Origin of the sequence: Streptomyces sp. NPDC048504 (assembly GCF_043200035.1) — a bacterium.
GTDB lineage: Bacteria > Actinomycetota > Actinomycetes > Streptomycetales > Streptomycetaceae > Streptomyces.
This window is the reverse complement of sequence record NZ_JBICXA010000012.1, coordinates 1-57,671: the sequence shown is the minus strand read 5'-3', so window position 1 is coordinate 57,671 and position 57,671 is coordinate 1. Positions and strand designations below refer to the sequence as shown.

At 70.1% G+C, this 57,671-nt stretch carries 47 protein-coding genes and 2 pseudogenes (1 of these 49 running past the window's edge); 21 read left to right on the top strand and 28 right to left on the bottom strand.

The window, feature by feature from the left end:
* The 13 genes from ACGFY9_RS28010 to ACGFY9_RS27950 form a co-directional block, all read right to left on the bottom strand.
* Positions 1–132, bottom strand: the beginning of a protein-coding gene (locus ACGFY9_RS28010) for a hypothetical protein (protein WP_393758602.1). The gene continues 399 nt to the left of window position 1, outside the view; 132 of the gene's 531 nt are visible here — the first part of the coding sequence; the start codon lies at positions 130–132; its stop codon lies beyond the left edge, outside the window.
* Positions 133–196: 64 nt separating this feature from the next.
* Positions 197–553 carry a hypothetical protein gene (locus ACGFY9_RS28005; protein WP_393759051.1) on the bottom strand — a complete coding sequence of 119 codons (357 nt, stop codon included), beginning with the start codon at positions 551–553 and terminating at the stop codon, positions 197–199.
* A gap of 243 nt (positions 554–796) precedes the next feature.
* Entirely contained in the window at positions 797–1,354 is a 558-nt protein-coding gene (gene ssuE / locus ACGFY9_RS28000) for an NADPH-dependent FMN reductase (protein WP_393758600.1), read from the bottom strand.
* 56 nt (positions 1,355–1,410) lie between these two features.
* The gene (locus ACGFY9_RS27995; RefSeq protein ID WP_393758598.1) at positions 1,411–2,166 is read right to left on the bottom strand and encodes an alpha/beta hydrolase; all 756 of its coding nucleotides are present in this window, start codon (positions 2,164–2,166) and stop codon (positions 1,411–1,413) included.
* Position 2,167: 1 nt separating this feature from the next.
* The gene (locus ACGFY9_RS27990; RefSeq protein WP_393758596.1) at positions 2,168–3,202 is read right to left on the bottom strand and encodes an LLM class flavin-dependent oxidoreductase; all 1,035 of its coding nucleotides are present in this window, start codon (positions 3,200–3,202) and stop codon (positions 2,168–2,170) included.
* 15 nt (positions 3,203–3,217) lie between these two features.
* The gene (locus ACGFY9_RS27985; RefSeq protein ID WP_393758594.1) at positions 3,218–4,558 is read right to left on the bottom strand and encodes an LLM class flavin-dependent oxidoreductase; all 1,341 of its coding nucleotides are present in this window, start codon (positions 4,556–4,558) and stop codon (positions 3,218–3,220) included.
* A 52-nt stretch (positions 4,559–4,610) separates the two neighbouring features.
* Positions 4,611–5,462, bottom strand: coding sequence for an ABC transporter ATP-binding protein (locus tag ACGFY9_RS27980; protein ID WP_393758592.1), 852 nt, complete (start codon positions 5,460–5,462; stop codon positions 4,611–4,613).
* A complete protein-coding gene (locus ACGFY9_RS27975; RefSeq protein ID WP_393758590.1) occupies positions 5,459–6,412 on the bottom strand; it encodes an ABC transporter ATP-binding protein in 954 nt (317 codons plus the stop codon). Before ACGFY9_RS27975 ends, ACGFY9_RS27980 begins: the two co-directional genes overlap by 4 nt.
* Positions 6,412–7,314: an ABC transporter permease gene (locus ACGFY9_RS27970; RefSeq protein WP_393758588.1), complete on the bottom strand. Its 903-nt coding sequence runs from the start codon at positions 7,312–7,314 to the stop codon at positions 6,412–6,414. The genes ACGFY9_RS27975 and ACGFY9_RS27970 overlap by 1 nt, the downstream gene beginning before the upstream one ends.
* A gap of 2 nt (positions 7,315–7,316) precedes the next feature.
* Positions 7,317–8,348 (bottom strand): ABC transporter permease, encoded by a 1,032-nt coding sequence (locus ACGFY9_RS27965; RefSeq protein ID WP_393758586.1) that lies wholly within the window; start codon positions 8,346–8,348, stop codon positions 7,317–7,319.
* 60 nt (positions 8,349–8,408) lie between these two features.
* Positions 8,409–9,968: an ABC transporter substrate-binding protein gene (locus ACGFY9_RS27960; RefSeq protein WP_393758584.1), complete on the bottom strand. Its 1,560-nt coding sequence runs from the start codon at positions 9,966–9,968 to the stop codon at positions 8,409–8,411.
* Between the two features lie 489 nt (positions 9,969–10,457).
* Positions 10,458–11,390, bottom strand: a complete 933-nt coding sequence (locus tag ACGFY9_RS27955) for a DsbA family protein (RefSeq protein ID WP_393758582.1) — start codon at positions 11,388–11,390, stop codon at positions 10,458–10,460.
* Complete coding sequence (locus ACGFY9_RS27950) at positions 11,387–11,839, bottom strand: RrF2 family transcriptional regulator (protein ID WP_393758580.1); 453 nt, start codon at positions 11,837–11,839, stop codon at positions 11,387–11,389. Before ACGFY9_RS27950 ends, ACGFY9_RS27955 begins: the two co-directional genes overlap by 4 nt.
* A gap of 155 nt (positions 11,840–11,994) precedes the next feature.
* Here ACGFY9_RS27950 and ACGFY9_RS27945 point away from each other — a divergent pair, with 155 nt between their 5' ends.
* From ACGFY9_RS27945 to ACGFY9_RS27935, 3 genes and pseudogenes are all read left to right on the top strand, one after another.
* Positions 11,995–12,501, top strand: coding sequence for a cupin domain-containing protein (locus ACGFY9_RS27945; RefSeq protein ID WP_393758578.1), 507 nt, complete (start codon positions 11,995–11,997; stop codon positions 12,499–12,501).
* A gap of 137 nt (positions 12,502–12,638) precedes the next feature.
* On the top strand, positions 12,639–13,268 hold the full coding sequence (locus ACGFY9_RS27940; RefSeq protein ID WP_393758576.1) for a TOPRIM nucleotidyl transferase/hydrolase domain-containing protein: 630 nt from the start codon (positions 12,639–12,641) through the stop codon (positions 13,266–13,268).
* Between the two features lie 13 nt (positions 13,269–13,281).
* Positions 13,282–13,956, top strand: a pseudogene (locus ACGFY9_RS27935) (class I SAM-dependent methyltransferase).
* Between the two features lie 71 nt (positions 13,957–14,027).
* On the opposite strand, the gene ACGFY9_RS27930 reads toward ACGFY9_RS27935, so the two are convergent.
* Entirely contained in the window at positions 14,028–14,990 is a 963-nt protein-coding gene (locus ACGFY9_RS27930) for an NAD(P)H-dependent flavin oxidoreductase (protein WP_393758574.1), read from the bottom strand.
* Positions 14,991–15,156: 166 nt separating this feature from the next.
* On the opposite strand from ACGFY9_RS27930, the gene ACGFY9_RS27925 reads away from it, so the two are divergent.
* A complete protein-coding gene (locus ACGFY9_RS27925) occupies positions 15,157–15,351 on the top strand; it encodes a hypothetical protein (protein ID WP_393758572.1) in 195 nt (64 codons plus the stop codon).
* Between the two features lie 254 nt (positions 15,352–15,605).
* Positions 15,606–17,933, top strand: coding sequence for an FUSC family protein (locus ACGFY9_RS27920; protein WP_393758570.1), 2,328 nt, complete (start codon positions 15,606–15,608; stop codon positions 17,931–17,933).
* On the opposite strand, the gene ACGFY9_RS27915 is transcribed toward ACGFY9_RS27920, so the two are convergent.
* The gene (locus ACGFY9_RS27915) at positions 17,921–18,514 is read right to left on the bottom strand and encodes an NADPH-dependent FMN reductase (RefSeq protein WP_393758568.1); all 594 of its coding nucleotides are present in this window, start codon (positions 18,512–18,514) and stop codon (positions 17,921–17,923) included. The genes ACGFY9_RS27920 and ACGFY9_RS27915 overlap by 13 nt on opposite strands.
* A 112-nt stretch (positions 18,515–18,626) precedes the next feature.
* Between ACGFY9_RS27915 and ACGFY9_RS27910 the strand changes: the two genes are divergently transcribed.
* From ACGFY9_RS27910 to ACGFY9_RS27865, 10 genes are all read left to right on the top strand, one after another.
* On the top strand, positions 18,627–19,463 hold the full coding sequence (locus tag ACGFY9_RS27910) for a helix-turn-helix domain-containing protein (protein WP_393758566.1): 837 nt from the start codon (positions 18,627–18,629) through the stop codon (positions 19,461–19,463).
* A 152-nt stretch (positions 19,464–19,615) separates the two neighbouring features.
* Positions 19,616–19,762 carry a hypothetical protein gene (locus tag ACGFY9_RS27905; RefSeq protein ID WP_393758564.1) on the top strand — a complete coding sequence of 49 codons (147 nt, stop codon included), beginning with the start codon at positions 19,616–19,618 and terminating at the stop codon, positions 19,760–19,762.
* Positions 19,763–19,840: 78 nt separating this feature from the next.
* Positions 19,841–20,269, top strand: coding sequence for an ATP-binding protein (locus ACGFY9_RS27900; protein ID WP_393759049.1), 429 nt, complete (start codon positions 19,841–19,843; stop codon positions 20,267–20,269).
* 444 nt (positions 20,270–20,713) lie between these two features.
* Positions 20,714–22,459 carry a diacylglycerol kinase family protein gene (locus ACGFY9_RS27895; RefSeq protein WP_393758562.1) on the top strand — a complete coding sequence of 582 codons (1,746 nt, stop codon included), beginning with the start codon at positions 20,714–20,716 and terminating at the stop codon, positions 22,457–22,459.
* A complete protein-coding gene (locus ACGFY9_RS27890; RefSeq protein WP_393758560.1) occupies positions 22,460–23,413 on the top strand; it encodes a YihY/virulence factor BrkB family protein in 954 nt (317 codons plus the stop codon). It abuts the gene before it with no gap.
* Positions 23,414–24,226: a phosphatase PAP2 family protein gene (locus ACGFY9_RS27885; RefSeq protein WP_393758558.1), complete on the top strand. Its 813-nt coding sequence runs from the start codon at positions 23,414–23,416 to the stop codon at positions 24,224–24,226.
* 227 nt (positions 24,227–24,453) lie between these two features.
* Entirely contained in the window at positions 24,454–27,450 is a 2,997-nt protein-coding gene (locus tag ACGFY9_RS27880) for a helix-turn-helix transcriptional regulator (protein ID WP_393758556.1), read from the top strand.
* 108 nt (positions 27,451–27,558) lie between these two features.
* The gene (locus tag ACGFY9_RS27875) at positions 27,559–27,765 is read left to right on the top strand and encodes a hypothetical protein (protein WP_393758554.1); all 207 of its coding nucleotides are present in this window, start codon (positions 27,559–27,561) and stop codon (positions 27,763–27,765) included.
* A 68-nt stretch (positions 27,766–27,833) separates the two neighbouring features.
* The gene (locus ACGFY9_RS27870) at positions 27,834–32,060 is read left to right on the top strand and encodes a carboxypeptidase regulatory-like domain-containing protein (RefSeq protein WP_393758552.1); all 4,227 of its coding nucleotides are present in this window, start codon (positions 27,834–27,836) and stop codon (positions 32,058–32,060) included.
* Positions 32,061–32,581: 521 nt separating this feature from the next.
* Entirely contained in the window at positions 32,582–36,748 is a 4,167-nt protein-coding gene (locus ACGFY9_RS27865; protein WP_393758550.1) for a beta-galactosidase, read from the top strand.
* A gap of 108 nt (positions 36,749–36,856) precedes the next feature.
* On the opposite strand, the gene ACGFY9_RS27860 is transcribed toward ACGFY9_RS27865, so the two are convergent.
* Positions 36,857–37,177, bottom strand: coding sequence for a hypothetical protein (locus ACGFY9_RS27860; RefSeq protein WP_393759047.1), 321 nt, complete (start codon positions 37,175–37,177; stop codon positions 36,857–36,859).
* A 78-nt stretch (positions 37,178–37,255) separates the two neighbouring features.
* Positions 37,256–38,575: an RNA-guided endonuclease InsQ/TnpB family protein gene (locus ACGFY9_RS27855; protein ID WP_393758548.1), complete on the bottom strand. Its 1,320-nt coding sequence runs from the start codon at positions 38,573–38,575 to the stop codon at positions 37,256–37,258.
* Between the two features lie 26 nt (positions 38,576–38,601).
* Here ACGFY9_RS27855 and tnpA point away from each other — a divergent pair, with 26 nt between their 5' ends.
* From tnpA to ACGFY9_RS27840, 3 genes are all read left to right on the top strand, one after another.
* The gene (gene tnpA, locus ACGFY9_RS27850) at positions 38,602–39,036 is read left to right on the top strand and encodes an IS200/IS605 family transposase (protein WP_393758546.1); all 435 of its coding nucleotides are present in this window, start codon (positions 38,602–38,604) and stop codon (positions 39,034–39,036) included.
* 411 nt (positions 39,037–39,447) lie between these two features.
* Complete coding sequence (locus tag ACGFY9_RS27845; protein WP_393758544.1) at positions 39,448–40,182, top strand: hypothetical protein; 735 nt, start codon at positions 39,448–39,450, stop codon at positions 40,180–40,182.
* A 205-nt stretch (positions 40,183–40,387) separates the two neighbouring features.
* Positions 40,388–41,113 (top strand): hypothetical protein, encoded by a 726-nt coding sequence (locus ACGFY9_RS27840; RefSeq protein WP_393758542.1) that lies wholly within the window; start codon positions 40,388–40,390, stop codon positions 41,111–41,113.
* Positions 41,114–41,419: 306 nt separating this feature from the next.
* Here the strand turns inward: ACGFY9_RS27840 and ACGFY9_RS27835 are convergent, their stop codons facing one another.
* The 8 genes from ACGFY9_RS27835 to ACGFY9_RS27800 all read right to left on the bottom strand — a co-directional run bounded on the left by ACGFY9_RS27835 (position 41,420) and on the right by ACGFY9_RS27800 (position 49,751).
* Positions 41,420–42,649 carry a PP2C family protein-serine/threonine phosphatase gene (locus ACGFY9_RS27835; RefSeq protein WP_393758540.1) on the bottom strand — a complete coding sequence of 410 codons (1,230 nt, stop codon included), beginning with the start codon at positions 42,647–42,649 and terminating at the stop codon, positions 41,420–41,422.
* Between the two features lie 197 nt (positions 42,650–42,846).
* Positions 42,847–43,272, bottom strand: coding sequence for a hypothetical protein (locus tag ACGFY9_RS27830; RefSeq protein WP_393759045.1), 426 nt, complete (start codon positions 43,270–43,272; stop codon positions 42,847–42,849).
* Positions 43,273–43,789: 517 nt separating this feature from the next.
* Positions 43,790–44,815 carry an amidohydrolase family protein gene (locus ACGFY9_RS27825; protein ID WP_393758538.1) on the bottom strand — a complete coding sequence of 342 codons (1,026 nt, stop codon included), beginning with the start codon at positions 44,813–44,815 and terminating at the stop codon, positions 43,790–43,792.
* 306 nt (positions 44,816–45,121) lie between these two features.
* The gene (gene dctA, locus ACGFY9_RS27820; protein WP_393758536.1) at positions 45,122–46,426 is read right to left on the bottom strand and encodes a C4-dicarboxylate transporter DctA; all 1,305 of its coding nucleotides are present in this window, start codon (positions 46,424–46,426) and stop codon (positions 45,122–45,124) included.
* 104 nt (positions 46,427–46,530) lie between these two features.
* On the bottom strand, positions 46,531–47,427 hold the full coding sequence (locus ACGFY9_RS27815) for a hypothetical protein (RefSeq protein WP_393758534.1): 897 nt from the start codon (positions 47,425–47,427) through the stop codon (positions 46,531–46,533).
* Entirely contained in the window at positions 47,420–48,286 is an 867-nt protein-coding gene (locus ACGFY9_RS27810; RefSeq protein WP_393758532.1) for an amidohydrolase family protein, read from the bottom strand. The genes ACGFY9_RS27815 and ACGFY9_RS27810 overlap by 8 nt, the downstream gene beginning before the upstream one ends.
* 455 nt (positions 48,287–48,741) lie before the next feature.
* Positions 48,742–48,888 (bottom strand): hypothetical protein, encoded by a 147-nt coding sequence (locus tag ACGFY9_RS27805; protein WP_393758530.1) that lies wholly within the window; start codon positions 48,886–48,888, stop codon positions 48,742–48,744.
* A 188-nt stretch (positions 48,889–49,076) separates the two neighbouring features.
* Positions 49,077–49,751, bottom strand: a complete 675-nt coding sequence (locus ACGFY9_RS27800) for a GntR family transcriptional regulator (RefSeq protein ID WP_393758528.1) — start codon at positions 49,749–49,751, stop codon at positions 49,077–49,079.
* Positions 49,752–50,078: 327 nt separating this feature from the next.
* Between ACGFY9_RS27800 and ACGFY9_RS27795 the strand changes: the two are divergent.
* Both ACGFY9_RS27795 and ACGFY9_RS27790 read left to right on the top strand, forming a co-directional pair.
* Positions 50,079–50,228: pseudogene (locus tag ACGFY9_RS27795) on the top strand (PQQ-binding-like beta-propeller repeat protein); the annotation flags it as partial.
* A complete protein-coding gene (locus ACGFY9_RS27790; RefSeq protein WP_393759044.1) occupies positions 50,159–50,356 on the top strand; it encodes a PQQ-binding-like beta-propeller repeat protein in 198 nt (65 codons plus the stop codon). The pseudogene ACGFY9_RS27795 and the gene ACGFY9_RS27790, both read left to right, overlap by 70 nt.
* Positions 50,357–50,408: 52 nt before the next feature.
* Here the strand turns inward: ACGFY9_RS27790 and ACGFY9_RS27785 are convergent, their stop codons facing one another.
* A complete protein-coding gene (locus tag ACGFY9_RS27785) occupies positions 50,409–53,429 on the bottom strand; it encodes a glycosyl hydrolase (protein WP_393758527.1) in 3,021 nt (1,006 codons plus the stop codon).
* Positions 53,430–53,737: 308 nt separating this feature from the next.
* On the opposite strand from ACGFY9_RS27785, the gene ACGFY9_RS27780 reads away from it, so the two are divergent.
* Entirely contained in the window at positions 53,738–53,977 is a 240-nt protein-coding gene (locus tag ACGFY9_RS27780; protein WP_393758525.1) for a hypothetical protein, read from the top strand.
* Positions 53,978–54,261: 284 nt separating this feature from the next.
* On the opposite strand, the gene ACGFY9_RS27775 is transcribed toward ACGFY9_RS27780, so the two are convergent.
* Together ACGFY9_RS27775 and ACGFY9_RS27770 are read right to left on the bottom strand one after the other, a co-directional pair.
* Entirely contained in the window at positions 54,262–55,347 is a 1,086-nt protein-coding gene (locus ACGFY9_RS27775) for a PQQ-binding-like beta-propeller repeat protein (protein WP_393758523.1), read from the bottom strand.
* Positions 55,348–55,810: 463 nt separating this feature from the next.
* Positions 55,811–56,494, bottom strand: coding sequence for a ScbR family autoregulator-binding transcription factor (locus ACGFY9_RS27770; protein WP_393758521.1), 684 nt, complete (start codon positions 56,492–56,494; stop codon positions 55,811–55,813).
* Positions 56,495–57,671 lie beyond the last annotated feature (1,177 nt).

Genomic DNA, 57,671 nt, shown 5'->3' with positions numbered 1-57,671 from the left:
GGCCGGACGCGGCCGGAAACACTGGAACAGCACCGCGCTGACATCCCCCGCCTTCGTCGACACCGGCGTCACCCGGATCCCCGTGATGCAGCGGGTGTACCAGTCCATCGCCACCGTCAGCTCGGCCTGCACTCACCGCAGCGTCAGCGGATCACACGCGAACACGTCCAACCGGGTGGTGTCCATCAACGAGTGCTCACCCGGACGTGTGGGCCGCAGCTTCCCGTACGGCCCCTCCGGGCGGTCGGCGATGTCCCGGTTCCGCTTCGTACTCAGCCGGAACGGAGGATGCCGACGCTCCAGCTCCTGAAGGATCCGAAACGCCGTTGCCCGACTCGGCTGCGCCACCACCTCGGGACCGAACCGTGCGATCACCCGCGCCCGCGTCCGCTCGATCACCGGCGTCCGCGACGGCCGCGACTGATCGGTGTACTCGGGCCATCACCTCCAGCGCGGTCTCCACCCAACGGGTGTCCGCCGATGCCGCTGAGCCGCAAGCGTGCGCCCTCCCGGGAACCAGCCCGGCCTCACCGTGCTCACGGAACAAGGCCACCCATCGGCTCACCGACCGTGCACCGACGCCCAGTTCGGCTGCCTTCGCCGCGTACTTTGCCTCCAGTAACGCCCCGGACGGGTACTCGGGGCGGGGCTCAACCCTCCCGCGCGAGCTCAGGGCTTCCGGACAGGTATCCCGAGAGGACTTCACGAACGTGCTCAGCACGCTCCAGCACGGAGGACCAGCGTGACGTGGGGAGTTGAAACACGAATGCCACAACCACGCCGGCCCCCGGTGCGTTCACCCCGCGGACGCCAGCAGCGCCGTACGACCGCCCAACGCACTGGAGAAGTGATCCGTGACCTGCTCCAGCGCCGTGGCCGCGGCGGACGCGACGGTCAGGGTGCCGTCCTCGCCGACCGTGATGTCCTTGTCGAGCGTGAACCAGCCCGGCACGATGTGCGAGGGCCCCATGGAACTCAGCACCGGCCTCAACGCGTAGTCGATCGCCAGGACATGGGCCGTACTGCCGCCCGTGGCCAGAGGCAGCACTGTCTTGCCGGTCAGCGCGTACTGCGGGAGGAGATCGAGGAGCGACTTCAACAGGCCCGAGTACGCGGCCTTGTAGACCGGCGTACCGATCACCACCCCGTCCGCCTGCTCGAACAGCGCCGTGGCGGCGGCGATCGCCGGATGCCCGAAGTCGGCGCCCAGCAACGCCTGCGCGGGCAGGGTGCGCACCTCCAGCGGGGTCACGTCATGGCCCTGGAGGCGGAGCCGGTCGTCCAGGTGACGCAGGAGCCGGGTGGTGCGGGAGGTGGGGGAGGGGCTGCCGGAGACGGACAGGATCGAGGCCATGACGGGACCTTCCGGGATCGGGGTTCAGACGACGTACCGAGCGGGCGGGCGGACGCTCACCAGGCGCTCGACCGCACCGTGATCAGCGGCCGCAACTCGTTGCGCAGGTTCTCCAGGAAGGTGACGACCTCGGCGGCCACCGACCGGTGCTGGAGATCGTTGAGGACATCGTGATGAGCGCCGTGCACCACCGAGAGCCGGGCGCCGGCAAGGGACTTGGCCGTCCGCGCCAGCGCCTCGTGGTCGGCGAGGGGATCGGCGTCGCCGACGAGGAGCAGGGTCGGTACGGCGGCCTCATTGTCGTAGGCGGCGGTGAGCACGGCCTCCGGTACCGCGTCGTCGAGCGAACCGCGCCGCACCTCGGGGTCCTGGGTGAGGAGGCCCCGGTGGGCGGGGCAGGAGGTGCGGACGTCGAGTTCCTCGTCCCAGGTGCCGGCGGTCGCGGCGGTACCTGGGGCCAGGCCGGGCAGACCCGCCAGGACTACGGCGTCGGGCCCACCGCCGGCCGCCCGGCCGAGCAGCGCGGCGATCGCGGCGGCGCCCGAATCGGCGCCGACGAGGACGAGAGGGTGTACGACACCGTCGTCTGCGGCCGTGCCCTCGGCGGCCTCGGAGAGCCGGGCGGCGAGGGCGGTCAGGTCCTCGGTGTTGAGATCGGGGGCGTCGATCACGCGGACCCGGTAGGCGTCGGCGGCGAGCCGTCTGCCGAAGCGGGCGTAGGTCGAACGGGTCTCGCCGCGGCCGGGGACGACGAGGACCGTGCCGCGGACGCGGAGGCCCTCGGGGCCGAAGTAGTCGCTGTACTGGGTCACTTCACACTCCTGCGGATACGGTCGCGGCCGTCGGTGCGGGCTTCCAGCCGAGCGCGGGTGCCACCTCGGTCGCGATGAGTTCGAGGGCACGGACAGCGGCGTCGTGGTCGGGGACGGCGGGGTTGAACTGGGTGATCAGGTCTGTCGCGACCGGCAGCACCCGTTCCTGCCCGAGCGCCGCGACGATCTCGTCGGGATGGCCGTAGAAGGAGTGGAAGCGGCGCAATGCCTCGTCCCGGTCAAGGCCCTTGGGGAACGCGCCGTGCTCCGCCATGCGCAGTGCCGCCCGGTGGACGTCGTCGCCGATCGCCGCGAGTGCCGTACGCCGGTCCTTGGCCGGGAAGACGAAGCGGGAGAGGCCGATGCGTGGGCGCCGCGGCTGGTCCCAGGCGGCCAAGTAGGCGTCCGCCCAAGGGCGTTGGACCTCGTCGGTGGGGGCGTCGAAGCCGTAGGCCGCACGGTTGAGCAGGAGATTCGCTCCGCCCTGTGCGGCGTACGCGGCTCCCTGTTCGCTGAACACCCCTTGCCAGACACGGTCGTTGAAGTCGCCCGGCCGGGGCTGGATGCGGAAGCCGGGTGTGCCCACCTCGCGCCGGTCGAGGGCCTGGCGCACGATGTCGAGGTTCTCGCTGGTGAGTTGGCGCTTGCGGGCCACGTCCTTGCCGAAGGCCGCGTACTCCACCTCGCTCGATCCGCTGCCCACGCCGAGCTCCACGCGGCCCCCGCTGAGCGTGTCGACGGTGGCGATGTCCTCGGCGAGGCGCACCGGATCCTCCAAAGGGAGGATGGTGATGGCGGTGCCGAGCCGGATACGAGACGTCCGCGCCGCCGCGTGGGCGAGGAAGGTCCACGGCGAGGACAGTCCGTCGCCCCCGAGGGGGACGTGGTGCTGGGCCACCCAGCCGACGTCGAAGCCCAACTCGTCGGCCACGACAAAGAGTTCCTGCGCGTTGCGGTAGGTGCGCGCGATGTCGTCGTCGCGGCCCTGGACGTGGGTGAGGAAACCGAGTCGGAAGCGTGGTCTCTCGGTCGTCATGAGGTGCCGGCCCTCTCAGTCGTTCACGAGCCGGCGCTCGCGGGAGTGGCGGTTGGCCGGGATCGGCAGGCCGAGGTTGCCGCGCAGGGTGTCGGACGTGTACTCGGTGCGGAACAGGCCGCGCTTCTGGAGGATCGGGACGACGCCGTCGACGAAGTAGTCCAGCTCGTCCTCGGTGCGGAAGGCCAGGTTGATGCCGTCGAAGGCACGGGCGTCGAACCACTGCTGGATGGTGTCGGCCACGGTCCGCGGGTCCCCGACGAACGGCGACTGACGGAACTGGTTGACGGACTCGGCCACTTGACGCAGCGTCAGCCCTTCCTCCTTGGCCCGCTCGATGAGCTGCGCGGCACCCGTGCGCCCGCCCTTCTCGGCGAGGTGGGCGACATCCGGGAAGGGCGCGTCCAGGTCGTGCACGCTGAAGTCGTACGCCCCGAAGGAGCGGCCCAGCAGCGCCAGGTTGCGGCCGAAGTCGTCGTCCTCCTCGAAGATCTCGCGCTCGCGACGGCGGGCCGCCTCGTCGGTGGGGCCGACGACTGGGCCGCCGTGGATGAGGATCTTGACGTGCTCGGGGTCGCGGCCGTAAGCGGCCGCGCGCTTCTTGACGTCGGCGTAGTAGTCCCGCGCCGACTCCAGGGTGCCCCCGGGCGCGAAGATCCCCTCGGCGACCTGCGCGGCGAGATCGCGGCCCTCCTCGGAGACACCGGCCTGGAAGATCACCGGCTGGCCCTGCGGGGAGCGGGAGAGGTTCAGCGGGCCCGCGACCTTGAAGTGCTCACCCTCGTGGTCGAGTTCGTGCAGCTTGGACGGGTCGAGGAACACGCCCCGCTCGACGTCGGCCGGGAACGCGTCGTCCTCGTAGGAGTCCCACAGCCCCTGGGCTACCTGCACGAACTCCAGGGCGCGGCCGTAGCGGGTGGCGTAGTCGAGGTGCTCGTCGAGCCCGAAGTTCCGCGCGGTGCCGGTGTCGAAGCTGGTCACCACGTTCCAGCCGGCCCGGCCGCCGCTGATGTGGTCGAGCGAGGCGAAACGGCGGGCGAGGTTGAAGGGCGAGTTGTACGTCGAACTCGCCGTGCCCACCAGGCCGAGATGCTTGGTGTGGGTGGCGACGGCCGACAACAGGGTCAGCGGTTCGAGGCGGTTGAGATAGTGCGCCGGGTAGGTCGAGTTGATGAACTGGCTGTCGACGATGAACAGGGCGTCGAACAGGGCGTGTTCGGCCGCCTGAGCCAGCCGGATGTAGTAGTTGATGTCGATGCTGGCGTTCTTCGCGACGCGCGGGTCCTTCCACAGCCCGTGCTGGCCGGGGCCGCCCACGCCGTAGGGGTGCAGGGCGAGGTGGAGCGTGCGGGACATGGCTGTTCCTTTTCTGTCGGAGGAGCTTCCGTCAGGGGGAGTTGAGGGAGGGTCAGGCGTGCAGAAGGGCGCGTAGAGCTTCGCGTTCGGCCCGGTCGGCCGCCGCGCCGTGCAGGGTGGGCGCGGAGCGGACGAGCAGGCGCGTGTAAGGATGCTGGGGCTGGTTGATGACGTCGGCGGTGGCGCCGACCTCGACCAACTCGCCCTGGTACAGCACGGCGATCCGGTCGGCGACCCCGGCGACGGACCCGAGGTCGTGGGAGATGAAGACGAGGGCCACTCCGTCGGCGCGGAGTTCTTTGAGGATCTGCAGGACCTGCACGCGGTTGGCGGAGTCGAGCGCGCTGACCGGCTCGTCGAGGATGACCAGCCGCGGTTCGGTCACCAACGCCCGTGCCACCGCGACCCGTTGACGCTGACCGCCGGACAACTCACCGGGCAGCCGGTCCAGCAGGCCGGCGGAGAGCCGCACCCGGTCGAGGAACGCGCGTACCCGGGTCGCCGCCTCCTGCCGGGACACGCCCTGGATCAGGAGGGGTTCGGCCAAGGACGCCTCGACCGTCACGTCCGGGTCGAGACTGCGCAGCGGGTCCTGGAAGACGTACTGGACGACACCGCGCCGACGCAACGCACGCCACTGACGATGGCCGTACGAACCGACGTCCTCGCCGTCGATCACGATCGACCCGGCCGAGGCGCGCACCAGCCCGAGCACGGCCCGCGCGAGCGTCGACTTGCCGGAGCCGGTCTCGCCGATGATGCCGACGGTCTCACCCGGTGCGATGCTCAAAGAGACCCGGTTCAGGGCCTGACGGCGGCGCCGGCGGAGGCCGTAGTGCACCTCCAAGCCGGCGACGTCCAGGACGGGTTGGACGGGCTGCGACGCCGGGCGGTCAGTGCTCATGCGTCCTCCTTCACGGAGACTACGGCCGCGGTGGCATCGGCGGCGAGGAATTTGTCCAGGCCGTACTGCTCGTGCTCGGCGATCAGCAGCCGGGTGTATTCGTGCTGCGGGTGGTGCAACACCTCGTGCGTCGGGCCCTGTTCGACCACCTCGCCCTGCCGCATGACGAGGACCTCGTCGCAGAGTTGGGCCACGACGGCCAGGTCGTGGGAGACCAGGACCAGGGACAGTCCGGTGCGCTCGCGCAGGTCGGCCAGCAGGTCGAGGATCTCGGCCTGGACCGTGACGTCGAGCGCGGTCGTGGCCTCGTCGGCGATGAGGATGCGCGGGCCGGCGGCGATCGCGGCGGCGATGAGGACGCGTTGGAGCATGCCGCCGGAGAGCTCGTAGGTGTACTGGCTGTAGACCAGCTCCGGGTCGCGCAGACGCACCGCGTGGAGCAGCTCGATCGCCTGCCGGCGCGCCTCGCGTCGCTTGAGTCCCTTCTTGACCTTGAGGACCTCGGCGATCTGGGCGCCCACGCGGATCGAGGGGTTGAGATACGACGCCGGGTCCTGGAAGACAGCGCTGATCGTGGCGCCGCGAAGTGCCGTCCACTGCGCCGACGAGAGCCCGGAGATGTCCTGGCCGTCGATCTCGACAGAGCCGCCGGTGACCTCGAAGTGCGCGGGCAGGATGCCCAGCGCGGCCCGGCAGGTAAGGGTCTTGCCGCTGCCGGACTCGCCGACGATGCCGACCGCCTTGCCGGGTGTGAGCGTGAAGGTGACGCCGTGGACGATCTCGTCGGCGGCGGCCTGGTCGCTGATGCGGACGTCCCGTACGGACAGGACGGGCGTCGAGGGGGAGGCCTGGCGGACGGGCCCGATCGCGCCGCTCGTGCCGGTCTGCTCGACCTCGGCCCTGTTGTTCTGCTCGGCCTTGCTGAGGACTTTCTCGGAGAGAGTGGCCATCACGCACCTCCGGCGTGAACGTGAGCGGCGTCGGTGTCGATGGTGTTGGCGCGTCGATTGGCGCGCGCCTTGCGGTTGTTGACCAGGGCGCGGCCCGCCTCGCCGGAGACGTCGCGGATCGCGTCGGCGAGGAGGTTGCAGGCCCAGACGGTGACCATGATCAGCAGGGCGGGGACCACCGGCGCCCACGGCTTCTGGGTGAGGTAGCCGAGGTCCGAGGCGAGCAGCCCGCCCCAGGTCGGCGCGGGCGGCTGGACGCCGATCCCGAGGAAGGTCAGCGTCGAGACGATGACGAAGCCGACGCCGATGGTCTGGGCGAGCGCGACCGCGATCGGCGGCAGTACCTTGACCCAGACGTGCCGGCGGACGACCCACCCGATCGACGCCCCGGAGATCAACGCGGCCTCCACGTAGGGCGATCGGGCCACCGCCAGCGTGGTGGCACGGGCCACCCGGTAGAACAACGGGGACACCAGCACCCCCGTGACCAGCATCGCCTGGGTGATGCCGTTGCCGAGGAGTGCGACCACGGCGACGGCGAACAGCAGGAAGGGCAGGGCGACCAGCGTGTCGGTCAGCCGGAGGGTGACCCACTCGAAGACCCGGCCGAAGTAGACCGACAGGATGCCGGGGATCGCTCCAACTCCCAGTGCCGTGAGGGCGACTTCGAGCGAGCCGAGCACGCTGACCCGGGAGCCGTCGAGCAGGCGGCTGAGCACATCGCGGCCGAGGTAGTCGGTGCCGAGCCAGTGCGCGCCCGACGCCTCGGCGAGGGTGTCGGAGCTGGTGGCCAGCGGGTTGTCGGGTGCGATGAACGGCCCGAGGACGGCGAGGAGCGCGATCACGGTCAGGATCACCAGGGCGATCCGGCCGGACGTCAGGGAGAGCACGCGGCGCACCATGGTCACACCCCCCGCTGTGACGCCGGTGTCACACGCGCCAGCACCAGGTTGACGATCAGGTTGAAGACGACGACCAGGACGATCGACACCACGAGGACCCCCTGTACGGCCGGTACGTCACCGGCCTGGGCCGAGTCGTTGGCGAACCGGCCGAACCCCTGAAGCCCGAAGATCCACTCGGTGACGACGGAGGCGCCGACGAGGGTGGGGAACTTCAGGCCGAGCGTGGCGAGCGTCGGGCCGAGGCCGTTGCGCAGCACATGGCCGAAGAAGATCCGGCGTGGACCGAGTCCCCGTACGACCGCGCCCGTCACGTAGTTCTCGCGATAGGCCGCGATGAGACTCGTCCGCAGTTGGCGGGCGACGTCGGCGATGACGTCGAAGCTCAACGCGACGGCGGGCAGGGTGATGTGGGCGAGCCAGGGCCCGACCCCCTGCGCCGCCGGGACGTATCCGGCGGACGGGAAGACGTGCAGTCCGACCGCGAACACCGCGACCAGCACGATGCCGACGACGAAGGCCGGCATCACCGAGATCACCGTGACGAAGCCCGTGATCGCGCGGTCGACCCAGGTCGTACGGCGCAGCGCGGCGAGCGTGCCGAGGGCGAAGCCCGCGACCACGCCGATGATCAGCGCGAAGAACGCCACCGACAGGCTCACGCCCAGGCCGAGGCCGATGAGGGTGGAGATGTCGGCGCCGTTGGTCCAGCTGGTGCCGAGCTGCCCGTGCAGGACGCCGCCCAGCCAGTCCACGTACTGGACGAGGAAGGGCCGGTTGAGGCCCCACTGTGCCTCAACTCTGGCTACCGCGTCGGGAGTTGCTTCCTCGCCCAGCTGAATCCGCGCCGGGCTGAGCCCGCTCAGTGACCGCAGCGCGAACGTCACGAACGTCGCGACCAGGAACACGGGCACGAAGATCGCGATCGACCGGGCGAGGGTGACCAGGACGCGGCCCACGGTGTGCGGCGTCCCGGTCGTGGCGATCCGGTGACGGACGTCGGGTGGTGTGGCCGGTGCCTCCGTCGTCGTCATGGCTTGCCCCCTCTCTGTAGTGGCTGTACGGGTGGTGGCCGTAAGGGATGTGACGGAGCGTCAGTTGGATCCGATGGTCACGCCGGTCCAGTCGATGTGGGCCGGGTTCTTGGGCAGGGCGGAGATGGACTTGCTCTTCGCGATGAGGTTGGGTGAGGAGTACGTGAAGACCAGCGCCTTGCTCTGCAGACCGGCCCGGGTCGCCGCCTGGAGGACCTTCGCGTAGTCGGGCGAGTCCAGCGGGGTCTGCCGCACCTTGGCGATGGCCGCCTCGAAGCCCGAAGGCTCGTACGGCGAGCTGAGGTTGAGCGGGCCGTTCGGACCGAAGTGCGCGGTGAGGGTCTGCGCGGCGGAGTCACGCCCCGTCGTCCCGTAGAGGGAGAGCGTCAGGTTCTTCGCGAAGAACGGGGTGGCCCAGTTCTTGTCGACCTTGATGTCGACCGTGATGCCGACCTTCGCCAACTGCGCCTGGACGATCTCCGCTTGGGGATCCTCGGCCGGGATGACGAGGTCGAGCTTGATCTGCCCCGCCTTGTAACCGGCCTGGGAGAGCAGCTGCTTCGACTTGGCCGGGTCGTAGGCGTAGTCGTTCGCGGACTGCGGGTCGTAGGCCACATAGCCCTTGGGGAACGGCTGGTTGGTCGCCGAGCCGTAGCCGAAGGTCAGCTTGTCCACGAACTCCTGACGGTTGATCGCGTAGCGGACCGCGTCGACGACCTTGGCGTTGTCGAACGGCGCCTTGTTGACGTTGAGGCTGATGTTGTTGGCGTTGAAGCCGGGCTGGACGAAGACGTCAAGTCCGGCCTTCTTGGCGGCCTCGGCCTGACTGGGGGCGATGTCGGCGAAGTTGTAGACGCCGGTCTGGAGTCCGGAGACGACGGTCGCCGCGTCGGGGGCCGAGGTCAGTTCGACGTTGTCGATGTGGATGTCCTTGGCGTCCCAGTAGTCGGGGTTCTTCTTCAGCAGCACCTTGGTGCCCGGGACGAGCTGAGTGACGGTGAACGGGCCCGCGCCAACGGGGTTCTGGTCCAGCTTGGTGGGCGACGCGGCCGCTTTCGGGCTGGCGATCTGGAGGACGCGCTCGCCGAGGAGCTGGGGGATCTGGTAGTCGACCTGGCTGAGGTGGAGCACCGTGTCCAGCCCGTTGGCGTCCACCGACTTGATGGAGGTGAGGTCGCCGAAGAGCGCCGAGTTCTTCTGCTTCTGGGCGCGCACGATGGCGGCCTTCACGGCGGCCGCGTCGACCGGCGTACCGTCGCTGAACTTGAGGCCCGGGCGCAGATGGAACGTGATCTGATCGCCCTTGGCGTTGTACTCCCAGCTCTTGGCCAGGTCGGGCACGGCCTTGCCGGTCGCGTCCGTACGGGTCAACGAGGCGTAGACCAGGGCGAGTTCACGGAACTGGGCGCCACTGCCGCTGACGACCGGGTCCCAGTGGGTGGGGAAGTAGGAGGAGGCCCACTTCAGCGTGGCGCCGCCGCCGGCCGTCGAGGCGTCGCCGCCGCACGCGCTGAGGGCGGGGACGAGCACGGTGGCGAGGGCGGTACCCAGGGCGGCGGCGCGCAGTCGGCCGGGGCGGAAGGCCGCCCTACGGCTGCGGGGCGTGAGTCGTCCGGACATCTTCGTTTCTTTCTTCGAGGGCTCCCGGCCGCGCCGGGGCAGCGGAAGGGAAGCGAGGGCGGCGCACCCGGGAGGCGGACACCACGGAGACCGGGACGACGGACATACCGGTGCGGCTTCGATGCGCACGAGGCATGCCGCGCCCAGGGCAGGAGGCGTCGGCGGATCGCGGGGGAGAGCCCGGGACACGGAGGGAGACAGAGGAGGCGACGAAACGCGAGGGGCGCGAGGAGACGGCGCTGGGCGGCGAGCCGGCGGAGTGCCGGTGGCTACGGGAGCGGGGTCAGGCGCCTGTGGGCCGGGGTCGGCGGGTCAGCGACAGAGAGCGCTGCAGGTGCGCCGCAGGTCCACGTAGCGGCACACCACACCGGGGTGCGTCGTGAGCATGCTGCACATCCTGGGGCCGTCCGTCCGAGGCTGTCAATGGACACCAATTGGTGTCTCATTGGGCGGGACGGTCCCTGACCCCTGATCAGAGCCCTGTCGGCGTCAGGAGGAAGGGGCGGGAGCCACGGCAGGATGTGCCGCGGCCTCCTCTGCGTGCACCCACAGCGGCCCGTTGCCGGTGTCGACCCGGACGGCACCGGCCGGAGGCCAAGGGCTGCCGTCGGTCAACGACGTGCGCTCGGGTTCGGTCAGGGTCCGGTACCGCGCGAGCGCGTCCGCCGGCTCCAGCGCGGTGGGCGCGGGCTGCAGTCCGGGGCTGAGTTCGGCGACGGCCGAGACGTACTCCTCGTACGGCCGCCAGCCGGGTACGACGCGATGCCCGGTGGCGGTGCGCAGGAGCAACGTCGGCAGCGCGTACCGGTGTTGGCCGTCCGGAGTCTCCTTGGCGGCACCGGGATGGGGCGAACTCCCGGCACGCACCGACAGCACGTCGTCGACCGGCCTGCGGGCTTCGGCACGGTCGGCTCGCACTCCCTCCAGCACCTCGGCCGATGCCGCGTCGGTCGCGAGCCGCCCGACATCGAGACCGGGCACGCCGGACACCACGGACAGCGCCGACGCGGGGGTGTCGGCGGGCTCGCCGAGCACGAACACGCTCTCCCGCAGCCGCCGTAGCACCCGGTCCGCCACGTCGGCACCCTGCGCTTCCGCCGCCTTGGCGACCAGGGAGGCCGGCCAGGAACTCGCGGCCACGCGGCTCAGACGACGTGCCCGCGGGGCGTGGGTGTGGGCGCTGATGTCCTCGACGTAGCGCGTGTACCAGGCGGTTTCCGCGGCGGGGTCGGGCGCGGGGTCGTCGTCGTGGTCGAAGAGGATGCAGTACGCGCGGCGCCAGTGAACCTGTCCGGCGAAGGCCGCGCGCAGCCGGCGGAAGACGGGTTCGGATCCCCAGGCCCAGGGACACAAGGGGTCGGTGTACTCGACGACTTCGAGCACCTCGGAGGCCTTCGCGGCGTGGTGGTCCGGGGCCGTCATGCGGCTCCCCGGCGGGTCAACTGCTCGTCCGCCGCGTGTTGTTCGCCGACGGTGGCGGGCAGCAGCGTGGCCAGGGTCGTGCCGCCCAGGACAGCGGCGGCCTCGGCCTCGATCCGGCGCCACACTCCCGGCAGACCGGAGGCGGGGCCGGGATAGTCGAGTCCGGCGAGGGGTTCGCTGCGGAGAGTGATCAACTCACCGTCCACGGCACGGGCGACATCCAGGAGCGTGATCTCGTCGGCGGGCCGGCCGAGCCAGTACCCGCCTTCGCAACCGCGCTGGCTGCGCACCAGGCCGGCTCTGCGCAACTCGCCCACCACGGACTTCAGGAACCGGAACGGGATCTGCTGCGAGGAGGCGATCGCCTCGCACGTGAGCGGACGGGCAGGTTCGCAGGCGAGCTCCAACAGGGCCCGCGTGGCGTAGTCCGCCTTCGCGGAGATATGCATGCGCACATAATGCCCGACGCGGGCCCCGCGACGAGAGGTTCCGCCGCTTCCCCTCCCACCTCCCTCTCCTCATACATTGCGGGAACATTGCCGCAGGTGAAGGACAATGGACACCTCTTGACATCCTTTTCCGGGCGGCTCTAGCGTCCCCCACCATGAGCGAGCCGCTGACAACCCCCGGCGAAGGTTTCCACCCCCATCTCCACGACGCCGCAGGGCAGTCCACCGCCCCCCTGCGCAGCCGCCTGCACCACATCCGCGCCGACGCCCTCGACGGCGACACGGCACAGAGCGGCGGCATGCGCAGGTTCGCCGCGGTGAGCGGGAAGACGGTCGGCTCCGAAAAACTGTGGATGGGCCAGACCCACGTGGCGCCCTCCACCTCCTCCTCCGACCACCACCACGGCGAATCCGAGACCGCCATCTATGTGGTGAGCGGACACCCCGAGTTCGTCTTCCTCGACGACAGCGGCCCGGAACCCGGGGAGGTACGGCTGCGCACCTCCCCCGGGGACTACATCTTCGTCCCGCCGTTCGTACCGCACCGGGAGGAGAACCCGGACCCCGCGGACGAGGCCGTGGTGGTGATCGCCCGCAGCACGCAGGAGGCGATCGTGGTGAACCTTCCGGGGCTGTACGTGCTGGGACCGGGGGAGGACTGAGATCGACTGCTCCGGGGCGCGCGACTCACCCAACGGCTGCGATGTGTACGGGAGTTGGGCGGTTGATCACTGCCCCCGATCGACGTCCCGCCATTAATTCCCTCGCGATGCGGTCGGGACGGGCCGAGACTCGTGTCATGACTGACATGGAGGCGTTCCGGGACGCGGTCACCGCGTGGGCGACCGGTGGCCCCGGCGACTCCGCGCGCGAACTGGCCGCACGGTTGCCCGTCCGGACGGCCGTCCTGCTCGAAGGGCCCAGCGACGTCGCGGCGGTCGAGGCGCTGGCGGAGAGCCGCGGCCGGAACCTGGCGGCCGAAGGGGTCTGCGTCCTGTCGATCGGCGGAGCGATGAGCGTCGGGCACTACGCCCGCCTCCTCGGTCCACCGGGACTGGGCCTCCGCCTCACGGGACTGTGCGACGAGGCGGAACGCCCCTACTACGCCCGCGGTTTCGCCCGCGCCGGCGCGGCGGAGCAGAGCTTCTTCGTCTGCGCGGCGGACCTGGAGGACGAGCTGATCCGGGTACTGGGCGTGACACGGGTCGAGGAACTCGTCCGGGCCGAGGGCGACCAGCGGGCCCTGAGCACCTTCCTGCGTCAGCCCGCCCAGCGAGGCCGTGACCCGCAGCAGCAGTTCAGACGCTTCCTGGGCACGAAGAAGGGCCGCAAAATCCACTACGGCCGCGTCCTCACGGAGGCCCTCGACCCCGAACACGTCCCGGCACCGCTGGCCGCCCTGCTCACCGCCGCCTTGGCGCCCGCCTAGGAAGGCATACGTCGTGTCCGACCCGGACAGTCAGATTCCCTACTGGGACGCGGCTGCGGCAACGAAGACCTTCACGCATCCCCTCCACCCACCCTGGCTGGACGGGCTCAGCAGGCGCGCCGCGATTCTCGACTACGGATGCGGCTACGGCCGCACCCTGGCGGAACTCGAACAGCACGGCTTCGACAACCTGACGGGCGCCGACACCTCACCGGCCATGATCGAACGAGCCCGACACCTGCACCCCACCCTCCACTTCGCCACCCTGGACGCACCCCCGGCGTGACCCTCGCCGCGCGCCGCCTTCGACGCGGTGCTGCTCTTCGCCGTACTGACCTGTATCCCCGCCGACGAAGCCCAACTCCGTCTGATCGCCGAGCTGCACCGCATCCTCAAGCCCGGCGGAATCCTCTACCTCAGCGACCTCCTCCTCCAGGACGACGAACGCAGCCGCCGTCGCTACGACCGCTACGCCACCCGCTGTGCCAACTACGGCGTGTTCGAGACCGACGACGGTGCCGTCTGTCGCCACCACTCCCGTGCATGGCTCACCACCCTGCTGAGCGGCTTCGAAACCCTCGCGACCCGGACCATCGCGGTGCCCACGATGAACGGACATGAGTCGACGGGGATCCAGATCCTCGCCCGCAAACCCGCTGTGCGATCAACTGCCGTGTCTGGCCGGTGAGTTCGGTCATCCACGTCGAGGCGGAGCGAGCCGGAGGCGCCGCCGGCGAGGGAGTCCTCGCCCTTCGCCCCTCAACCCCTGCCCGCGCGGGCGAGCGCGTCCTCGGCCTGCGTGGCAAGGGTGTTGAGGAGGTCGGCGGCGGACGGCAGGTCGTCGATGAGGTCGACTGCCTCCCCGGCCCAGATGGGCAGCGCGGGTATGTCGCCCCGGGACAGGGCGAGTTGGTAGTCCTGTCTGGCGTGGGGGTCGTCGGCGAGTTCGGTCTCCCGGCCGCGCCACGCGTCGAGGAAGGGATGGCCGAGCGTGCGGGCGGTGTATTTCGACGGCCAGCTGGAACCCCGGGCGATGTCGAGGACGCGGTTCCGTTCGGTGTCCTCGCCGTGCCCCTGGACGATGGCCGCGGCGGTCGCGGGGGTGATCAGGGCTTCGGCCGTGGCCTGGAAGCGGGTGCCGATGAGCGCCCCGGCGGCCCCGAGGGCGAGCGCGGCGGCCACCCCGCGGCCGTCGGCGATCCCGCCGGCCGCGAGCACGGGTACCGGAGCCGCCAGATCCACGACGACCGGCACGAACGGCAGCGTGGAACGGCCGTGCCGGGCTCCGTGCCCGCCGCTCTCGGATCCCTGCGCCACGATGACGTCGGCGCCCAGGTCGACCGCGCGCCTCGCTTCCTCCAGATCGGTGACCTGGATGATCAATGCCGTACCGGCCCGGCGGACGCGTTCGGCGAACGGGCTCGGATCCCCGAACGACAGCATCACCGCAGCGGGGTTGTGTTCCAACGCGTGCTCGACCGCGCCGACATCGATCTGCCAGGTGAGGAAGCCGATGCCCCACGGCTTCGTGGTGTGCTCGTCGACGATGGCCAACTCGCGGGCCAGCCAGTCGCGTTCACCGTTGGCGCTGCCCAGCAGCCCCAGCCCGCCACCGCGGGAGACGGCCGCGGTCAGCGCACCACCGGCCGATCCACCCATTGGCGCCGACGCGATCGGGTGGTGCACACCGAACAACTTCGTGAACGCCGTCGACAGTGTCATGGCCGCCATCATCACCCGTGCCGCGGTACGAGGTGAAGCGCCGCGGACACGAGTGGCTCCGCCGTGCGGCCGCGTGTTGGGGGCACGCCGACACCGTGCGCGAGTTGCTGGCCCTCGGCGTCGATCCGAACGGGCGCAAGTGGTGGCCGATAGGCGCTAGTTGGGGTTGCGGACAACGATCGAGGCGTACTGGGTGAGCTGGTGGGACGAGACCGAGGCCCCGCAACTGGCCCACAGCGTAGGCGTGTTGATCGCGGGGCTGGTCGGAAACCTCACCCTGGCCCCGAAGGAGCCGGTGGGGAGTGCGTCGACCGAGGAGAGCCGGTGTGCTCCGGCGGCCGTGGCGGTCGTCTGCGGGTGACCCGGTGATTTCTTCTGTTCCTCCAGCGAGGGACTCGGCTTCGCACCTCACGTTCGTCGTGGAGGGAAGGTCCTAGAGGCTGACCCGTCGGGGCGGGCCCGACCGCCATCCCACCACCCCCACGCCCCAGGCCGTCACGCGGGCCACACCGCGCGGGCCGTCGTCATCGAACCGTGACCCATCCGCCGTGCATGCCGGATACTCGTGATCGGCGGGGCACGTGGGTGTCGTGCCGACAGGAGGTGCGCGGGCGCATGGAGAAACCTCGGCGCGTCCTGGGCGGGCGGACCCCCACTTGGTTGCGCGACCACGATCCGGGACTCGTGGCGACCCGGCGGGCCGCGCGCACCGCGCTGGTGATGCCCGCCCTGTTCGCCCTGTGCAGTCAGGTGCTGGACTCCGCGACGATGGCGACCTACGCGGCGTTCGGGTCGTTCTCGATGCTTCTGCTGGTGGAGTTCACCGGCCCCATGGTGGAGCGCCTGCGCGCCCACGTGGGGCTGGCCGTGGCCTGGGCGGTCCTCATCTGCCTCGGCACACTGGTGGCCCGCACGACCTGGCTCGCGATCGCCGCCATGGTCGTGGTGGGCTTCCTCATCCTCTTCTCCGGCGTGGTCAGTTCCGTCCTCGCGGGGGCGACGACCGCACTGCTGCTGGCCTTCATCCTCCCGGTGACCTCGCCCGCCCCGCTGTCACAGCTCCCCGACCGGCTCGCCGGAGCGGGCCTCGCGGCGGCGGCCGCCATGCTCGCGATCTCCTTGCTGTGGCCCCGGCCAGCCGCGGACCCGCTCAGCGCACCCGCCGCCCGGGTCTGCCGCGCGGCCGCGGCGCAACTGCGTACCGACGCCTCCTGGCTGGCCGGTGGCCCGGACGCGCCCACCGTCCGGCAGTGCGAGGCCACCGCCGGGCAGGCCGCAGCGGCGGCGGCGGACCTGCGCACCGCCTTCGACGCCACGCTCTACCGGCCCACCGGCCTGTCCGCCGGCTCCCGCGCACTGGTCCGGCTGGTCGACGAACTGACCTGGCTGAGCGCCATCGTGGCCGACAGCGGCCCCCCGTCGGAGGACCCCCGGGCCTGCGACACCGACGCCCACGCCGTACGCCGTGCGGCGGCCACGGCCCTGGACGAGGCCGCCGACATCCTCGACGCCCCGCGCAACGCGCCCGATGGCCTCCGCGCCGCCCTGGCGAACCTGCGCACGGCCATGGACGGCATGGAAGCCCGCGCCACCCACCGCCTGCCCGTGCACCGGCCGAAACCCGGCACGGAGTCGGAGGTCCGTGCCTTCATCGCCACCCTCGACCTGTCCTTCCGCGCCCAGGAACTGGGGTTCGCCACCCTCCAGATCGCCGGCAACGTGGACCTGGCCGCGGCCGCCGAGCGCCGCAGCTGGCCCGAGCGGCTGCTGGGCACGGAACCCGGCGCACTGACCCAGCCGCTGGCCTCCGCCGTCGAGCGCGCCGCCGCACACCTGGAACCGCGCTCGGTCTGGCTGCACAACAGCCTCCGGGGGGCGCTCGGCCTCGGCATCGCCGTGGCCCTGGCGAACGCGACGGGTGTCCAGCACTCGTTCTGGGTGCTGCTGGGAACCCTGTCGGTGCTGCGTTCCAACGCGCTCAACACCGGGCAGAACGCGCTCCGTGCCCTGGGCGGCACGCTCGTCGGTTCGCTCATCGGGACCGGACTGCTCCAGCTCATCGGGCACCACAGCACCGTGCTCTGGTTCCTGCTCCCCGTCGCCGTACTCGTCGCCGGCATCGCCCCCGCCGCCATCTCGTTCGCGGCGGGTCAGGCGGCCTTCACCGTCACCCTCGTCATCCTGTTCAACATCGGCCAGGACCCCGACTGGCACATCGTGCTGCTGCGGATCGAGGACATCGCCCTCGGCTGCGGGGTGAGTGTCCTGGTGGGCCTGTTCTTCTGGCCGCGGGGCGCCGCGGCCGCCGTCGACCGTGCGCTGTCGGCGGCGTACACCGAAAGCGCCCGCTATCTGGCTGACACGGTGGAGTACGCGGCGAGCCGGTGCAGTATCGGCTGCAATCCGACCGACGCCCCGGTGGAGGCGGGCCGGCAGGCGGCCGCCGCGGCCCGCCGGCTCGACGACGCCTTCCGCAGCTACCTCGCCGAACGCGGCGCCAAGCCGGTACGCCTGTCCGACATGACCACCTTGGTCACCGGGGTCGTGGGACTGCGCCTCGCCTCGGACGCGGTACTGGAACTGTGGCAGCGCAACGGCGGTGAGGAACGGATCGAACCCGATCGCTCCGAGGCCCGGCTCACGCTGCTCGACACGGTCGGCCGACTCGCCGACTGGTACCGGGACCTGGCCGCGGGACTCGGCCGGCACACCGCGGTGCCCGCTCCGCTGTCCCGCGACCCCGACGAGGAGGCACGCCTGGTCCACTCCCTGCGCCGCGATCTGCGCGGCGACGACGGGCACGCCACGGCGACAGCGGTCCGCATCATCTGGACCGCCGACCACCTCAACGCGGCCCGCCGCCTCCAGCCCAGCCTGGCGGCCGCGGCCAAGCCGAGCGATCCGGCACGTGAGGCGAGGGCCGATCCACCTCACCCCGAGTAGGGAACGGCCTCGCGCGCCGACCGGAGTGCGATCGCCCACCAGGCCAGCTGGTCGAGCACGATCCGGGCGTAAGCGGCGGACCCGGGATCGAGCGGACGGCCGTCCTGCCACAAGGTGAAGTAGTTCGGGAAGGCGAGACCGTCGCGAACCGTCACCGCGTGCAGTTCGGTCAGCACGTTCTCCAGGTGCAGCACCGCGTGCCGGCCACCGGCGGCACCGCCATAGCTGACGAAGGCGACCGACTTGGCCGCCCACTGGGTGAAGTGCCAGTCGATGGCCGCCTTCAACGACGCCGGATAGCTGTGGTTGTACTCCGGCGTGACCACGACGAACGCGTCGGCGTCCGTCAGAGCCGACGTCAGCGCCGTCATCCCGTCCGGGCGAGGGTAGTTGGTGCCGGCGTGCTTCGGTGATGCCGCGGGCAGCGCCAACGGGACGTCGAACTCGGCCAGATCGACGACGTCCACCTCGAAGACACCGTGCAGAGCGGCCTGTTGGGCCACCCACGAGGCAACGACCGGGCCGAACCGTCCTTCACGCACACTTCCGACGATGATCACCAGCTTGGGTTTGTTCTCCATGTCCGCCACGATCGGACGGCGCCGCGCTCCCAGCCAGACCGTGCTCAGGCTGGCCCCCGCAGGGCCACTCCGAGCACTCCGCGACGAGTGGGCAGCGCCGTAAACTCACGCCATGGGTTCGCCGTTGGGGGATTTCATCCGGACCAAGCGCGACAGCATTCAGCCCCAGTCGCTGGGGTTGCCCGATCGCGGGCGCCGCCGGTCACCGGGGCTGCGGCGCTCGGATCTCGCCGCGCTGGCCGGCATCAGCGTCGAGTACCTGACGCGCATCGAGCAGGGCCGTGACCGCAATCCCTCGGTGGCGGTGGTGCGCTCGCTCGCCGACGCGCTCGGCCTCGACGCGTCGGAGCGCGACCATCTGCGCTACCTCACGAAGATCACCGGCGGCGCATGCTCCGCCCACACGCGACCCGGGCCGCCGCCCCGCGAGGTCCGTCCATCCATCCTGCGCACGCTCCGCCTCCTCGAACCCGCAACCGCCCTGGTCACCAACCGACTTGGGGACGTCCTCGCCCACACCAGCGGCTACGAGTCGCTGGTACGCGGCACCGGACTGCTCGACACCGACACACCGAACCTCACGCACTACGTCTTCACCGACCCCCGCGCACGGACGTTCTTCACGGACTGGGACGACGTCGCGGACGAGCAGGCTTTCGACCTGTGGCTCGGACCGACCGCGGGGAACTCCGAATGGTTCACCACGGAACTCGCGTCCCTCGCCGGCCCCGACTTCACGCGCCGCCTGAACCGGCATGTGGTTCCCCGACGCGGGACCCTCCGCCTCGCCCACCCGTCCGGGTGCGCACTCCACCTGCTCCGCGAGACGCTCGAACTCCCCGCGGACGCCCAGCAGTTGGTCGTCCTGCTGCCCGCGGACGACAGCACGGCACAGGCCCTCGACGAACTCCGCCGCCGGTCGCACGGTCGGCTCCGGGCCATCTCCTGACACCCCCGGACTCCGGTGGACGGCGCTGTGGTGCCGCTTCGTCGCTGGGCAGTAGCGCGCCCCGTACCAGGTGACATGGCTGATCCGACTCGGCGGGGGTAGCCGGGACAGTGAACGGTTCGATGCTCGTCGGACCAGAGGAGGGGAGCGTCATGCCGGGCGTAATGGAGCGCATCAAGCGATTCGCCAGGAGCCCCCAGGGGCGACGCACGGCGGACCAAGTACGCCGAGCCGCCGCCGACCCGCGCCGCCGGGCCCAGGCCCAGCGCCTGCTGGCCAAACTTCGTGGCCGCCGCTGAGCACACCCGCTCCACGCCGACGGACTTCACGGGCGAGCCAGTCGGGCGGCACACGCTACCGAGGGAGGATTGATCGCTGTGGAAGGTTCGTCGCTCCGGGCAGTGGGCTGGGCCCGCACCCTGCCGTTGGACAGCGAGGTGAAATCGGCCCGGGACTGGGCGCGCAAGCATCTGGAGGCGCTCGACTGGACCGCCACCGCCCCGGAAACGGTGGACGCCGTACTGCTCACCGTCTCCGAACTGGTCACCAACGCGCACCGGCACGCCCACAGCAGCGCCCAGTTGGTGATGACGTGCGACGACCACTGCCTGCACGTCTCCGTCCACGACAAGTCCAGCGACCTGCCCACTCCGCGCGAGGCGAGCACGGAGCGCCTCGGCGGACGCGGAATGCTCCTCGTGGACGCGGTGGCCGACACCTGGGAGTCGCACTCCTGCCCCCACGGCAAGTCGGTCAGCGCCTGTTTCCATGTGCCCGGTCCTTCGGCGCCGTCGCGGGACCGTTGAACCGACGCACGTCGACGCCAACGGCCCGAAAAGCGCGAGGAGTTCGCGAAGAACCGGTACGGCCTCACCGGTGCGCCGGACGTACGACGTGCCCCGGCCCCGGCACTCGCCTCCGAGCAGTTGCCCGCACCCGCGCTGGGTACCGGGCCGGAAGCGCGCGTTCATCGCACCTTCGTGAACATCCAACTCCGTCAACCCGCGGATACGGGTTGTCCCCCCTTCCTGGGGCGGGTCCGAGACGGTCGTCGTGGTGCGGGCCGTCGTCGGCCCGGGCGCTACCGCTGTCCCGGAGGATCACCTTCCACGCGTGCCAGGGGCGTGGGCTCGTGGATTCCCACGTGAAGGGGTGTCTGCGCCTCGGCTTCGGGGGCAGACGGCGATGCATCGGGTGCGAACGCCACCCGGCCGTGGACCGCCGCGAGGCGCCGACCCGTGGGAGCTCCGATGTCGACCGCCGTGCCGGGAAGAGCAGCAGGAGCGACCGGGGACCAACCGGAGGCAGTCCGGCGGGGCCGGTCGCCTGTTCTACCCCGCGGTACCGGCAGCACGGCGGCGCGCATTGGCGTACTGACCGTCTGTCAGGCCGCCCTGATCGTGGGCTTCGGGCTCCTGATCACGGGCCCGGCCCGGAACGTGTGGCCGCTGACGGTCGAGGACCATGTCGACGAGGGGTTTGAGCGGATCCGTACGGGCCCGCTCACCACCCTGTCGTACCTCGGCTCGGAGGCGGGCAACACCCTCACGGTGATCGCCGTCACCCTGGTGAGCTGCGTGGCGCTGCTGCTCGTACCCCGGCTCCCGATGTGGCGTCAGGCGGCCTTCCTCGCCGTCGCCGTCTCGCTCCAGGCACTGGTGTTCCTGGCCATCACCGAGTCGGTGGACCGGACCCGCCCACAGGTGCACCGCCTCGACGCCTCCCCGCCCACGTCCAGTTACACCTCCGGCCACACCGGCGCGGCCACCGCGCTCTACGCCGGACTCGCGGTGCTCGTGCTGTCCCGGGTGCGCAGGCCGTGGCGGTGGCCGCTGGCCGGGCTGCTGTTCCTCGTGCCGCTGGCCGTCGGCGTCTCCCGCCTCTACCGGGGCATGCACCACCCCACGGACGTGATCGGCGGAATGGCCAACGGCACCCTGTCCCTGCTGATCGTCCGCCGCGCCGTGTTCACCGACGGTTCCGTGACCGCCGTTCCCGCGCGGCGGACCGGGCACGCCAACACGACCGCGCGGGCCGGGGAGCGCGAACCCGGCAGCACCGCCGTGATCTTCAACCCCACGGTGACCGACGCGGCGGACCGCGAGAAGCTGCGGTGGATCCTGGAACAACACGGCCACCGCGCACCGGAGTTCATCGAGACCACCGCCGACGACCCCGGCACCGGCCAGGCGTCCGGCGCGGTCCGTGACGGAGCGGACCTGGTCGTGGTCTGCGGCGGCGACGGAACTATCAGGGCGGCCGCCGACGCCCTGGCCGGCAGCGGCGTACCCCTCGTCGTGGTGCCCTGCGGCACCGGCAACCTGCTGGCCCGCAACCTCGGCCTGCCGCTCACCCCCACCACCGCGCTCGACACCGCCCTGTCCGGCACCCCGCACCGCATCGACCTCGGCCGCATCGAGGGCGACGGCCTCGCCACCACCCACTTCGCCGCGATGTCCGGGGCCGGGCTCGACGCCGCGATGCTGGAACACACCGGCGAGCGCGCCAAGTCAGCCGTCGGCTGGCTCGCCTACGTGCTCGCCACCGTCGGCACCCTGCGCACACCCCGCATGCGGCTGACGGTCCGGCTCGACGACGGGCCCGTCCTGCACCGCACGGCCCGCATGGTGCTCCTCGCCAACGTCGGCACCGTACAAGGCGGTTTGACGCTCCTCCCGGCTGCCCGCCCCGACGACGGGCTGCTCGATCTGCTGATCCTGGACCCGCGCGGCCCCGGCGGCTGGATGCGCGCCCTGGGCATCCTGATCCGCGGACGCAGGCGGAACGCGCGGCCCACGACCGTGGAGACACTCGTCCCCGGCACCGGCACGAAGCGCGTACCGGTGGAGTTCCGCACCTTCCGGCGGGCCGAACTCACCTTCGCCGTACCGCAGTCGCGGGAACTCGACGGCGACCCGGTGTCCCACGGCCGGCGTCTCACCGCCGAGGTCCGCCCCGGCGCGCTGACCGTGCTGCTGCCCGCCCGGGAGAAGTGAATGGGCACCGCCACCAAGGTCCCCGAGACCCGCGACATGACCGGCGACGACCTCTCGGCCGACGAGGCCCTGGCGTCGCTGCGCCGCTACGGCCGCTGGCCGCTGCTGCGCGACTCCTTCATCCGGTTCCGCTACGCCGACGGCTTCAGCCATTCCCGCGCGCTCGCCCTGCAGACGGTGCTGGCGGTGATCCCGCTGGCCATCGCCTTCGTCGGGCTCTCCACGGCGCTGCACACGGAGAACATCGGACGACTCGCCGAACTGACCATCCACCGGATCGCGCAGGGTCCCAGCGCCGACGTCGTCGACGACGCGCTGGACCGCAGCCGCCACAGCGCGGGCGACGGCGACGAGATCGCCCTCTGGTTCGGCCTGCTCTTCTCCCTGGTCAACGTCACCACCGCGATGTGCCAGATCGAACGCGGCGCCAACCGGATCTACGGCAACGAACGCGACCGCCCCTTCCACCAGAAGTACCTGCGTGGGCTCGTGATGTCGCTGAGCGCCGGGATCCCGCTCGGACTCGGGTTCGTCGTGATGGTGGCCGGCGGCGACCTGGCCGCCGCGGCGGCGACGGTGTACCACCTCGACGGCGATGCCAGGACCGCCTGCGAGATCCTGCGCTGGCCCTTCGGCTTCCTGCTCGCCCTTCTCTCGGCCAGCGCGATCTTCCGTCGCTCTCCCCGCCGTCGCCAGCCCGGCTACACGTGGCTGGCCTTCGGCGCCGCCGTCTACCTCGTCCTGTGGACGGCCCTGACCTGGCTGCTGAGCCTGTACCTGGACGTCAGCGGATCCTTCGACACGGTCTACGGCCCGCTCAGCGCCTTCATGTCCCTGCTGCTCTGGGCCTACCTGACCTCCATCGCCCTCTTTCTGGGCCTGTCCTTCGCCGCACAGCTGGAGGCAGCGCGGGCGCTGCGGCCCGGTCCGATCACAGCCGACCCGGGAGTCTGAATGGTGGTCCGCGCCACGGCCCAGCGTCTTCGTGACCTCCGTCGTCGCCGGGCGGCCGACCGGAGATTCGGCATCCATCTCCTTGGTTCGGTCGCTGTCGCCGCCGTGGCCGCCGTCCCGTTCGGCCTGCTGCTCGTTCTGGTCGAGGGCCGCTGGCAGCCGCTGCGGAGTCTCGACGCGGGCACGGCACGGCGGTTGAACGAGACCGCCCTTGAGCATCCGGCGTGGACGGACGTCCTGCGCTTCCTGTCCGACCGGGTATGGGACCCGTTCACCCTGCGGACGGTCGTCGCGCTGCTGACCGTGTGGCTGCTGTACCGCCGGGCGTGGCGACTCGCCGCCTGGTCCGCAGTGACGGCCACGGCCGGCGGCTTGATCGGGCTGCTCGTCAAAACGGTGGTCGAGCGGGCCCGACCGTCCCTGGAGGACCCGGTCGCGCACGCGCCGGGATTCTCCTTCCCCTCGGGACACGCGATGACCGCGACCACCTCCTTCGCCATCCTGCTGCTGGTGCTGCTGCCCATGGTGCCCCGCGCTCTGCGGGCACTGTGCTGGAGCGCCGCGGTGGTGTCCGTACTCGGCGTCGGCTTCACCCGGATCGCACTCGGCGTCCACTGGTTCAGCGACGTCGTGGGCGGCTGGCTCCTGGGCCTCGCCGTCGTGGCCCTCACCACCTGGGCATTCGAGGCCTGGCGCACCGACGCCGGCCGTCGACCCGCCGGCTTGAGCGAGGGCCTGGAGCCCGAACTCACCGGCGCCCACCCCGAACCCGGCCACTCCGTCCGGAAACATCACGGCGGATCCGGAGACTGACGACCGAGCCCGCGAGATCCCTGGCTAGTGGACGAGTTCCGCGCACCGGCATGCATTTGACGAGTAGTCAGAAACTGACGCTGTCTCAGAACCGTATGGAACGGCAGAAGTTGGCCCACCCAGGCGCGGTCAGTGCGGCGTTCGTGGCATGCTGCGATGTCGAGGCCCGCACGGGCAGCCGGCGCCCGGGGCGCGCAGACCCTGGGCGGGGTGGGGAAGGCGGTCGGATGGAGCGCTCCGCGGAGGACGGCCTCCCGCGTGCGCTGCCCGGCGTCAGCGCTCCGCGTTTCGTCGGCCGAGCGGCCGAACTGCGCCGGCTGACAGACGCCTTGGCCCGGCCTCCGGCCGCGGTCCTCGTCGAGGGTGAGGCCGGAATCGGCAAGAGCCGTCTCGTCCAGGAGGTGCTGGACGAGCCCGGTACCGCCGCCCTACGGCCGCTGGCCGGCCTGTGCCCCCCGTTCCGGGAGGCCCTCACTCTGGGCCCGATCGTCGATGCCGCCCGTGATGCCCGGCCCGACGTTGCGGAGCTTGCCCTCACCCCCCTCGCCGGGGTGCTGCGGCCACTGTTCCCCGAGTGGACGCAGGACCTGCCGCCGGCCCCCGAGACGCTGTCGGACGCAGGCGCCGCCCGCCACCGGCTCTTCCGCGCACTGGCCGAACTGCTGGAGGCCATGGACGTCGGCGTGCTGGTCCTGGAGGACGTCCACTGGGCCGACGAGGCCACCCTGGACTTCCTGCTGTTCCTCGCCTCCCGCCGGTCCCGCCGGATGAGCCTCGTGCTGACCTACCGTCCCGAGGACGTGGCACCGGAGTCCGCGCTGATGCGGCTGACCTCCCGGGCCCCGGCCGGCACCGGGTACGTACGGATCCGTCTCGGCGCGCTGGACGTGCCGCAGACCGCCGAGTTGATGTCGTCGATGCTGGACGGGGAACACGTCTCCGAGGCATTCGCGTCGTTCCTCCAGGAGCGGACCGACGGTGTGCCGCTGGCGATCGAGGAGTCCGTCCGGCTGCTGCGCGACCGGGCCGACCTGGTCCGGCGCGACGGCGAGTGGGTGCGCAGAACGCTGGCCGACATCGCTGTGCCGCCCACCATCCGGGACGCGGTCGCCGAGCGCGTCGCCCGCCTCACACCGGTCGCACAACGCGTGCTGCAGGCCGCCTCCGTCCTCGCCGAACCGGTCGGCCCGGCCGTCCTCGCGACGGTGAGCGGACTCCCGAACAACGTTGTCGGCCAGGCCGTGGACGCCGCCGTCCGCAGCGGACTGCTCGGCGAGGACCGTGCCGGCCGGGTCACCTTCCGGCACGCGCTGGCCGCCCGTGCGGTCTACGACATGACGCCCGCGCCCGACCGCCGAGCCCTGCACCGAGAGGCGGGCCGCGCACTGCGGGCCGTGACACCGCAGCCGGTGGCCCGCCTGGCCCACCACTACCGGGAAGCGGGCGACACCGGGCGGTGGCGTCAGTACGCCGAACGGACCGCGGACCTCGCCCTGGCCTCCGGGGACCACCGCACCGCCGTCGGACTGCTCCACGAGCTGCTCACCGAGAGCGATCCGCCCGCCGCCTCGGTGGCCCGGTGGGCACAGAAGATGCCGGTCCTGGCCTTCAACGGGCTCGTGGGCCGAGGCGATCTGACCCGCGCGCTGCGCAGAGTGCTGGACACGGAGGCGCTCGCCCCGCACGACCGCGCGGCCGTCCGCACCCAGCTGGGACGGATGCTGCTGCACGCGGGCGAGTACGCGGCCGGTGCGGCGGAACTGGAGAGGGCACTACCGGATCTGGCCGGCGAACCGTTCCAGGCCGCCTGGGCGATGAACACCCTCGGCAGCCCGCCGAGCACCCTGATGTCCGCCGGGGAGCACCGCCGTTGGCTCGACCGGGCGGCCGGCGCCGCCCGCCTTCCGATGACGGCGGACCAGCGGCTGGCTCTGGTCGTGGACCGGGCGACCGCCCTGCTGGACATGGGCGACGAGGCAGGCTGGGACGTGGCCGCGGAACTCCCCGACACCGCGGCGACCTCGGAAGGCATGATGCAGCTGGCCCGCAGCGGACTCAACCTCGGTAACGGGGCGATGCGTTGGGGGCGCTACGACGAGGCCAGACAGCTGCTGACGACCGCGCTGGCCAGGGCCGAGGAACACCGGTACCAGCGGCTCCACGACATGATCCTGGTGACGCTGGTGCACCTGGACTGGTTCACCGGCGCCTGGGACGGACTGGCCGAGCGAGCCGCCGACCTGGCACGGGTGGACGAGGAACCCCTGCTTCAGCTGGACGCCCTGCTGGTCACGGCTCTGCTGGACCGGGCGGTCGGCGCCGGCGGAGCGGATCCTGGCCCCGCGCCGGTGACCGAGGGCGGGATCGGGACCGTCGAGGAGAGGCTGCGCCAGGTGCTCGACGCGGGGCTGCGACGCGGCATCGTGGATCTGCCGCTGGAGCCCGCGGCCGCCCTGGCGCGGATCCGGCTCGCCGAGGGGTCGCCCGCCGAAGCGCTGGAGCTGACCGAGGGACCGGCCGGCGTAGTGGCACGCAAGAACATCTGGCTGTGGGCCACCGAGTTCGCACCGGTGCGCACCGGCGCGCTTCTCGCGGTCCAACGGCCGGACCAGGCACGGCGGTTCGTCGTCGACCTGGCCGAAGGGCTCGTCGGCAAGAATCTGCCGGCAGCGGACGCGGCCCTGGAGACGTGCCGCGGAATGCTGGCACAAGGAGAGGGCCGCAGCGTCGAGGCAGCCGCCGCCTTCGGCCGGGCCGTCACCGCCTGGCAGCGCCTGCCCCGGCCGTATGAGGCACTGCTGGCGGCCGAACGCCGGGCCTGCTGCCTGCTGGCAGCGGGGGACCGGGACACCGGACTGACCGAACTCGCCCACGCGCAGGCCGGATTCACGGCTCTGGGAGCCCGGACGGACGCCGACCGGGTACACCGCGCACTCCGTGCGGCCGGGGCGCCGGTACGACAGGTGTGGCGTGGCGGCCGGCGCGGCTACGGCGACCAACTGTCCCCGCGCGAGCTGGAAGTGGCCCGGCTGATGCTCACCGGTCTGACCAACCCGGCCATCGCACGAGCACTCTCCCGATCCCCGAAGACCGTTGCCGCGCAACTCAACTCCGCGATGCGCAAATACGGAGTGACCTCGCGCACCGCACTCGCGGTCACCCTGACCCAGGCCGGAATCACCCCGCCGGAAGGCCACGTCACCGGCCCGCGCTCCGATCTTTAGGTCATCCGCCCCATCGCGAGGACGCACGGCGGCCATCGATACTCGGTGCGCGCACGATCCCCGAACCGGCCTGCACCTGGGCGTGACCGGAAGGGCGTCATCCATCGGATGAGCAGTACACCCCCCGATCCGAAGTCCGGCGCACCGAGCGCCCGTACGGACAACCCCGCCACCGGAGCGCGGTACACCGACGTGCCGCCCACCGGAGAGCGACACCCCGAACCGACGCCCGCCGCACCGGGCGTACCCGCCACCGACACGACGGCGGACCCCGCCTGCGTGGACGACTCGTACAGCGGTTACGAACCCCTCTGATCCTGGCCCGACCGGGTCCTGAACGCGACGAAAAGGGTGCCCCCTTGCTGTCCTCAAGACGTGCGCGCGTGCGCGCTCCCCTCTCCCTCCTCCTAGCAGGCTGTCTCGGCGCCGGAGTTCTCGCCGCGATACAGCCGGCCGCCGCCGCGGCCACCTCCAGTTCCTCGGCCTCCTCGTCCGACGCCGACTCCGCCAAGTCCTCCGACCTGCTCAACGCCGTGCCGCAGGACAACGTCCCGCAGAACTACGTCCCGGCCGGCTGCAACAACCCGAGCCTCAAGGACGGCGTGGCCCAGTGCTTCGCCGACGTGCGCACCGGCTCCGACCACATCGTCCGGCCGCAGGTGAGCGCGCCCCCGTCCGCGGCGCTGGGACCGGCCGACATCCAGGCGGCCTACAGCCTTCCCGCCGGAGGCGAGGGCAGGACGGTCGCGATCGTCGACGCGTACGGCGACTCCCACGCCGAGGCCGACCTGGCCGCGTACCGCGCGTACTACGGGCTGCCCGAGTGCACCACCGCCAACTCCTGCTTCCGCAAGGTCGATCAGAGCGGTGGCACGGACTACCCCGCCGACAACGAGGGCTGGGCACTGGAGACCGCGCTCGACCTCGACGCCGTCTCCTCCGCCTGCCCGGCGTGCGACATCCTTCTCGTGCAGGGGGATTCGGCAGGCCTCGATGACCTGGGCACCGCGGTCGATACCGCCGTACGCCTGGGCGCCAAGTACGTCTCCAATTCCTACGGCCTGCCCGGCGAGAGCGCCTCCGAGACCGCGTACGACCACCACTACGACCACCCCGGGGTGGCCGTGGTCGCGTCCACCGGCGACACCGGCCACGTCCAGAACTGGCCCGCCACCAACCCCGACGTGGTGGCCGCCGGCGGCACCCGGCTGACCCGCACCGCGGACACCGAACGCGGCTGGACGGAGTCCGCCTGGACCTCCGGCGGGTCGGGCTGCTCGCTGTACGAGGCCCAGCCCACCTACCAACGGGGGCTCGCCACCGGCTGCGACACCCGCGCGACGGCTGACGTCGCCGCGGTCGCCGACCCCACGACCGGCCTCGCCGTGTACGACACGGTGGGCAGGGACGGCTGGCTGCAGGTCGGTGGCACCAGTCTCTCCGCGCCGCTGATCACGGCGATGTACGCGCTGGCGGGCACCCCCGTCGAGGGCACCTACCCGGTGACCTATCCGTACATCAACGCCTCCGGGCTGAGCGATGTCACCGAAGGGGCCGACGACGACTGCGGCACGGTGGTGTGCACCGCCGGCCCCGGCTGGGACGGACCGACCGGTCTCGGTACCCCGGTCGGGGTGTCCGCGCTGGCTTTCGGCGTCCATGGAACGCTGTCCGGACGAATAGCCGACAGCGTGTCCGGCGCCCCGCTGGCCGGTGCGGCGCTGGCCGTCTCCGAAGAGGTGACGGGCGGCCGGGAGTACCGTGTCACCACCGACGCCGACGGCGCGTACAGCCTTCCCGTCGCGGTGGGCGACTACCGGATCACCGTCACCGACTTCGGCTACCGGGAGAACACCCGCTCCGGAGTGGGCGTCGCCGAGGACCGGAGCACCACCGCGGACCTGACCCTGGTGAAATTGCCCACCCGTATGGTGTCCGGCACGGTGAAGGACGGCAGCGGGCACGGCTGGCCCCTGTACTCGAAGATCACCATCGACGGCTATCCGAACGGAGCGCTCTACACCGATCCCTACACCGGCAGGTACAGCGTGGACCTTCCGGAGCAGGCCACCTACGCCGTCCATGTGGCCCCGGTCTACCCCGGCTATCGGAGCACGGACCTGAGTGTCCCGGTGGGCACCGCCGACGTCCGTGCCGACGTGGCCCCGGACGTGGACCTGACGGCCTGCGTCGCGCCCGGCCACGCGTACCCGGGCGCGGCCGACTTCGGAGGCTGGACGGGCACCACGCCGGAGCACGGCTGGACGGTCGTCGATCACGGGACGAACGGCGCGACCTGGGACTTCGCCGACAGCTTCCTGGCCAACTACACGGGCGGTACCGGCAATTGGGCCGCCGCCGACCCCTGGGGGCGGGGCGGTGTCCACGAGGACACCGAACTCGTGTCGCCCACCTTCAGCCTGGCAGGCCAGAACGCACCCGTCCTCGGCTTCGACGCCCTCTACGCCCCCAGCAAGGACTCGGTGGCCGACGTCGACCTCAGCCTCGACTCGGGCGCGACGTGGACCACGGTGTGGCACCGGGACACGGCCGAGTACCTGGGCCACGTCGAGGTTCCCCTGACCCGGGCGGCAAACGCGAAGCACGTCAAGGTGCGCTTCCACTACTCCGGCAGCGGCCTCTCGATCTGGCAGCTCGACACCGTCACCGTCGGCTCCTGCGCAGCGGTGAGCGGAGGCATCGTCGCCGGAAAGGTCGTCGACGGCAACACGGGCGACGCCATCACGCCCGCCACCGTCACCGACACCGCCGACGGCTACGCCACGGCGACCACCGTGGCGACCCCCGACGACCCGGCCTTGGCCGACGGCTACTACTGGCTGTTCAGCGCCCCCGTCGGACGGCACACGTACCGGACGTCCGCCGCCCGCTACACCACCTCGACCGGCACCCTCACCACGCGCCCGGACAAGGTCAACCGGTTCGACCGCACGCTCAAGGCGGGCCGCCTGGTGGTGAGTTCGGCCGGTCTGTCCGTCAGCGAGACGCTGGGCGGGTCAGGGAGCAAGAAGGTCACCTTCACCAACAAGGGGCAGGCGCCGCTGCACGTCGACCTCGGTGAGCAGAGCACCGGTTACACCTCACCGGACGGCACCTCCACGTACACGACGGACTCCTCGGCAGGCGCCCCGACGCTGCGCGTGAAGGGCAACTACTCGCCCGGACCGATGAGTTCCCTCCCCGCGGCCACGAAGAGCACGACGAACGCCCCATCAGCTACGGGTCCCTGGACCGGCATCGCCGACTACCCCGAGCCCGTCATGGACAACGCCGTGGGCACCTACCAGGGCAAGGTCTACTCCGTCGCCGGAATCTCCGGACTCTTCGGCGGGGAGTACCTCGACCGCGGCTATGTGCACGACCCGTCCACCGACGCCTGGACACCCATCGCCGACCTCCCCGAGGCCCTGGAATCACCCGGCGGGGCATTCGTCGACGGGACCATGTACGTCGTCGGCGGCTGGACCGCGGACGGCGCCCGCGCCACGCTCTACGCCTACCACCCCACCACCGACACCTGGACCCGCCTCGCCGATCTGCCCCAGGCGATCGGCATGCCGAACGTGACCACCCTCGACGGCAGCCTCTACGTCATCGGAGGCTGCACCGGATCCGGCTGCGGAGACAGTGTCAGCACCGTCTACCGCTACACCCCGGCCACCGACACCTGGACCCGCCGCGCCGACTACCCGTTCACCATGGAACGCGGGGCCTGCGCCGGCATCACCGGTGAACTGGTGTGCGCCGGCGGCATCACGGTCGTCGGCGGAGGGGTCGCCCCCCGCACGGGACAGACCTACCGCTACAGCCCCTCCGCCGACACCTGGACCCGTGCGGCCGACATGCCCGACGCGAGCTGGGGCGCGACCGCCAGCGGGAACGACGGCAGACTCCAGGTCGTCGGCGGCGTCGTCGGAACGGCCGCGGTCAACACCGTCGTCGAATACGACCCGGTGTCCAACTCCTGGTCCAGCCTGCCCAACACAGGCTCCGCCGTCCTCCGGGCCGGCGGCGGCTGCGGGATCTACCGCATCGGGGGCATGACCGCGGCCCTGGACACCGCCTCCTCGGCCGAGGTGCTGCCCGGGCACGACCAGTGCGACGGCGACGACGTCACCTGGCTGTCGGCGGACAAGACCTCGTTCGATCTCGCCCCCGGCCGGTCCACCACGGTCACCGTCCGCGCTGACGCCTCCGCCGTGGCCACGGCCGGCACCTACACAGCGCGGCTCACCTACACCACAGACGCCCCCTACACCGGAGCGTCGGTCGCGGTCGGTCTCAAGGTCACGATCCCGCGGACCTGGGGGCACCTCTCCGGAACGGTCACCGACGAACACACGGGAGCACCGCTCGCCGGAGCCACCGTCCTGATGTGCCCGGTGGCGCACGCCGGGACGACCGGCTGCGGCCAGCTCGTACACACCGTTCGCACGGACTCCGACGGCCACTACGACCTCTGGCTCGACGCCCGCCCGAGCCCGCTGCGGATCACGGCCTCCGCTGCCGGCCACCGCCCGGCATCCAAGGAGGTGACCCTGCTGCCGGGCCGCGCCACGACGGCCGACCTGTCGCTGACCGCGACCTGATCCCACCGCCACCCGTTCACGTCGCGCCCACCCAGACGCTCTGTCCGGGCGGGCGCGGCTTCGCCTTCTCCCTGTGCACACCCCGGGACGGATGTCCCTCGGTGGGTGTGGCCGGTCCGCGCCGCGAGGAACTGGCAGTGCTCGCCGGGGTGGGCCAGTCGTACTGCGCGCGGCTGGAGCAGGGGCAGTCCACCGCCGGTCCGGAGTTCCCGAAGGTGATCGCCCAGGCCGCTGCGGCAGGGCGGGACCGCGCGTCGATGTCTGTCCGGGCCGGATTTTGTCGCGGTCGCCGAGCTGAGGGAAGCCGCGCCGAGCGACGCCAAGTGCCCTTCGCGCAGGGCGGTTACGCGGGCGGCTCAGCAGGTTCTGCTCGCGCCTGTTGTGCGTGGCGGACGTGAGCCCGGGACCCGACCTCTCGGCTGTGTTCTTCCGACCCATTGTGGTTGGGCCCGCGCCCCTTTACTGTTCGGCTTTGCCTGAGTCTGTTTGATGCTGTTCGCCCAGTCGGTCTGGAGGCCGCCGTGCGGGATGGTCGGAACGGTTCAGAGGGTGCGAGACCCGGTCGCCGTCGCTGGTGGAGGGCGATCCTCGCGACAGCCGCGACCATCGCCCTGGCGGCCGGCCTGACCGCGCCGGCCACGGCGGCGGCGCAGGACGTCGGCGAACAGCCGCCCGCCGTCAGTGCGCAGGCGCACACGGTGACTCTCGACGGCTACTCCTTCCTCGTCGACGGCCAACGCACCTACCTGTGGTCCGGCGAGTTCCACTACTTCCGGCTCCCGAGCCAGGACCTGTGGCGCGACATCTTCCAGAAGATGAAGGCCGCCGGCTTCAACTCGACCTCCCTGTACTTCGATTGGGGCTACCACTCGCCCAAGCCGGGTGTGTACGACTTCACCGGGGTGCGGGACGTCGACAAGCTGCTCGACATGGCCCAGGAGGCCGGCCTCTACGTCATCGCCCGCCCCGCGCCGTACATCAACGCGGAGGTCGACAGCGGCGGCCTGCCCGGCTGGCTGACCACCAAGGCGGAGAACAACCGCAGCGACGACCCGCGGTTCCTGAAGTACGCGGACGAGTGGCTGACCCAGATCGACCGGATCATCGCCCGCCACCAACTCACCAACGGCACCGGGTCAGTTATCGCCTACCAGGTCGAGAACGAGTACTACAACGGCTCGGCCGCCGGCCGCTCCTACATGCAGCACCTGGAGGACAAGGCCCGCGCCGACGGCATCACGGTCCCGCTGACCGGCAACAACAACGGCACCTTCAACTCCGGCACCGGCGCCCTGGACATCGACGGCCCGGACTCCTACCCCCAGGGCTTCGACTGCTCCAACCCCTCGAAGTGGAACGGCGTCCCCGACATCAGCTACGACCACCCGGCCGGGAAACCGCTGTACTCGCCGGAGTTCCAGGGCGGCGCCTTCGACCCCTGGGGCGGCCCCGGCTACGACAAGTGCGCCCAGCTCATCAACGACCAGTTCGCCAACGTCTTCTACAAGCAGAACATCGCCGTCGGCGCGACCGCGCAGAGCTTCTACATGACCTACGGCGGCACCAACTGGGGCTGGCTCGGCATGCCCGAGAACTACACGTCGTACGACTACGGCGCCGCCATCCGCGAGACCCGCCAGCTCGACCCGAAGTACGACGAGGACAAACTCATCGGCTACTTCACCCAGTCGGTCACCCCGCTGACCAAGACCGAGGCGATCAGAGCCACACCACCCGACGACTCCGCGGTCGTGGACACCGCCAGGATGAACCTCGACACCAAGACGCAGTTCCACGTACTGCGGCACGGGAACTCCACCTCCACGGCAGTCGACAAGACCCACATCTCCCTGGACTTCAACGCCCAGCCGACCAGTGACACCACCTACACCTGGGACGACCCCGACTCCGCGCTCCAGTACGCCGGTTCGTGGTCCCATGTGGCCAACACGAGCTACACCGGCGGCGATTACCAACACACCGAGTCGTTCTCGAACAAGGCCGGCGACTCGCTCACCGTCCCCTTCGACGGCACCGCGATCCGCTGGATCGGCTCGAAGACGAACAACCACGGCAACGCCGACGTCTACCTCGACGGCACCAAGACGGCCACGGTCGACGACTCCGGCAGCGAGAGCCAGGCGGTGCTCTTCCAGAAGACCGGCCTGACACCCGGCGCACACACGCTGAAGATCGTCGTCGCCGGGAACCACAGCTCGGGATCCACGGACAACTACGTGGCCGTCGACGCGATCGACGTACCGACGGCCGCCACCGCCGAGCCGACCTACCCGGTCATACCGCAGCAGCCAGGCACCGCGATCACCCTCGACGGCCGCGACTCCCACGTGATCGTGGCCAACTACCGCCTCGGTGAAGCGCAGTTGCAGTACTCGACCTCCGAGATCATGACCAGCGCGACCATCGGGGACCGGGACGTCGCCGTGCTCTACGGCGACCAGGGCAGCGACGGCGAAACCGTCCTGCGCTACGCCACCAAGCCCACCGTGACCGCCAACGGCGGTACGGTCACGAGCAGTTGGGACCCGGCCACCGGAGACCTGCGGCTCAACTACACGCACCAGGGCCTGATCCGCGTCAGCATCACCGGCGACGGCAAGCGCCCGCTGCTCCTGCTCGTCGGCGACAAGGACACGGCCAAGACCTTCTGGCGTCAGGACACGGCGAGCGGCCCGGTGCTCGTGCGCGGCACCCACCTGCTGCGGACGGCGACCAGCCTGCACGGCGGCCACACCGTGGCACTCACCGGCGACAACGCTGACGACAAGAACATCGAGGTGTTCACCTCCGCCGCCCAAGTAACCTGGAACGGCCGGACATTGGGCACCCAGGCCACCGACACGGGGAGCCTCACCGCGAAGATCCCGGTGGCCGCCCCGATCCACCTGCCGACGCTGACCAACTGGAAGCACGCCGCGGAATCCCCGGAAGCGGCCCCCGGTTTCGACGACACCAGCTGGCAGGTGGCCGACAAGGCGACCACCAACAGTGTCTCCGGCGCCAACTCCCTGCCGGTGCTCTACGCCGACGACTACGGATTCCACACCGGCAACACGTGGTACCGCGGCCGCTTCCGCGCCACCGGCAAGGAGACCGGCATCCACCTGGTCTCGGACTCCGGGGGAGGAGCCCAGGCGTTCTCCGCCTGGCTGAACGGCACCTTCCTGGGCAGCTCCACCACGGGCAGCGGCGACTTCACCTTCCCGGCAGGTTCCGTGAAGTCCAGCGGCGACAACATCCTCTCCGTGCTCACCGTCAACATGGGCCACGAGGAGGACTACAACTCCACCAACGGCAACAAGACCGCGCGCGGCCTGACCAGCGCCTCCCTCGTCGGCGCGCCCCTGACGTCCGTCACCTGGCGCCTCCAGGGCGTACGGGGCGGCGAGGACCTCCAGGACACCGTCCGCGGCCCGCTCTCGACGGGCGGCCTCTACGGCGAACGGGCCGGCTGGTCCCTGCCTGGCTACCCGGACACCAACTGGGACCGCGTGTCCCTCCCGACAACCGACACGACACCCGGGGTCTCCTGGTACCGGACCGACGCCAACCTGGACCTGCCGCACGGCCAGGACACCTCGCTCGGGCTGACGTTCACCGACGACCCGTCACGCAAGTACCGCGCCACGGTCTTCGTCAACGGCTGGCAGGTCGGCAACTACGTCAACTACCTCGGCCCACAGCACACCTTCCCTGTCCCCAACGGCATCCTGAACCCGAACGGCCACAACACCATCGCCATCGCCGTGTGGAACCTCGACGGCACCACCGGGGGCCTCGGCAAGGTCGCCCTGACCAACTACGGCAGTTACGCCTCGTCCCTGCGCGTCGCGCAGAACGACAGCCCGTCCTACGACCCCCGTAGTTACGCCATGCCGAAGCGTCCGGGAACGGACGTCACCCTGGATGTGCCGGACACCGCCCAGCCGGGACAGACCTTCACCGCTCGGGCGACGGTACGGGTGCCGAAGGACCGACCGTCCGCTTCCGGACTGACGGCGTCGCTCTCCGCGCCCGACGGCTGGAGCGTGAGTGCCACCAGCCCCACATCGGTCAAGCGCCTGCAGCCCGGTGCATCGGCCACCTTCACCTGGCAGGTCGAGCCGCCGACCGGGACGTTGCCATCCGCCTCGGCACTCACCGCCACGGTGCACTACCGGCAGAACGGACGGCAGGGCGTCAGCGATGACGAACGCATCGTCAGAGGGATCCCACCGGCTCCGCCGACCGGGAAGAGCGACGTGAGCGACCTGCCGTTCCTCTCCTCCACCAACGGATGGGGCCCGGTGGAACGGGACACCAGCGTCGGCGAACAGGCGGCCGGTGACGGCCGTCCGATCACCATCGCCGGCGTCGGCTACGCCAAGGGCCTGGGCACCAACTCCGTGAGCGACGTCGAGCTCTACCTCGCCGGACAATGCTCGCGGTTGACGGCGGAGGTCGGCGTCGACGACGAGACGGGCGGCGCGGGCACGGTGACGTTCTCCGTGATCGCCGACGGCAAGACCCTGGTCACCACGCCGACGATCCGCGGCGGACAGGCCGCGGTGCCGATCGACGTCGACGTCAGCGGTGCCCAGGTGATCGACCTCAAGGCCGGTGACGCGGGCGACGGCAACGGCAACGACCACGCGGACTGGGGGATCCCGACGCTGACGTGTGAGTGACCGAACGCCGCTTCGTTCGCGAGGTACGGTCGACGACTGAGGACCTGGGGCTCCCCCGACGCCGGGGGAGTCGCCGTCGGCTCCGAGGCGGGTGAGCGAAGCCAGTTCCTACACGGGGCTCGCATCGTCGAGAAAGTGAAGCAACACGGCGGCCTCGGCACGTAGCCGTGCGACACGGTGCGCGTGCGCGGGCGCAGTCAACGTTGCGGCCGCCTCCAGACGCTCGGCGGCTTCGGCCTTCACGATCTCGACCACACGGTGCTCGCTCAGCTCACGCCGAGCCCTCTCCGTGACGCCGACACCAAGCGGCGATTGCTCAAGGGCCAAGCCACGAAGCTCGGTTTCCCGCACGGGTACCGCCTCGGCGTTGTCCAGCGCGCCAAGGGTTGCCCGAAGTGCGCTCACCACGGCCTTGTCACCCGCGCGCATCGCTTCCGGGAGCGCTCGACGCATGCGAAGACTTGAAGTGCTCTCCTTCCTTCGCAAGCTCAGGAAGGAGATTCCTGCCTACCTTGCGGTGGCGGGCTTGACGCCACGGGTGCGTCTGACGACTGCCCTCCCGGCAGCCGGGATCGCCACGAGGCCGATCCGGTACAGGTGCAAGACGTTGCGGGCCGCGTTCCAGTCGGCGTTGCCGGACCAGTCGCAGTCGGGGTTCTTGCAAACGAACGTGGCCTGGTCTTCCCGGCTGCCGGGCGTGATGAAACCGCACGCGGAGCAGCGCAGGGAGGTGTTCGGGGCGGGGACCTTGACCAGGGTTCCGCCGTGGCGGGCGGTCTTGTACGTCAGCATGGTCACGGTCCGTCCCCACGCCTCCTGGCTGATGGAACGGTTCAGGCCCGACTTCTGCGCGACGTTCTTCCCCGGGTTCTCGATGGTTCCCCTGGCGGACTTGACCATGTTCGTGATCTGCAACTGCTCCACCACGACCGTGCCGTACTCCTTGGCAAGGGCGGTGGTGGTCTTGTGCTGCCAGTCAGTCGCTCGTCGCGTGGCTCTTGCGCGGAGCTGCTTGATCTGGTCGTAGGTGCGGTGCAGCCGGTTCGAGCCGCGCTCCTTCGGCATGCGGAAGGACTTGCGGTGCGCGGCTTGCCGCTCCAGGCGTAGCAGCTTGGCCTTCTCGTTCGGATTCAGCCACTTGTCCCGGTCGGCGGTGCCGTCCGGGAGCCGGGGCGGCAGGCCGTGGTCCTGATGATTGCCGTCGGACAGCGCGAGGGGCAGGTTCACCCCGGCGTCGATACCGACCTCCGGCCCGGTGCGAGGCTCGGGCTTCGGCTCAAGTGTCTGGACGCGGAAGGCGATATGCCATCCGAGCCCGTCCTTGACCAGCCGTGCTCCGGTGATCCGGTTCTCTTTGCCGGCGAGCTTGCCGACCGGGAGATCCTTGGTCCACCGGAAGCGGACCCGCCCCACCCTGGGAACGTTGACCATGCCCCACCGTCGGTGCACCCGCTTGATCTGCAAGTCCCGGCCCTGCGGGATGTCCACGGACATGACGGTGCGGAAACGGGCCTTGAAGTTCGGCTCGTCCGCCCGCCCGGCCCAGCAGTTCCGCCACGCCTGGACGTACGTTTTCAGCACCGCCTGCGCGGCCTGCGCAGGCAGCACCGCGTACCAGTCGATCTCCTTGCGGGCCTGCCGCAACGCCTGATCCATGCGTGTCACAGAGCGCTGACACTTCGGCGTCATCTGCCACAGGTCGTGGAGCTGATTCCACATCGCCCGTGCCGCATGGGCCTGCCCATCCATGAGCCGCGTCTGTGCAGGCGTCAGCGCCAGTCGGGCACGATGCCCGAACTGCCGCTTCTCCCACACAAGTTTGCTCATGACGATCACTCTACTGAAGGTGGCTTATGTCACCGCGGTGGAACCCTGATCCCGATGTGCGCACCGGACGCCACGTCGTCTACAACCTGCATGTCCACTTGGTTTTTGTCACCACGTACCGGCGCAAGGCATTCACCGACGCCATGCTGACGCGCACCGGGGAGATCATGCGCGAGGTCTGCATGGACTTCGAGGCCGACCTCAGGCAGTTCAACGGCCAGCAGGACCATGTGCACCGCCTGGTGCACTACCCACCCAAGGTCCAGCTCTCCAAGCTGGTCAACTCCCTCAAGGGCGTCTCCCCCCCCCGCAGGCTCCGCCAGGAATACGACAGCCACGTACGCCGGTACCTGTGGGGCGGACACTTCTGGTCCGGCTCCTACTTCGCCGGATCCTGCGGCGGGCCACCGCTGACCGCCGTCAAGCAGTACATCGAGAACCAGCAGCGCCCCGTGGGCTGAGGACAACACTGCAGACCCGTGCGAACGATGCAGGTCACAGCAGTTCCGAGATGGCCTTCACCCCGCCGTAAACGACGGAGCACTAGCCAAGATCAGAGATAGAGACATGCCGACGAGCCTATGGCGGCGCCCTCGACCCACAACGCGAATTACGTGCTGCGCCAGACCCACCGCAGCGAGGGCCTGCACTGGGAACGTCGTTGCTCTGCTCGTCTGCCTGCCCGGCGGATGCGGTCGTTGGTTCGAAGAACTGGGCAACCAGGAGTGCCCGTCACGGGTCTAGTCACCGATGACACACCATCAGGTTTCGTCGTGTGGGGAGGCGGCGAACCCCGTGTCCCGAGGGGGGACTTCATGCGTATGCGCCCGGCCGTGGCCGTCACTTTCCTGACCGCCACCCTTTCAGCATCGATGCTTCTGGCAACCGCCCAAGCGGCGGGCACGGCCGCCGCCGACGACACCACGTTCTCGAACGTCGTGGTCAACGGAGGCAAGGACATCGTGCTCGGCCTGACCACCAGAAAGACCGTCACGATCACGTGGACGGCCCGTGACCCGGAGGGCGTTGCCGCGTCCTGGGCCTATCTGTGGCACGGTCCCAACACCGACGACGCAGACGGCAGCCTGCCTCTGTACCCGCCGGCGGGAACATGCGTGGTGTCGCCGGCCGACCCGACCACCGCGACCTGCAAGGTGAGCATCGCTGTGAGCGCCGCGCGGGACTTCGACCACAACGGCCTCGCCGGCGCCTGGAAGGTGCTCGCCGGGGCGCAGGACACGGAGGACAACTGGACGGAGATCGACGTTGCCGGTACGGCGAACGTCAAGCGGTACGCCAGGGTAACGGTCAACGCCTCGCCCGAGCCGGTGAAGAAGGGCAGGACGATCACGGTCACCGGGAGGCTGACCCGCGCCAACTGGGAGAGCGGCACCTACACGGGGTATCAGGGGCGGACGGTCCAACTGCAGTTCCGTAAGAAGGGAAGCTCCGTCTACACGGCGTTGAAAACCGTCACCAGCGGCGTCGGAGGCACGCTGAAGACCACCACCAAGGCCAAGGCCGACGGTTACTACCGCTTCGTCTTCACCGGTACCCCCACCACCGGACCGTCCACGGCGACAGGCGATTTCGTCGACGTCAGGTGACGAACCGCACCCGTTCCGGCCTGTCGGCGCGGTGCCGCGGTCGCTCGGGGAAGACCGGCGTCCATCCGGGGTGGACGCCGGCCCGTCCGAACGGCCGGTGATCGTGATGCGGTCGCCCGAGTGCTCGATCCGGTTGCCTGCCGACGGGTGCACGAGCAGACGCCGTGAGACGGCCCGGTCGCTGCCTGCCCAGGATGCCGACGAGGTGTCATCTCCCCTCGTCACCGCGCCGAGGAGCGGCGGACGCCGACATCTCCCGGCGATGCCGGGCTCGCCGACGGATGCGGTCGGTCCGATCCTCGGCGGCCGGCTGACGCAATGGACCTGGCGGGCCATCTTCTGGGTCAACATCCCCGTCGCCGTCGTGGCACTGGTGCTCATCGCAATGGCGCGTCCGCACACCCAGAACCGGCCGGCCCCGATGGACCACCGCGGACTGGCCCTCATCGTGGCCGGCGTGGGCCTGAGCAGCTTCCCATTCCAGCAGTCCTATCTGTGGGGCCGGCACTCCGCGGCGACCTGGCTGTGCATCGTCGTGGGCCTGCTGCTGCTCGTGCTCTTCGTCCTCGTCGAGAGGCGAACGACCCCTCCGCTGCTGGACGTCGAACTCTTCCGCGACCGGGCCTTCTCCGTACAGAACGTCGTCCTGGGCGTGGCCATGGCAGCCTTCGTGCCGGTGTTCTGCTTCACGAGCGTGTACGCGGAGACCGGCCTCGGAAACAAGGGGTCCGAGGCCGGTCTCGACCTGCTCTACTTCTTCCTCGGCTTCTTCCTGTCAACACCGACGCGGTCAACCGGGCACCCCAACTCTCCTGCGGCGAGGCGACCGGAGTCACCCAGACCGTACGCAACTACGGCTCCAGCCGGGGCCTGGCCGTCCTCGGCACGATCTTCGCCTCGGTGCTCCGGTCACGGAGCACCCAGTCCCTGATCGCGCAGGGAACGAGCCATGCGGCGGCGAGCCGGGAGGCCCTCCGCACCTGGCCGCCTTGAGGCCAAGCGACTCGACTCCACCCGACTCGGGACAGCTCAGAGCCTCCGACAGACCCGGAGCAGTTCACCTGACAATCGGCCGAGGAAGCCGTGGACGGGCCGAGACGAGCCGCCGATCAACCCGGTGACCGGGGGGACTGGTTGTGCTCGCTCTCCGGTACCCGCACGGGGGAGGGACGCCGGCCCGCGGTGCCGGGCTACAAGTTCAGCTATGCCTCAGGTACGGCGGCGGGCGAAGCCGCCGTCACAGCCGCAGGACGACCAAGGCCGTGTCGTCGGTGTTGCCCTCTGCGGGGAGCAGGTCGGCGAGCAGGGCGTCGGCCAGGGGCTCGGGTTCCGCGTGTCGGTGGTGGGCGAGGGATGCGGCGAGGCGGGCCAGACCGCGGTCGATGTCCTCCGTGCGACGCTCGATCAGTCCGTCGGTGTACAGCACGAGGGTGGCGCCCTCGGCGAAGGGGACGCTCGTCTGCGGCCGGCCGACATGCTCGGGTCGCGCGCCCAGGGGCGGGTCGGTGGCCTGGTCGAGGAAGGTCACCGTGCCGTCGGGGTCGAGCAGCGCTGGGGGAGGGTGACCCGCGCAGCTGTAGGTGATGGTGTGGTCGTCCCAGTCGATGAACGTCGTCACCGCGGTGGCGGACTCGGCGCCCTCGACGAAACGGGCGTAGAGACCGAGGGCCTCCAGGGCGGGGCCCGGCCCGTCGGCGACCCGGCAGGCGGCGCTCAGTGCGCTGCGCAGCTGGCCCATGGCGCAGGCGGCCGCCAGACCGTGCCCGACGACGTCACCGACGGCGACTGCCATTCCGCCGTCGGGCAGGTCGACGAGGTCGTACCAGTCGCCGCAGACGTTCAGGGCGTCCACGGCGGGCCGGTAGCGGACGGCCGCCCGGTGGTGGCCGACCGGTCGCGGCGGGGGCAGCATCGCCGCCTGCAGGGTCAGGGCCACCTCGCGCTCATGGGCGTGGGCCCTGCGCAGCCGCTCGTTGACCTCCTGCAGCTCACGCGCCCGGGTGTACAGCTCGGCTTCCAGGATCCGGGACCGTCTGTCGTCGGCTCGGCCACCGAAGGCCCGGACGAACTCGGTGACCTCCTCCACCCGGTGGACGATCAGCGTCACTTCGCCGTCCCGGCCCCGGATGGGCGCGTTGACGGGGCTCCAGAAGTGCTCCACCCATCGGCCGGGCCGCAGGGGGTCCTCGATGTCGTAGCGGAGCAGGGCCATGGTGTCGCGCTCGCCGGTGGTCGCCGCGCGCAGCATCGACTCCCGGGTCTCGCGCATGCCGGCCGCCGCCGGGTCCTTGGGGTTCTCGGGGAAGACGTCGAAGATGTAGCGGCCGACCAGCTCCTCGCGTTTGCGTCCCGACAGGCGCTCGAAGTCCCGGTTGGCGTCGACGTAGACCAGCTCGGGGGTGAGCAGCGCCACCATGCCGGGCAGGTCGCGGAAGACCGCCTCATAGTCGATCTCCGGATCCTGCATGGCCTGCCCGCTTCGACGCCGAGGGTCACTGTGTCGTTCCACGATAGGAGGGATCTGGCCATGAAGCCCGGAAACGGCTCTTTTCGGTTCGGTGAGCAGTGACGATGGCGTCGGCCGTCACCCGAGCGAGTGGCCTGCTCGGGGAGAGCGCCCTGGACGGCCGCATGATGGTTGGGCCCGGTGAGCGGCCACGGCGTTCATGATCCGGTCCGTGTCGAGCCGCCGGTGTGCGTGGTGAGACGGCGGTAGGCGGCTCGGGCGTGGAGGATTCGGGCCAGGGCCGTGCCCACCAGGGCGGCGGTGAACAGGCAGGCGAGCCAGAACACGTCGCGGTGTCCGGCCCAGGTGAGGGTGCCGGCGGGCGGGACGGCGAAGCCGTTGAGGAAGAGCCAGCACAGCACCGCGGTGCCGGGGGCCGCCGTGAAGCGGGCGCACAGGCCGAGCAGTACCGAGAGCAGGGACAGTGCGGCCAGCGCCGGAGAGGGCCGATCGGTACTGATCAGCGCATTGAGCAGTGCCACCAGCATCAACGCGCCGCCGGACGCCGCGGCCCAGACGAGTGGCGTGGCCAAGGGCGAGGGAACGGGCCGTGCTCCGGTGCGGAGAGGCACCCAGTCGATCATGCCCGAGACTCCCTTGTGACTGATCGTCGCGCTCATCCTGGCGACGGGGAAGCCAGCCTGCCCGAGTCCGTGCCACCGGTACAACCTCACCCCACGGCTCAAGTCCCGGTCCGCACGGCCCTCACCGACCCGGGCACGGGCGAGGGCTCGCCGTGCGGATGCCCTCACTGAAGTCTCCTGCCCGGCCCGAGCCTCCCACTTCAGCGCCGCTCCCGCGACCAACTGCTGCTCCATCGCGTCGACACCCAGCACGACGGCCTCTACGACGACTACGGCGTCGAGGTGAGCGTCTACCCAGCGGGCTGGTCGATCGCCACCGCCACCCACCTCGTCCACGCGGTCTGCGCAGCTTTCCTCCCCCGGCCCGCCGTTGAGCAGACCCGACGTCCGGGGTTCGTGGACGTGTCGGTATCTGCGTACGCCTTCGTACGTCGGAGAACCGGCACCCTTTGTCCTCTCGGAGGGCTGCCCGGAACACGGGACGGCCACCGCATCTGATGCTCGGCGCCGAGACCGTTCACCGGCCCTGGCGCTTCAGCAGTGCGTCGAGGCGGGGGTAGACGGTGCGGGCGTTGTGTTCTTGGACCGCCGCCAGGTCGTCGGCGGGCAGGTCTGCGGCCTCCATGTAGCGGCGGGTGTCGTCGAAGTGGTGGCCGGTGCACGTGTCGATATCGCGTACGGCCCCGATCATCTCCGAGGCGAAGAGGATGTTGCGGGCCGGGATGACCTCGTAGAGGAGGTCGGAGCCGGGCTGGTGGTAGACGCAGGTGTCGAAGTAGACGTTGCCCAGGACGTGTTGCTCCAGCGGCGGTTTGCCGAGTGCCATCGCGAGGCCCCGGAAGCGGCCCCAGTGGTAGGGGACGGCACCCCCGCCGTGCGGGATGACGAACCGCAGGGTGGGAAAGTCGGCGAAGAGGTCGCCCTGGACGAGCTGCATGAACGCGGTGGTGTCGGCGTTGAGGTAGTGCGCGCCGGTGGTGTGGAAGGCGGGGTTGACGCTCGTGCTGACGTGGATCATCGCTGGGATGTCGTACTCCACCATCTTCTCGTAGAGGGGGTACCAGGAGCGGTCGGTGAGGGGTGGGGCGGTCCAGTGGCCGCCCGAGGGGTCGGGGTTGAGGTTGACCGCGACGGCGCCCAACTCCTCGACGCAGCGCGTGAGTTCCGGGATGCAGGCGGCGGGGTCGGTGCCGGGGGACTGAGGGAGCATCGCGGCGGGCACGAAGCGCTCGGGGTACAACTGGCTGACGCGGTAGCAGAGTTCGTTGCAGATGGCCGCCCAGGCGGCGGAGGTCTCGAAGTCCCCGATGTGGTGCGCCATGAACGACGCGCGGGGCGAGAAGACGGTGATGTCGATGCCGCGTTCGTCCATGAGTCGCAACTGGTTCGGCTCGATGGTCTCGCGCAGTTCGTCGTCGCCGATGCGCAGGTCCGTGCGGGCGGGGGCGGCGGACGGACCGGTGAGGGAGGCGATCTGCCGCCGGCGCCATGCCTCCAGGGCCGGCGGGGCGGTCGTGTAGTGACCGTGACAGTCGATGATCATGAATTCTTCCCTCTCGCGGAAGCCTCGTCGTGACGCGGCGCAGGGCTGTGCCGGGCACGCGGTCCAATGTCGTCGAAGAAATCCGGGAGGGGTACGCCGTCGATCGGCGCAGCCATTGGGACGCCCGGCGAGGGTGATGTCGCAGGCCCGGAGGCTGCCTCGGGGATGTGTGTCATGGGAGGCTGCGGCTACGGGCGGTGGTGTGCGGCCGGACACTCGCGTCGGCCCCCGGCGCCTGCCGTCCCCGGCCGGCCTGAGATCGCCCCGCCTCGCCCCGCGTCATCCCGTTTCGCTCGCGGGTGCGTGTCATGCGGCTGTCTGGTACCCGGCATCGAGCTCCGCGTGCAGCCGGTCCCGGTCGATGGCGTTCTCCCATTTACCGACCACGAGTGTCGCCACGCAGTTGCCGGCGACATTGGTGAAGACGAAGGCGGCCGACAGGATGCTGTGAATACCGACGACCAGGGCGATGCTGTCCACCGGGATCTTGTGTGTGGCGCTCAGAGTCAGTGCCAGCACGGCGAGCGCGGATCCCGACACTCCCGCGCCGCCCTTGGACGTGAGCAGCAGGACGAGCAGAAGACCGACCTGCGCCTGCCATCCCAGATCACTGCCGGTCGCCTGCGCCAGAAAGACGCTGACCGAGGCGAAGTACAGACACGTCCCGTCGTGATTGAAGCTGTACGCGGTGGGAAGCACCAGGCCGACCACGGGCTCGTCCACTCCAAGTTGCTTGAGCTTGGAGGTGAGTTGAGGGAAGACGCTCTCCGACGAACTGGTACCGAGCACGAGGAACAGCTCCGCGCGGAAGTACCGCATCAGCTTGAACAGACTGATGCCCGCATACCGCGACACCGGCCAGAGAACCAGGAGGAAGAAGAGCAGGACGATCAGATAGAAGACTCCGATCAGTTTCCCGAGCGAGGTCAGTGTGCCCAGTCCGTACTTGGACACGGTGAACGCGATGGCGCCGAAGGCCGCGAGGGGTGCGATGCGCATGACCTTGCCGATGATCCAGAACAGGGTCTGCTGGACGCTGCCGACGATGTCCAGTACGGGTTGCGCCCGATCGCCGAGAGAGGCCAGCCCGCAGGCGAACAGAACGGAGAACACCAGAACTTGAAGGATGTCTCCTTCGGCGAACGCTTGTACCGCGGATGTGGGCACCAGACTGACGAGGAAGTCGTCGAAGCCCTCCGACTTGGCGGGTGCGGTGTTCGCCGCCGCGTGCAGTGACGACGGATCTATGTGCATGCCCGCACCGGGGCGGAGCACGTTGCCCACGACGAGCCCGATGACGAGGGCGATCGTCGTGATCACCTCGAAGTACACGAGCGCGCGCACCGCGATACGGCCGACCTTGCCGAGATCACGGACACTGGCGATGCCGTGGGTGACGGTGCAGAAGATGATGAGGCCGACGACCATCTGGATGAGGTGGATGAAGATGTCGCCGAGGAATTGAAGATGGTGTCCGACGGACGGGGCGAAATTGCCCACGACGACGCCCAGTGCGACTCCGGCGATCACCTGGAAGGCGAGGTCGTGGTAGAAGCGGTGGCGCGGTTTGACCGGTTGCACGGGTGTGGCCGTGGATGTTGCTTCACTCATCGTCGTTTCCAGTTTCTTCGTTGAAAGACTGGTGGGGAGAACCGGTTGGGGAACACCGGTCGGGAAAACGGGGAGTCCGGCCGGAGCAGTCGGCGTACGGGGGCTCAGTCGGCGTCGCTGCCGAGAACGCTCCGTGCCGGTTCGAAGATCTCGTCCGGGGTGAGTCTTCTGGGCAGCAGTCCCTGGTCCAGACAGGCCCCCACGATGTGCTCGATCGGCTCGCGCAGGCGGTCGAAGCCGAAGAGGGTCGGGGACGGTACGTCGGCCGGGCGCTCGACGGCGGCGTCGGCCCTGAGCAGAAGGTGATACGCCGCTCGGACCGCCTGCGGCTCCCAGCGGCAGGCCCACGCACCGGCGACGACCATGTGGTTGACGGGCATGTATCCGTGCTGGTGCCACCACTGCTCGTCGCGGGTGTCGGCGTCCGGGACGACGCGAACGAACTCCTCTCCCTCGGGGAGATCGTTGCCGAGTATCGCGGCGTCGATCCGGCCCTCGCGCAGCATGTCGGGCAGGGAGGCCCCGCCGCTCCCGCGCCTGACGAAGTCGGGGTCCGTGTACTGGGCCACGTGGGGTTCTTCGTGGGTGATCCATCGCATGTCGCGTGCCGCCAGACCGAAGTCCTCGGCGAGGTGCGAGCGCACCCACATGCCCGTGGTCTGGGTGTACGAACGTACACCGACGTGTGTGCCTGCCAGTTGGGCCGGGGTGACAGGTCGTGAGGCGTGGGCGATGAGACAGCCGCGCTGGAAGCGCGCGGCCACCACGGCCGGCAGCAGGACCACGGGGCGGCCGTAGGCGATGGCCTGCAAGGCGGTCACGACGGCCAACTCGCTGAGGTCGTAGGCCTCTTCGCGCACCATGGGTGCGAAGGCCCGGTGGACCGGTGCGATGTCGGTGAACGACAGGGTGACCCGCTCGTCACGGAGTTCGCCGCTCTTCAGTTTCGCGGTGTGCGGGTGGTCGGCGAGGACGGTTCGCAGGACGGCGGGCTCAGGCACGGGCTTCGCCCGTCGTCGCGAGGGAGGGATAGAACGCGCGGGCCGTACCGCCGAAGACCGACCTCAGGTCGTCGTCGGAGAGGCCGGACAGCGCGCCGCGGGCCTCGTCGAGGATGCCGGCGAGAGTCCCGTCCGCCGCGGGGAAGTTGGAGCCCCACGCGATACGTCCGGCGCCGTACGAGGCCACCAGGTCCGTCAGGAAAGCCTCGGTCGTGGACTTGCCCGCCTTGGCGGCCTCCAGGGCGCGGTGGGTGAGTTTCAGGTGTACACCGGGGTGGATCGCCAACTCGAAGAGTCTCCTCGACAGTCGGTACGGGTGGCCGTCGGACAGGTCGGGGCGCGCGCAGTGGTCGAGCAGTACCCGCACACGGGGAAAGCGCTCCAGCAGGTTCTGCAGGGCGGGCAGCCCCTGGACCGTCATCTGCAGACACACGGGGATCTCGTTCTCCTCCGCATAGGCCCACGCGGGATACGAGCGCTCATGCCCCAGCCAGTCCGCCTGGCCGGGCATCGTGGTCCCGGTGGTGAACAGGCGGAAACCGGAAAGTCCCTGGTCCTGCCACTTCTTGATCTCGGTCACGGCGTCGTCGGCCAGGGCGTCGATCGAGTAGACCCCGGCGAACCGGTCCGGGTGGGAGCGGACCGCTTCGGCGACATATCGGTTGTCGTGGCCGTAGACCGTGGACGCCTGCACCACCACCGCCCTTGAGATACCCGCCCCGTCGAGTGCGCGCGTCAGGCCGTCGATGTCCACCGGGTGGGCCTGCGACCACGCGGACTGTCGTCCCCCGACAGGGGCGTGGGGATATCGCGCGGTGTCCGGTGAGATGACGTGTGTGTGCGTGTCCACGATCTCCATCAGGCCTCCCAAGGTCTTCGGATCGGTGTCGGTCGCTCGGCATGGCCGAAAGTCGTGCACCGACTGCACCGACTGAAGTCCAGGGCGGCAGGATTGTCAACAATTTCATCCGAACATTTTTGCAGTTATGAGTCGGCGAAGGTGCCGCCAGCCGTGGGGGGCGGGGGGTGACACGCAGCCCAGGACGACGCGATGCCGGTCCTGAGGTGGGGGAATCTCCGTCTGCCGATCCGCCGTGGACAGCGCCGTGTCCCAGGCGTGGTCGGCTGCGCCGACGATGACAGGTGTGTATCGAAGTGGCGGCGCCGCCACGAGTCGCGTTGCGTCGTGGCGGGCGCCGATCGGCCCATCCGGCCGGGCTCAAGCGGTTGACGGTCTCGCGGGAGCGGGCGTGTTCCCCCTGGTGGAGTCCACAGTCCCCAGGTCATCGCTCCACACGAGGTGTCGGCGGTCCGCTACCGGGTGACCCGCCGCAGCAGCTCGGCGGCCTCGGGCACGCGCTTGTCGTAGCCGGACTGCTGGGGCAGCAGGCGCGGGAAGGGGTTCCGCAGGTGAACCTGGGCGTGGCGGAGCCACCCGGCCTCGGAGGTGAACCTGAGCATGGCCGGCACCATTGCTGGCCTGACGAGTTCGGCGCCAGATGCGAAGACGCCTTCAGCAGGCCGTCGGCCTCACATGGGGTGTCGTCGCGAGGGTGTCCAGAGCGTTCGTCACAAGACGGGTGCACTCGAAGCAACCGGCTTCAGCCCAGGAGGCAAGAAACCCTCCTCCCGCCGACATCTCGGCGCGCTCACCTGGGGGCGACGGAGCGGGCGGTCCCGGTCGTGCGCAGTTCGTCGATCACGCTGGCCAGCTGTGCCTCGGTAGCCGCTTCGGCGGAGTCGGCGTCACCGGCCACGATGGCGTTGATGATGGAGAGGAGCTGGGGCAGTGACTGCTGCGGACGCCCAGGCCGCATCGCGAGGCGGAACTGGAAGCGCACCATCTGCGTGTTGAGCCGCTCCAGTTGACGTTTGGCGACCGCCTGGCCGCTGAACTCGATGATGAGGTCGTGCAGCCTTCGGTTGAGGGTCGAGTAGGTCTCGGGGGCGTTCTCGGCGACCGCCGCACACAACTGTGTGCCGAGTTCGGTGAGTTCGGCACGCTGTGCCTCACTCGCGTACGTCGCTGCCCTGCGCGCGCACACCCGCTCCAGCGCGGAGCGGCACTCGGTGATCTGGATGGCTTCCTCGATCGAGATCAGCCTGACCCGCGCCCCGCGGTTGCGGACTATCTCCACCAGGTCGTCGGAGGTGAGGTCGACCAGCGCTTCGCGTACGGAGCTCCGGGTCACCCCGAGATCGTCGGCCAGGTCCTGCACCACCAGCCGCTGTCCCGGCACAAGGTCACCGTTCCGCAGAGCGTCGCGGATGTGCGCGCTCACGTGGCTTCGAGCAGCCGCCCCCTTGATGCGCGTGCTGGTCACCGGCTGTCGTTCCTCTCTCGCACGCGAACATCCGCCGCCGTGTTCACAGGCTTCGGATCAGATCACTGATTTTATCATCGGAGATATTGTCAGCAATTATTGGTGACGGTCGGCCGGGCTCACGGCACATGGCGCCCGCCGAGCGGCAAGAAGAAGCCAAGTGGTCTTCCCCGGATCCTGCCACGGGTGACGTGGCCACCATGTCGTTGTGAAGGACAACGACAAGATGTCGGTGCAGCGCCACCGGTTGTCAGTGGCGGCGCGCAACATGCACTGCGTGACGAAGAACTACGCCTCGCCGCACGTCTCGGCGACGGCACCTTCTAAATCGGCGGTGACCGTGGCCCGATCGCGCTGGACGTCGCCGACAGTGGGCAGCGTTGGCAGCGGCCCTTCGGCAGGTCGTCATGGTCCACGTCCGCGGTCGTCGACGGGGCCGTGTGCACAGGCAGCGAGGACATGTCGCTCTGGGCGGTGGACGCGGCCACGGGCGAGAACGATGGCGTCTGCAGACCGGCGGGGAAGTGTATTCGACGCCGGTGGTGGCGGACGGGACCGTGTATGTCGGCAGCCTGGACAATTTCCCGTACGCGATGCACACCTGACGCCCGCGCGCACCCGTGAACTCCCCGTCTACGAGAGCCCGGTCGAGGGCGGTCAACTCACCTTCTGCTGCACGTACGGCGTGAGTCGGACCGGTCCGATCAGGCCGTAGGCCTGTCTCGCGGATGTGCCGAACACCGTGGGGTTGCTGATCCGCAGCCGGTTGAACAACGGGGTGGCCACCTCGACCTCGATGGTGTTGGCGCCGTGGCGCAGATGTCCGCCGAGGTCCACTACGGGGTTGAGCCGGTCGACAGGGTCGAGCTGTGTTCCGTTGACGGTGACCCGGCAGGTGTCGCTGACGCTGCCGAGGCGGAGCAGGGCCCCCGTGTCGGAGGTCCAGGTGGTCGGCAGGGTGATCGTTGTCCGGTAGCGGCCGATGCCGCCCACGTCGGCCAGTTCGGGGATCTGCGACCACGGCAGCAGGGCATCGAGGATGAGGCTGTGCGTGACGATCGTGGTGGTGGTCGCGGTGGCGCCGGGCTGCCAGTCGTCGACCGAGAGCGTCCACTGGTCGAGGGGGACGGCTGCCGGAACCTCGGGGATCTCCGTGGTGACCTGGCGGCCCGTCGACAGGGTGGTGGTGCGGACACCGGCCGTGAAGGCTCGTACGGCCAGAGATCCGTCGGCGAAGAGCGCGGTGTCCGCGTCGGTCGCGACCGCGTGCGGACGACTCCCGGAGCGGTCCCCGAACAGTCCCGGGGCACCCAGCGCTACGACGAGAGTCTCGCCTGGCTGCAGCGTCACCCGGAAGGTGAACGCGTCGCCGTCCTGGGTGTACTGGGCGAGCCGGGTGACCCGCCCGCTCCAAGGGTCCAGCAGGTAGGGGACCGCGCCGGACCCCTTGCGGTGGGTGGCGCGCAGCGTGACGTCGTGGTCGATGAGGGCGACGGGGGGCTTGACGGTCTCGGCGTGCTTGCCGTTGCACAGGTAGTAGAAGTCGGCGTCGTCGGTGACCCGGTGGGCGTTCAGCAGGGTCGACGACACGGAGTAGACCGCGTCGGAGGTCACGCCGAGTTCCGCGAACGCCGCTCCGACCAGGGTCTTGTCGGTGATCCGGCGGACGTTGGGCAGGGCGAGCAACTGGGCGGTCAGAGCACGCAGTTCGGCCGTCTCCCCGTCGTCGGGGAGCCCTGGGGTGAGTGCCTGGTCGAAGGCGCCGAGGAGCACGGTGGGCAGGCCCGCACGCGCGAACTTCAGGAGTCGGCGGGCGTCGGCGACGGCCAGCGTGGGGTTGGAGCCGTAGAAGAAGTCGCCTTCGAGGAACAGGGCCTTGTAGGCGGGTCCGTCGGGCGCGAGGCGCCTGCCGGAGACCTTGGCGGTGGGCAGGTCGAGCAGCGGTCCGCTCAGGAACTGGTGGGTCCAGCCGAGGGGGACGCCCGTCGAGGTCAGCCAGGACGCCCCGATGCCGGTGGCCGTGTAGCCGGTCTGCCGGAAGACGGCGATGTCCGCGCGGGCGGTGCCCGACTGGAGCACCTCGTGAACGCGGCCGAGGTAGGCGGCGATGTCGGGCACATGGCGCCAGGTCGGCTGCCGAGGCCCCCACGACTCGCCGTATCCCGGGGCCCCGCCGTACGGGCTGAACGCGGCGAAGCCGGGCCAGCTGACGCCCGGTGCGGTGGCGTAGGAGAAGCCGTGGATCACGGTCTGGTTGACGCCCGCCGCGTACGCCCCGCCCATGGTGCGCAGGAACTTGTCCCACGTGGTGTTGTAGGCGCCGCCCGCGTACGCGCCCGCCTCGCAGGACAGGATGCGGTGACCGGCCATGTCACGCCCGCCCGCCAGACAGCGGTAGTCGTCGAGATTCTTGAAACCGAGCGACTCGCCCTCGGGGACGTCGAGAACGGCCGCCGAGGCGATGGCGTCGGTCTGGAGACCGTACGGCTGGGAACGCATCTTCATGCCGTGTCCGTGCGCCCAGGACGCGAGCGTCCCGAGGTGGTGCTTGTTGAACAGACCGGAGACGGTCTCCCAGAAGTCGTGCCGGATCTCCTGGGTGAGCCGCGCCTCGAAGGCGAAGATCTGGTTGCCGTTGTCGAGGACGACGGCCGGCAGATACGGCAGCAGGTCGCGTCCGGTGTGTTCGCGGAAGGCCGCGGGCAGGCCGGGCGTCCACTGCAGCCCCTTGGTCTCCAACTCGACGGAGTCCTCGAAGAAGGTGCCGCCCGCCGCTCCGAGGAGTTGACGGAGCGTGGAGTCCAGGATCGTGGAGTCCCAGTAGCGGGTGACGGCCGCGGTCCCCGCCGCGCTGAAGTGGTCGACGACATACGCGGCGGGGGAGGAGTGCGGCCCTGCCTCGGGCTGCTGCCCCGAACCCCGTTGCCAGTACGACAGGATCACCCAGGTCGCCGAGTCGGGTGGAGTCCAGCTCAGATTGCCGCCCGACACCTGGCCGGTCAGGTCGGTGACGCTCTCGGCGTCCAGGCCGGTCGCCTTGCCGCTGGAGTAGGCGGTGTTGACGCGGGCGGCCTGGACGGCGAAGAGCTTCTGCTCGGTGACACCCGAGGCGGCCGCGTAGACGGAGGCCGGCACCGGACCGTCGTAGGCCGCGCCGCCGGTCAACGTGGCCTTGCCGTAGGCGAGTTCCTTCACCGCGGCGTCGTCGTCGGGGGTCACTCCGGGCACGGCGACGGGCCAACTCGGGCCGAGGGTGAGGTCGATGGTCAGTCCGCGTCGGGCGGCCTGCCGAAGCGCGGCCGTCACACCGTCGCGCCAGGCCGGGCTGCCCCACCCGTGGTGGGCGGTGTCCAGCACGGACGTGTCGGTGATGCTGTGGTGCACGGCCGCGATCTCGGCGCCGCCGAATCCGGCGTCTGCCATCCGGTCGATCTCCCGCGCGATCTCCACCGGGTCCACCAGCCCGTCCGGCCACCACCAACGGAACCTGGGCCGGACCGACTTGGCCGGTCGGGCGAACCAACTCGCCGTGGGCGCGGCCGCGATGGAGCGAACCGTCCCGGAGGATGCGGCGGCGCTCGCCGTCGGACCGAGTGTTGTGAGGACGCCCGTCGTCAGAGCGGCCGCCATGACGGACCGGCGCGTCACACCGCCACGCTGCGGGTGGGTTTCGTGCATGCTTCAGCCCCAACTTGTCACGGGTAAGCGAGTGTTGAATCGTTTCATTCACTATGAGTGCGGGAACCGTAATTCGCCCTCTGAAGTGAGGTCAAGAGGAATGACAACGATTCATGTCAGTGAAAAGTGGGGCGTGTTGGTGAAGCGGTGCGCTTCGGGGTGGGATGCCGGGCCGGACCGAGGTCCGCCTGGAGGGGCGGGCGTTCGGCTGGGGTCCGGCGGGTGGGCCGGGGGCGTGGCGTCGACGACTTCGGTGACGGACTGGCGACCGGCGAGGATCCTCGGTATTCCACTGGCTCCCAAAGCCCTTGGCGTACCGGAACCTGGCCGCAGGACTCGGCCGGCACGCCGCGGTGCCCGCTCCGCTGTCCCGCGACGCCGACGAGGAGGTACGCCTGGTCCACTCCCCGCGCCGCGATCTGCGTGGCGACGACGGGCGTGCCACGGCGACAGCGGTCCGCATGATTTGGACCGCCGACCATCTCGACGTGGCCCGATGGCCGCCGCCCAGCCTGGCAGCCGCGGCGAAGCCGAGTGACCGACGCTGATTCCAGGGGGCGCCGCCGCAGGAGGGGCGGGCGTAGGGCAGGCGCTCGGCTTCCCTGACACCACGTGGCCGGGCGCGCGGTAGCCATCGACATCCACCCTTTTCCTGACGGCGCCTGGGTGTGGGGGCCCGTGCCGAGGAGGTCCGTGCCTCGGGCCGGGGAGGGCATTGCGTAGTGAGGGGGCTCGATCCGGCCTGTGCGGGAGGCGGGAACGACGGAGACGGTGGCGTGGTAGCCGCGCCGGTGTCAGCGGTTGGCCCTGCTGGCACCAGTCCGCTTCCCGGTCAGGCGCGGACGCCCAGCAGACGCCCGTTCTGGAGGCCGAAGTACAGTACGCCGTTGGCCACCGCAGGCGTGGAGAAGACCGGGCTGCCGGTGTCCGCCTGCCATCGTTCCTCGCCCGAGACCGCGTCCAACGCCCACATACGGCCGTCCTTCGTGCCGACGTACAGGGTGCCGTCCGCCACCACCGGAGCCCACCGCACCCACACACCGACCTTGCGACTCCACCGTCTCTCGCCGGACACCGCGTCGACAGCCCACAGATATCCGTCGCCGGTGCCGAAGTAAACGAGACCATCGGCCACCGCCGGCGTGGACTTCACCCAGGTGCCGGCCGGGAGCTTCCACCGGACCTGACCCGATGCCGCGTCCACCGCCCAGAGGTGCCGATCGGCGCTGCCGACGTAGAGGATGCCGTCGGCCACCACCGGCGAGGACCACAGTCCACTCAGCGTCTTCAGTTGCCACCGCACCTGGCCGGAGGCGGTGTGCAGAGCCCACAGAACGCCGTCGTCGCTGCCGACGTAGACCGAGTTGCCCACCACGGTCGGTGAGGAGCGCACACCCGTGCCGACACGGACCTGCCACCTGGGCTCCCCTGAGACGGCGTCGACCGCCCGGAAGAAGCCGTCGTTGCTGCCGAAGAGGACCATGCCGTCGGCGGCCACCGGCGTGGACCGCACCATGCCGTCCGTCCTGACCCGCCACCGCTCCCGGCCCGAAACGGCGTCCACCGCCCACAGGCATTTGTCCCAACTGCCGATGTAGACAGTGCCGTTGGTGAAGGCGGGCGATGCGGCCACTACACCGCCGACCCTGCACTGCCGGCGTTCTTCGCCGGACAGGGCGTCGACGGCCCACAGGAGGTGGTTCCAACTGCCCACATATACAGTGCCGTTGACGACGATTGGTGACGATTCCTTCACCGCTCCGCCGGTGTCCAGCTGCCAGCGCACGGCACCGCGCCGCTGTCCCTCCTGCTCGCCGTTTCCCTCGGCGCTGCCGGCGGAAACGAGGGCATAGGGCTTGATGACGACCGGCAGGTAGGCGAAGTAGCCGATGACCTCGATCGCGTTGAAAATCCCCAAGGGCACGAGGATTAGTGCCCACCACGGCGTGAGTTGGCCCACGAGGACGGTTATCAGCGCGGCGGCGCAGCCTATCCCTGAGCAACTGGCCACGAGAAGCTCAAGGGCTCCTTTGGCGCGAAGGCCTCGAAGTAGCATGGCCGACAACATATGATCACTCGGGCGCCGAATCGGTCAAGATTGCGGAAAACGTCAACACCCGGTGATCGGGCGGAACTTGCGTGCGGTTCCGGTGCGGTCGAAGGCCGCGGCGGCCGGTTCGAGAGCGTCGAGCGCTGAACGCACGGTCGAGCCTGGTTCCCGTCGTGTGGAGGCCACGTCCTCCTCCAACTGCGGCCATCACACAACTGCCGTCAGAACCATGACCGTTGGCGGTGCGTTCGCCGCCGGTGAGCACCGCTACGGCTCTCGGGGCTGCTCGAACACGAGCGGGCCGGGCGGATCAACAGGGCCCCGAGAGCGGTTAGTTGTCCGCTGCCTCCGTCGTCGCCTCGTCCGATGCCGCGGCTGCCGTGGTCTCGGTGTGAATGGCGTGGCCGCGTTGGGGGGTGAGGTCGAGGGAGGTGAGGACCGAGGAGTGGACGATCGAGGGGAGGGTGTGGCGGAGGAGAGCGGAAACGCTGGTGGAGAGGTTCTGGTAGTTGGTGGTGGCCTGTGACATGGCCTGGACGCCGGCGAACGCGCCGACAAGCACCTGAGCGGTCTCGGTGGGGTTGACGTGGGGGAGGAGTTCGCCCTGTTTCTGGGCCTTGTCGAGGAGTTCGTTGGTGACGGCGGTCCAGTGCTGGAAGGGTCCGGTGCGGTCGAGGCCGTCGGCGCGTTGGTCGAGGGTGAGACGGACGCCGGCCCGGACGAGGGGGTTGGTCTGGAGGCGGTAGGCGTGGAGCATGGTGGTGTCGATGAGTTCTTGGATTTTGCAAGGGCGGTCGGGGACGACGAGCGACTGATCCTGTCCGGCGAGGACACCCAGAGCGAGTTGTTCTTTGGAGCGGAAATGGAAGTAGAGGGCGCCTTTGGTCACGTTGGCGGTGGTGAGGATCTCGCTGATGGTGGCGGCTTGGTAGCCGCGTTCCTCGAAGACCGTGGCTGCGGCCATGAGGATGGTGTGGCGGGTGCGAATGGCCCGGTCCTGCTTGGGTTCTGGCATGTTCGGGCCCCTTTCGTCACGGGTCGGGTGCCCGTCCGTTAAAAATACCGTCCAGTTCGTATAGTCTACGGCGCTGCAGGCGCCGTTGAGCCGTGCCGCCGTATCGGTCGCCGGGCCGCGGGGGAGTTGGAGCGGGGAGGCTGGTCGGGTGCGGGGTGCTGCTTTCGGTGGGTGGGCCGGGCGTGGCCAATTGCCGTGATGTGCCCTTCAGTTCGCGAACAGCCCGCGTGCGGGTGAGAGCTCGCCGTCAAGGGCTGCGTCGATCAGTTGGTTGGACGCTCGGTGGGCCCGGCCAGGCACGGCCCGGACGACGGTGAACGTGAATCTCTAGGAGGAGACAGTGAGGCGGTCGGTGCCCACGCCGAGCGTCTCGAAGGCACCTGGGCGTTGGCGGGTTCTACGCCCGGGGGACTCGGCACCAGGGACCGCGTCGCTCCTTCGAGTCGGCGGATGGGCCGAGGGCCCGGCTCGGGGAAGAGCGCGCCGAACCACGCTTCACGAACTCGAAGCGCCCTCGCCGGGCGCCTCATAGCTGACGGTGGGTCACTCGCAGTCGGCTACCGGATTCATAACCCGAACTCCATTGGCCGGGCGGGTACTTCATCTTGATCAACCTGCGCAGTGCACCAGCGGGATCACGTGGCCCGAGGTCTGCGGCACGTGGCACTCGGCGATGTTCGCCGAGTGCCAACACCGAAGTCGGTGATGTTCTCGGCTGCCAGCTTGCCGTTCGACAGTGTGCCGTTCGGCTGGAAGGCGGTGGCGCGGACGAGGAAGAAGTCCCGAATCGTGTCGTCATGGCCACATACAGACCCGGGCGCGACAACCCTCTGATGCCGCACCGGCGGCCGCGTCCCGTCGAGCGCGGGCCCGGTCTTCTCATGCAACTCGGGGCGCTGTGCCGCGTGTTGCGGCTCGCCGACTTCGATGCAGGTTCAGCAGAGGCGATCGAGCGCGCTACGGGCCACTCGTGGATCGCCGCGACGCCACTCGGCGGACTGCTTCCAGGCGTTGCTGGCTGTCGTTGGCCCGGGGCGGATGGTGTCCCGCCGAGTGGCGTCGCGGCGATCACCTCTCAGGTCTGGGCGGGGTCCGGCCGCATGGTCTTTGACGGGTCCGCAGGACTCCGCTACTCTTCATGCCGAATCAGATATCGGAGTTTACATGGAGGGGCGGG

Coding starts and splice junctions, on each gene's coding strand:
- ACGFY9_RS27885 (WP_393758558.1), top strand. CDS start 23,414: ATGGTGGTCCGCGCCACGGCCCAGCGTCTTCGTGACCTCCGTCGTCGC.
- ACGFY9_RS27845 (WP_393758544.1), top strand. CDS start 39,448: ATGCTTCTGGCAACCGCCCAAGCGGCGGGCACGGCCGCCGCCGACGAC.
- ACGFY9_RS27955 (WP_393758582.1), bottom strand. CDS start 11,390: ATGACGGCCCCGGACCACCACGCCGCGAAGGCCTCCGAGGTGCTCGAA.
- ACGFY9_RS27960 (WP_393758584.1), bottom strand. CDS start 9,968: ATGTCCGGACGACTCACGCCCCGCAGCCGTAGGGCGGCCTTCCGCCCC.
- ACGFY9_RS27930 (WP_393758574.1), bottom strand. CDS start 14,990: ATGACACTGTCGACGGCGTTCACGAAGTTGTTCGGTGTGCACCACCCG.
- ACGFY9_RS27915 (WP_393758568.1), bottom strand. CDS start 18,514: ATGGAGAACAAACCCAAGCTGGTGATCATCGTCGGAAGTGTGCGTGAA.
- dctA (WP_393758536.1), bottom strand. CDS start 46,426: ATGAGTGAAGCAACATCCACGGCCACACCCGTGCAACCGGTCAAACCG.
- ACGFY9_RS27855 (WP_393758548.1), bottom strand. CDS start 38,575: ATGAGCAAACTTGTGTGGGAGAAGCGGCAGTTCGGGCATCGTGCCCGA.
- ACGFY9_RS27940 (WP_393758576.1), top strand. CDS start 12,639: ATGACTGACATGGAGGCGTTCCGGGACGCGGTCACCGCGTGGGCGACC.
- ACGFY9_RS27985 (WP_393758594.1), bottom strand. CDS start 4,558: ATGTCCCGCACGCTCCACCTCGCCCTGCACCCCTACGGCGTGGGCGGC.
- ACGFY9_RS27880 (WP_393758556.1), top strand. CDS start 24,454: ATGGAGCGCTCCGCGGAGGACGGCCTCCCGCGTGCGCTGCCCGGCGTC.
- ACGFY9_RS27875 (WP_393758554.1), top strand. CDS start 27,559: ATGAGCAGTACACCCCCCGATCCGAAGTCCGGCGCACCGAGCGCCCGT.
- ACGFY9_RS27980 (WP_393758592.1), bottom strand. CDS start 5,462: ATGAGCACTGACCGCCCGGCGTCGCAGCCCGTCCAACCCGTCCTGGAC.
- ACGFY9_RS27910 (WP_393758566.1), top strand. CDS start 18,627: ATGGGTTCGCCGTTGGGGGATTTCATCCGGACCAAGCGCGACAGCATT.
- ACGFY9_RS27830 (WP_393759045.1), bottom strand. CDS start 43,272: ATGATCGACTGGGTGCCTCTCCGCACCGGAGCACGGCCCGTTCCCTCG.
- ACGFY9_RS27975 (WP_393758590.1), bottom strand. CDS start 6,412: ATGGCCACTCTCTCCGAGAAAGTCCTCAGCAAGGCCGAGCAGAACAAC.
- ACGFY9_RS27770 (WP_393758521.1), bottom strand. CDS start 56,494: ATGCCAGAACCCAAGCAGGACCGGGCCATTCGCACCCGCCACACCATC.
- ACGFY9_RS27970 (WP_393758588.1), bottom strand. CDS start 7,314: ATGGTGCGCCGCGTGCTCTCCCTGACGTCCGGCCGGATCGCCCTGGTG.
- ACGFY9_RS27895 (WP_393758562.1), top strand. CDS start 20,714: ATGTCGACCGCCGTGCCGGGAAGAGCAGCAGGAGCGACCGGGGACCAA.
- ACGFY9_RS27825 (WP_393758538.1), bottom strand. CDS start 44,815: ATGATCATCGACTGTCACGGTCACTACACGACCGCCCCGCCGGCCCTG.
- ACGFY9_RS27790 (WP_393759044.1), top strand. CDS start 50,159: ATGGTCCACGTCCGCGGTCGTCGACGGGGCCGTGTGCACAGGCAGCGA.
- ACGFY9_RS27890 (WP_393758560.1), top strand. CDS start 22,460: ATGGGCACCGCCACCAAGGTCCCCGAGACCCGCGACATGACCGGCGAC.
- ACGFY9_RS27860 (WP_393759047.1), bottom strand. CDS start 37,177: ATGCGCGCGGGTGACAAGGCCGTGGTGAGCGCACTTCGGGCAACCCTT.
- ACGFY9_RS27965 (WP_393758586.1), bottom strand. CDS start 8,348: ATGACGACGACGGAGGCACCGGCCACACCACCCGACGTCCGTCACCGG.
- ACGFY9_RS27835 (WP_393758540.1), bottom strand. CDS start 42,649: ATGCAGGATCCGGAGATCGACTATGAGGCGGTCTTCCGCGACCTGCCC.
- ACGFY9_RS27990 (WP_393758596.1), bottom strand. CDS start 3,202: ATGACGACCGAGAGACCACGCTTCCGACTCGGTTTCCTCACCCACGTC.
- ssuE (WP_393758600.1), bottom strand. CDS start 1,354: ATGGCCTCGATCCTGTCCGTCTCCGGCAGCCCCTCCCCCACCTCCCGC.
- tnpA (WP_393758546.1), top strand. CDS start 38,602: ATGTCACCGCGGTGGAACCCTGATCCCGATGTGCGCACCGGACGCCAC.
- ACGFY9_RS27805 (WP_393758530.1), bottom strand. CDS start 48,888: ATGCTCAGGTTCACCTCCGAGGCCGGGTGGCTCCGCCACGCCCAGGTT.
- ACGFY9_RS27905 (WP_393758564.1), top strand. CDS start 19,616: ATGCCGGGCGTAATGGAGCGCATCAAGCGATTCGCCAGGAGCCCCCAG.
- ACGFY9_RS27920 (WP_393758570.1), top strand. CDS start 15,606: ATGGAGAAACCTCGGCGCGTCCTGGGCGGGCGGACCCCCACTTGGTTG.
- ACGFY9_RS27950 (WP_393758580.1), bottom strand. CDS start 11,839: ATGCATATCTCCGCGAAGGCGGACTACGCCACGCGGGCCCTGTTGGAG.
- ACGFY9_RS27810 (WP_393758532.1), bottom strand. CDS start 48,286: ATGGAGATCGTGGACACGCACACACACGTCATCTCACCGGACACCGCG.
- ACGFY9_RS27945 (WP_393758578.1), top strand. CDS start 11,995: ATGAGCGAGCCGCTGACAACCCCCGGCGAAGGTTTCCACCCCCATCTC.
- ACGFY9_RS27785 (WP_393758527.1), bottom strand. CDS start 53,429: ATGCACGAAACCCACCCGCAGCGTGGCGGTGTGACGCGCCGGTCCGTC.